Here is a 57,671-nt window from a genome sequence, read left to right on the forward strand (position 1 = left end):
GCGGTTACGGGCAAAATGACGAAACCAGGGAATTGCCCGTAAAAAGCCCCAACACGCTGCACGTTCATCTTGCTTTAGCTGAATTTTCCAAAAAATGAGACGAAAAAATCCGCGCAAAAAAAAGCGCGGATTTTTCAAGCAAGTCGTTGCCTCGTGCTCTGCATTTTTAAAAATTCTAAGATAATTTTTTTGTGCTGTTGCGCTTAACCAGTTTGACCGGAAGCATGATCTCGGTTTGCGGCAGATCAGGGTTCTTGATGCGTTCGATGAGTTTTTTAAAAACAGTTGCGCCAAGCTCATGAATCGGCTGAGAAATCGAAGTCAAAGGCGGTGCAAGATATTCGTCAAGGTCAATGTTGTCGTAGCCGACGACCGAGTAGTCGTCCGGAACGCTTTTGCCTAAAAGATTCAACCCGTGATAAAGTCCGATGGCTACCTCGTCGTTGACCGTCAAAACGGCGGTGGCATCAGTTTTGATCAGCTTGTTTGCAGCGTTCATCCCGCCGATTTTGCTCATCTCGGTCGAAATGACGAGCTTTTCGTCAAACTCAAGCCCGTTTGAATTAAGTGCCTGCTTGTACCCTAAAAACCTTCGCTTGAGGTTGTCCGAAGGCTTCTTTGCCATAATCATGGCAATTTTGCGATGACCCAATTGAGCGAGATGATTGACGGCAAGCTCGGCACCGTTAAAATCGTCCGTCATGACGCGATCGCCGTCTGCAATCGGATTTTGATCGATCAGAAGATATGGAATGCGGTTTTTCTTCAGCTGATTGTCAATTTCGGTCTGTCCAATCGAAGGACTGGCAATGATGATGCCGTCGATTGAGCGATTGATCAGTTGTTCAAGGTGCTTGCGCTCGAGTTCCTGATTGTCGTTTGAGCTCAGAATCAGCGAGATGCAGTTTTGTTCCATTGCCAAAAACTCGATGCTTTTGATGAACGTGCTGAAGAACGGATTGCCAATGTCAGGAACGATCACGCCGATGGTTTTGACCGAATTAGTAATCAAATTTCGCGCATTGAAGTCAGGAACGTAGCCCAAAGCATCACGCGCATAAAGTACTTTTTGGCGCGTATCGTTCGAAAAACGGTTGGCTTTTCCGTTTAAAATCTGCGAAACGGTTGACATTGAAACGTCAGCGTAACGTGCGACGTCCCTGATCGTAACTCTGTTGGTCATGGCAAAAAATCCTTCTCATAACTTTGATTAAATCCGAATGAAATACAGTAAAGCTGATAAATTGTACCCCATATAGTTAACATTATATCATATTTTTATGATGTTTTAAGATGTTTTGGAAAATTATACTATTTATCTGTTTAAAACTAGGTAAAACATCCGATTGTTAAGAATATATGCATCTTGCGGAGGAATGAGAATTGAAAAAAAACATACATACATTGTTTAAAAAAAAGGGCAAAGTCGAAAGCAGCAAGAAAAAGGAGCATCGCAAATCATTAGGACGATTTGTGGGGTTATTTATGATTATCGCAGCATTGTTGTCGATCGTTGTGATGTTTTCGTCATCATATATTCAGACTAAGCATCTGTTGAATGAGCGCAACCGGCTTTCCAAAGAAACGGCTGCTCAAGTGATGGAAAAAACGTTGTCAGACATCGCATCCGATGCTGAAGCAAAGGTCAATGCCGGAACTTCGCTCTCTGGATTTACGCAGGGAAAATTCACGGGAAATAAGATACTTGATACGATGAAGACTTCATTTTCCGGAGACGACGTTTATTCTAACGTCTATTTCGGAACGCAAAGCGGAAAGCTTTACGCATTGAACAGCTTGTCGGAAAAAATCGATCCTAGAACTCAGGATTGGTATCGAGGTGCCATGAGCGACACGTCCAACGTCTACTGGACGAAACCGGAATATGACGAATCAACCGGACAGTATTATTCGATCGTGTCAGGCGCAGTTGAAAACAGCGGCAATCAGCGCGGTGTTTTGGCATTGCGTGTCGAATATGACGAGGTCGAAGCTGCCATCGGGCCTTTGAACGTTGGTAAAAAAGGGACGATTGCCATGATTTCAAAGCAAGGGGCCGTAATGGGAACCAAGTCTTGCGATACGAAAGAAATGTACAAGAAGGGCCAGGATATTTCATCAAGCGATGTGTACAAGAAAATCAAGGCAGCAAAGGGAACGAAAGGGACTTTGAAGGTTTCAGGAATCAAGGGAGTTTCCGAAATCTACTACAACAAGGGCGGTGCAAACAGTCAGGCATGGGCCTTTGCGTTTGTTCCTCAAAACGACCTCAGCGCAGAATTGGGCAAGCTTGCCACGACATCTTTGATTGTTTCGATCGTGATGGTCGTGTTGGTTGTGCTTGCATCGATGTTTGTGATCGAGGCAGTCAAAATCATGCTCGGCGGTTTTACGGAAGCATTCAATAGCGGCAAGGACGGTTATTTGGAACGTATTAACACGGATGATTTTGGAAACGGTCTTCAGGCCAGGGTTGCCAAAATGGCAGTTGAGCCAAGAAAAGATCGCAGCGAATTAAATGAGATGTCGCTTGCTTACAACGAAATGATCGATGCAATCTCTGCATTGACCGAAAGCGTGAAATCAAGTGCCGTCAAGACGGCTAAAAATGCCGAGAAACTGCGCGAAACTTCTGAACAGACGGCAAGCGCAGTTGACGAAGTGTCGCAAACAATCACTGACGTGGCAAGCGTCACCGAGAACCAGGCGCGGGAAACCGTTCATGGCGATGAGCAGATGAAAGAACTTTCAAGAATTGCCAATGAGCTTGCAAAGGACGTCGACGTGTTGGACAACGTTTCGACACAGACGGCTTCTTTGAATCAGCAAAACATGGCAACGATGACCGAAGTAAGCACCAACTGGGACAGCTCGCAAGAACAAACGGAACGCCTCGTTAACGAGATGCAGAATTTGAGTGACAGCATTCAAAACATCACGCAGGTTATCGGCGTAATCAATGAAGTTTCGCGCCAGATCAACCTGTTGGCTTTGAACGCATCCATTGAAGCGGAAAGTGCCGGTGATTCCGGCAAGGGATTTGCGGTCGTTGCACAGGAAATCAGAAAGCTTGCGGTCAGAAGCAAGGAGTCGACCAATCAGATTGTCGGTATCATTGAAGAAATCAAACAGAAGTCGGATCGCTTGTCGGATGAAGTCGAAATTTCAAAAGAAGTCGGCAAGCGCCAGACGCAACTGATTGATTCTGCAATCAAGTCGACGGAGGCCGTTTACAAGAATACCGAGCAGCTTATTTCAACATCTGAGCGAATCAAGCACAGCAATGATTCGTTAAACGAAATCGAAACCAAGGTAAGCGAAAGCCTCGACAAAATTTCAGCTTCGTCTGAAGAAAATGCTGCAGGAACGGAACAAGTTTCCGCAAATGCGGAAGAAGTTTCGGCTTCGATGTCAGAACTTGCAGTCGCAATTAGCGAACTGAGCGATACGGCTGATGAGCTGGCCAAGCATTCGAAACTTTTCAAGTAATATTTAGCATGAGGATTTTTCCCGGAAGAGATGAGGGGGAAGATCCTCTTTTTTGTCAAATGCAGATCGTGCGTGCTGCCGCGTCAATTGATGGCTACGACTTAGCAGCGTTCGCCGGGATGTTGGAGCTTTTTTCCAGCGTGGTTTGAGTTTTGCCTTTGCGGTAGAACATTTTTCCAAATTTTGGAGATTTTGTTTTGCTTCTGGATCCGTGCGATCCGGATTTTGAGGGGCAGGTAGACAAAAAAGAGGCATTCACCCAGTTTTTTGTCTACTTTCGGATCCGTGCGGTCCGAATTCGGAGGCGGCGGTAGACTATTGGATGTTTTGTCCTGCTTTCACCAACGAGCGCTCTGCACTTTCCGAACTAACCGGCCACATCTTCAAATCATTGTCAAATGTAGTGCTGTCCCTCGCATTTTCATAAATATTCAAGAATTACTCTCAAAAAGGTCAACTATACATCTTAATCGGACGGCTTAATTTTAAACATATTTTACCGATATAACAGATGTGTACATATATAGCAGTTAGTTACGGAGGGAACGAAATGGATATATTTTTGATAATAGGGCTTGTTCTTGGAGCAATCTGTATCGTGATGGCCCTGATTTTGAAGGGTGCCAGCATAGCGATGCTTTTGAACGGTGAAGTTGCCGTAATCATCTTTGGCGGTATGATTGCTGCTGTTTTGTCTTCTTATACGATGGCGGACATCAAGCGACTTCCGAAGGTCATGAAAGTGTTGATGTCAAATGAAGAGCCTGATTTGAACGGGACAATCGAGAAAATGGTCGAACTTTCAAACATTGCTCGTCGCGAAGGACTGCTTGCTCTTGAAGCACCTGTTAACGAACTTGACGATCCTTTTATGAAACAAGGTCTGGAGCTCGTCGTTGACGGGGCCGAGGCAGAACAGATCAGAGATTTGATGGAATCAGAAGTTGATGCGATGGAAACGAGACATCACCGCATGTCGGGCTTGTTCAAAACAGCCGGTGCAACGTCGCCGACATTGGGCGTTATGGGTGCCGCAATCGGTCTGATCGGTGCCCTGGGCAATCTTTCCGACATCAACAAATTAGGACCGATGATTGCTTCGGCCTTTGTTGCGACGATCTTTGGTATCTTCATGGGTTATTTGGTCATGATTCCGTTCGCAACGCGTTTGGAAGCCAAAAACGAAGAAGAAGTTTTGCTTAAGACGCTGATTATCGAAGGCGTCATGGACATTCAGGCGGGACATTCCGCAAAAGTTATCGAACAAAAGCTTTACGCTCAAATTCCGCCAGAAAAGCGCAAAGTTTCTGAAGAATAGGAGGGGAGCACGTGGCTAGAAGAAAGAAAGAACGAAAAGAAGAAGAGGCCAGTGAAGCTTGGCTTCTGCCGTATTCGGACATGCTGACCTTGCTGCTGGGTCTGTTCATCGTTGTTTCTGCCATGTCCAACGTTGATTCGAACAAATTCAATGCTTTGAAAAACGAATTCAGTCAAGTCATGTCGCTTAACCCGATCAAGAACGATTCAGCCGTTGACAACGTGATTGACATGGGTGAAACAGCCGCGAAGGGCAAGGGCGCATCATCCGCCTCGACCAAAAATCAGGCCGCGGCAAGCGAGCAGCGCGTTCAAAACAGTCTCAGCAAACAGCAGGCGCGTGTTCAAGAACGGCAGCAGTTAAAAGAAGTTGCTGAAAAACTTAAGCAAGACATCCAAAATACCGGACGTGCCGGCAATACGACCGTCAGCTATGAGAGCGACGGCGTGCACTTGAATCTTGATTCAAGCATTTTGTTCAATTCGGGTTCGGCAGATCTTTCCGATGCGGTCAAGCAAATGTTGGACAAGCTTGTTCCGGATCTTAAGCAGGTCAGCAGCAATCCCGTCATCGTTGCCGGCTATACCGACAACGTTCCGGTTTCAAAACGAAGCAAGTACGCATCAAACTGGGAATTAAGTTCCGCTCGTGCCGTAACCGTGATGCGCTACTTCGTCTCAAAAGGCGCCATCAGCGAAAGCAACGTTTCCGTTCAGGCTTATGCCGAAAATAAGCCCAAAGCCTCAAACGATACTGACGAGGGCAAGGCGCAAAACCGTCGCGTTGAGATTATAATTCGAAAAATAAACAGTTAATCAAACGAAATGCCGAACGAAGGCGGTCGATTTGCGATTGCTTTTGTCCGGCTTTTTTAAGTGCAGTGCTGCTCAACCAATCTATCAAAGATCTCATTCAAATTTACGGACAAACGGCCATTTTTGACCATTTTGTCCGTAATCGCCTTTTTTGGAGCAGGACATTTACGGACAGAAAACTCATTTTCATCGATGTGTCCGTAATTTTGCCAAATGCGGGGCCTGATAAATCAGCGTACCAAGCTATTTCGGGTTATTTCCACCATAGCAAGCGTCATGTATGCAAAACTGATCCGTTTTTTCAATTTGCGACAGAGTTTTTTCCAGCCGCTTTTTGAAGCAATCGTTTTTTTGAGATGAGTGAATATCAATTCATTTGAATATTGTTGGACAAGCATAACAAAAACTATTCGTATCATTAAAAATATGAAAGAAACGAGAAATGCAGCTTATGGCAAAATACAGTGAAGAAAGCCTATATTGAAACGTTTGCAACACAACTAAATTGAACCGAAAAGAGATGAAAATGCTGCGATCGGTCTCGATATAATAAATGTGTGGATTTTTTTTGAAATTATTGTTTTTAAAAATCGAACAAAATTCACTAAATTAACAAAAAAATAATTTTAAATATAATTATTTTAGGTAATATTTCAAGCAATAGACGAATGAATTTATAATCGCTATGTCATAATTTAACTATAAAGTAAGAAAATAGTCAGTTTAAGCAGTTAGTTGCAATTGAATAAGCTGGATGCAGTCAACGTTAGGCAATTGCTTGGCTTTTTTCGTATTCTGATTGAGGAGGGGATAGAAAATGGATACATACAACTTGTTAAAAACGGCAATGGACGTATCGCAAACGCGTTCAGAGCTTATTTCAAACAATATCGCAAATGTCAATACGCCAAATTACAAGGCAAAACGCGTCGTTTTCGAAAGTCAGCTGAGTCAAGCGATGGGCAATCTGAATCTGACGGAAACTCATAAGAATCACATGCAAATCGGTGGAACGAGCGGTCCTTACATCACATCTCGCAATACTGGATTTCAAAAGAACGGAAATAACGTTGACGTTGATACCGAAATGGTAAATCAAGCACAAAACGGTTTGTATTACAGTGCGATTACTTCTCAACTGAACGGACGATATAAAATGATGAATTATGTAATTAATCACTGAGGGGAGTAGATTATGAGTATTTTTAACGGACTTCAGATCAACGCAAGCGGACTTTCGCTTGAAAGAATGAAACTTGACGTGGCATCAACAAACATTGCAAACGTTAATACGACAAGAACGGCCGAGGGCGGTCCCTATAAGAAAAAAAAGGTTGAGTTTTCCGAAAATCTTCGCCAGGCTCAAGGAACGAACAAGATTACAAGTGCAGGCGTCAAGGTAACGAACATTGCTGAAGACAATACGACCAAATTGACGTATGATCCGACGAATCCAGATGCTGACGCAAACGGATACGTTGAAATGCCAAACGTCAACATGGCTGATGAAATGGTCGACATGATTCAAGCGATGCGTACTTATGAAGCAAACGTTTCGTCAACTGAAGCAAACAAGAACATTTTGAAGAAAGCACTTGAGATTTCAAAGGACTAATTTAGGAGATAAGCTATGAATTCAATTTCAGGATTAGGGAACTATCAGAATCAGTTGTCCAAGATTACCGGATTGTCTGATGGACAAAATCAAATATCAAAAACTGATGCAAAGTCTTTTGGATCGGTTCTTGAAAAAGCCATTGCAGGCTTGAACAGCAACATGAACACCCTGGATCAGGGAACGAACGGAATGATTTCCGGAACCGAAAGCGATTTGGGAAAAGTCATGATCAACATGACGGAAGCTCAATTATCATTGGAAACCGCAGTCCAGGTGCGCAACAAGGTGATTGAAGCATACAACGATATCAAGAACATGCAGTTTTAGTTAGTAGCAGGGGGTTAAAATCAAGTGGATAAAGTAAAGGACGCTTTAGAAGCCTTGAAGGCAAAATGGAGTGAATTAAGCCGCCTTGTCAAGATTGCCATCGTTCTTGGAATCATCAGCCTTTTTGCGATAATCGGCACGGTTTACTACATGAACACGCGCGTTGAATACAGCGTGCTGTTTTCAAATTTGAGCGAAGCAGACGCTGGGACGATTTCTCAGGATCTTGATTCGCAAAACATCAAATATAAGCTGGCAGACGACGGCAAAACGATCATGGTCGACAAGACGAAGGTCGATCAGTATCGAATCAATCTGGCCGTCGACAACAAGCTTCCAAGCAGTTCAAAAGGGTTTGAGCTGTTTGACTCGGCGAACATGATGACGACTGATGAAGATCGCAAAATCATGTATCAAAGGGCTTTGACAGGAGAATTGGAAAAATCGATTGCTGCTTTGGATGACGTTGACAAGGCAAAAGTCAATTTGACGATTCCAAAATCAGACAACGTGTTTGACAATTCGACTTCAAAAAAAGCCAAGGCATCAATCGTATTAACGCTTAAGGGGACTTCGATTTCGAAGGATGCGGTTCAGGGAATCGTTGCTTTGACGACCGGTGCGGTTCAGGGACTTGACAAAAAGAACGTCAAAGTCGTCGATCAGACCGGAAAAATTTTGAATAAAAATGAAGAAGACGATGATTCCGACAGTTCCAGCGCGACAAGCAAGTACATGAAACTCAAGAGTCAGTATGAAAAACAGATGGAAAAGAAGATTACGGGCTTGATCGAACCGGTTGTCGGCAAGGGCAAAGTCAAGGCCTCCGTAAACGTTGATCTGAATTTTGACGCAGTGGAAAAGAAGATTACGAATTACAGCAATCCTCAGATCAGAAGCGAAAACGTTCAGGCAAGCGGCAAGCAGGCCGAAATCAAGCAGGCACAAACCGGTCAGGTAAACGACAACGTTGATAACGTTACTGGCGATGCCAACAATGACAATGCTTCGTACAACAGAACGGTCAACAACGAGCTGAATACTGAGACGACGAAGATCATCAATGCACCGGGATCGATCAACCGTATGACGAGCTCAGTCGTCATCAACGGGGACCTTTCGGCAGGAGATTCCAAAAACATCCGCAAGCTGATTCAAGGAGCTCTCGGGTACGACAAGCAGCGCGGTGATACCGTTTCCGTTCAGGCAGTCAACTTTGCAAGAGCGAAGTCGACGAAGAAGACGGTTGCCAAGAAACCGGCCAAGAAGACGAACTGGGTATTGATTGGAGCATTGATTGCAGCAGGCGTTCTTACGCTTGGAACGATCATTTTCCTCGTAATCCGTCGCCGCCGTCGTTTGGCTGAAGAGGAAGAAGAATACTATGATGATGATTATGACGTTGACGTAACCGATGAAGGAGAAGAAGAGGAGGAGGCAAAAGAAGGCGCTGAGGAACTCGATCCGGAAATTTTGGCAGAACAGGAACGTCAAAGAAAAGAAACAGAAACCAAGCGTAAAATCGCCGTTTCAACCGAACAAAGGGCAAAAGAATACGCTACGAAGCATCCTGATGTCGTTGCTGACTTGATTTCAGCATGGGTCAAGGAAGGCGGAAAAGGGAAAAAGCAGTAGATTGGGGTGTTTTGAGTAAATGGCAGAATTAAGCGGAATAAAAAGGGCAGCAATCTTAATGATTGCACTTGGCTCGGAAACTTCTTCAAAAATCATGAAGCAACTTCCTGAATCAATGATTCAGCAGGTCAGTTACGAAATCGCCAACACCGATTACGTTTCTCCCGAAGAACGCGATGAGGTAATGAACGAATTCGTCAACACTGCTCAGGCACGTCAATACGTGCTTGACGGCGGGATTGAATACGCCAGAAACTTGCTCAATCAGGCGTTGGGACCGCAAAAAGCAAAAGAAGTCATCGATGTTTTGAATCAGATTCAGCTGCGCGAGCGTCCGTTCGACATCGCGCGCAAGGCTGATGAAAAGCAGCTGCTGAATCTTTTGCTTGAAGAACAGCCGCAAACGATCGCGCTGATCATGTGCTATCTTCAGCCGGATAAGGCGGCAAGCGTTTTGGCGGAGCTTCCGACAGAGCTTCAAGCAGAAGTTGCAGAGCGAATCGGATCGATTTCATCAACGTCGCCTTGGGTCATCAAGGCAATCGAACGTGTAATGAAAAGCAAGTTCACGAGCTTCGACGAATCCGAAACGGAAAAGGTCGGCGGCGTCAACGCGTTGGTCAATATTCTCAACTCTGCAAGTCGCAGCACGGAAAAGAATATTATCGACGATTTGGAAAAACGTCAGCCAGAACTTGGCGCAGAAGTCAAGGCCAACCTCTTCACGTTCGACGACATTATCACGTTGGAAGGTCGCGACGTGCAAAAGGTCTTGCGCGATGTGCCTAACGACGTTTTGGAACTTGCGCTCAAAGGTTCTGCAGAAGATATCAAAGAGTTCATTTTCAAGAACCTGTCGACACGTGCAGCCGACAACATCAGAGAAGATCTCGAGTACATGGGACCGGTTCGTTTGTCGTCCGTCGAAGAGGCACAGCAAAAAGTCGTTGCAGTTATCCGTCGCTTAGACGATGCAGGAGAGATTTACATCGGAAGAGGCGAGCAAGATGCAGTGGTCAAGTAAAAGAGGCAGCATAGTCAAATTATCGTCCGTAACCAAAGGAGAAGAAAAGGAAATCGTCACGAAGATTGTTGAGAAAAAAGAACCTGAGGACAATTTGCCAAATGAAGAACAGCTCCTGATCAGTCGGACGGAAAGAAAACTTGCCAAAGAACGTGAAGAGCATCGCAAAAAGCTTGAGCAGATGGAACAAGAGATCATCGCGAAGGCAAATGCAGAGGCTGAACAAATTAGAGAAGATGCTCAAAAAAAAGGCTATGACGACGGTCAGCAATCAGGCTACCAGGATGGTTATCAAGCGGGATTGAAGATTGCGCAAAAAGTCATCGAGCAGGAAAAAAGCAATTTGAATCAGGCAAATGAAGATTGTCAAAAGTTCGCCAAAGAAAAAGAAGAAGATTTGCGAAAGTTTGCGATCAAGCTAGCGGAGATTCTGATCAAAAAGCAGCTTGATGTCGATGCTTCGACGATTACCAACATTTTGGCTCCCGTCTTCATTGAACTGGAAAAACCTGATGAAATGATTATCGTCAGAGCAAACGCTTGCTACAAGCAGCCGTTGATTGATCGGTTGGACAAAATGCACAAAGAAGTTCCGAATCTGCGTTATTCGGTGTTGGAAGATGAAGGCCTTGAGCCGTACACGGTGAAAATCGAGTCAAACGAGTCGTTTATCACGGTTGATATCAAAGAAGATTTGGAAAAGTTCTTAAAGAGTTTGGGTGAGCAGAATGAGCATGATTGATTTGAGTTTTTCGGCCGAAGATTACTTATATCAAGCCGAACATCACAAATTTTATACGACTTATGGCAAAGTCAGCGAAGTCGTCGGATTGGTCATTAAGGCTGAAGGACTCAGCGTGTTCGTCGGTGAAATCTGCGAAGTGGCCATCAAAGGTTCTGACAAGGTCGCTTTGGCAGAGGTTGTCGGCTTCGTTAAAGAAACGGTGCTTTTGATGCCTTTGGACGAACTTGAAGGAATCGGACCAGGGTGCGTCGTCAAACCGACAGGCAAGACTCTGCAGGTCAGAGTCGGACCTCAGCTTTTGGGTCACACGCTTGACGGCTTGGGCAGACCACTTGACGATTCGGACATCGATACCGACAAGCTGGTCGATTATCCCGTTATTCAAGATTCACCGGATCCTTTCAGAAGAAAGCGGATTTCAAACGTCATGCCGACCGGGGGCAGAACGATTGACGGACTCTTGACCGTTGGCGAAGGTCAGCGCATGGGCATCTTTGCCGGCTCGGGTGTTGGCAAAAGTACTTTGCTTGGGATGATTGCGAGATATTGTCAGGCAGACGTGATCGTGATCGGACTGATCGGTGAACGTGGTCGCGAAGTGATGGAATTTATTGAAAAAGATTTGGGAAAAGAAGGCTACGCCAAATCGGTTGTGGTTTGCGCAACGTCCGATACGCCGCCGCTTGTCAGATTAAAAGGCGCGCATACGGCAACTGCAATTGCTGAATATTTCAGGGATCAGGGCAAAAAAGTCGTGTTGATGATGGATTCCGTGACTCGCTTTGCGATGGCACAGCGCGAAATCGGGCTTTCGACCGGTGAGCCGCCGACAACCAAAGGCTATACGCCGTCAGTGTTTGCTGAATTGCCAAAGCTTTTGGAACGAAGCGGGATGTCTGAGAAAGGTTCGATCACTGCATTTTATACGGTGCTGGTCGAAGGTGACGACATGAACGAGCCGATTGCCGATGCCGTTCGCGGTATCTTGGACGGACACATCGTTCTTTCAAGAAAAATCGCTTCGCAAAATCACTATCCGGCAATCGACGTCCAAGTCAGTCTGAGTCGTCTGATGAAGGAGCTCGTTTCGGAAGAACATACGAAAGATGCCGGCGAGTTACGCGAAAACATGGGCGTTTACAACGATTCAAAGGATCTGATCGATATTGGGGCCTACAAGAAAGGGTCGAATGCAGTGATTGATTACGCGGTCTCGCTGCACGTGCCGATTGAAGATTTTTTGAAGCAGCGCGTTGAAGAATATTCGAGTTTTGAAGAAACGGAAAGCAGATTGCACGGGTTGTTTGAAGAAGTTCCGAGCGGGCAATGGTCCGGCTGACAAGCCAAAGGAGAGGGGCATTTTTAAATGAAGAAATTTCAATTTTCTTTGCAAAGAGTTTTGGAGTATCGAATGACGCTGGAAGATCAGGCAAAGGCCAAATTTGCAAACGTTCAAAGGATAATCAATCAGACCGAACAGGAAATCGTTGAGCTTGGTCATGAAAAACGCGATATGATGGACGTTCGCGAATTCAATCTTGGCAGACTTCAAGTGCAAAGAAGGTATCTGGCCGAGCTTGATAATGAAATAATGGCGGCACAGAGCCGTTTGAGAGATCTTCATGCCGAACATCAAAAAGCTTTGAACGAATACGTCGAAGCGCAAAAAGAGCGCAAAGTCTTGGAAAAGCTGCGCGATAAGCAAAAAGAAGACTATCAGCTTGAAGCAAATCATGAAGAACAAAAACAACTTGATGAGATGGCCAATCGCCCCAAGTATAAAATGGCGTAAGAATCATGAAATTGAAGGGAGGTGAAAAAATGGAAAAGGTAATGCCGAACGTCGGTTCAGTCACGGTCGAATCCGTTTCAATCACATCGCAAAAAACAGTCAAAGCAAGCGACAAAAACGAATTCAGCAAGCTTGTCAACAAGAGCAAGTCGAAAACGCAGGCAAAAGTCAATCAAGAAAATGCCGATCAAAACAATGACGGAAAAGATGACGGGAAAAAAGTTTCCGACAATTCCAAGCAAGATGCCGATGACAAAAAAGTTGCGGTCAAAGATCAGCAGTCTGATGAAAAGCAAACGGAAAAAGATCAAACTGCGACTGTTCAGGCTGAGATTCAGCCGGTCCAGGTACAAGAAGTCAAAGCAATTTCTGAAACTGACGTGAAGCCTTCAGTGACTGAAAACCAACCGTCTGATGCAGTGACGGTTTCAGAAGTTTCGAAATCGGATTCCAATCAAAAGTTGGCAACGATTCAGCAAACGGTCACGATTGATGTTCAAACTGACGAAGCTCAAGCGCAGCCGTCGGAAAATGCAGACGAAAAAAAGCAAGCGTCCGCTGCAACGACACAGAATGGGCAAACCGTTGACGTTCAAACAAAAGACAATGTTCAAACGTCTCGGGAGCAAACGCAAGCGGTTCAGACCACAAGCGTCGCACAGACTCAGCAGACGAGTCAAAATCAGGTTCAGCAAGCGACGAATCAGCCGCAACAGACTCAATCGACCGTCAAAGTCGAAGAGGTCGGCACGGTTCAAAACGTTGAGACTCAAGCAAGCGATGCGAAGGTCGATTTGAACGAGCTTGCAACGCTCAACAATCAGGCACAGGCGATTCAAACAGCCCCAGCAGATACGAAGGCTGCATTTTCAGCTAAGATGAACGTTGCGACAACGAGAGCAGCTGAAAAACTCGCTCAGCCGATCGTTGAAAAAGTTTCGACGTCGGTCGCCCCAAACGGCGGACTCAAAACGATCACGTTGCAGCTGACACCGGCCAAGCTCGGAAACGTGCGCATCGTGATGCACGTCAGCGAGCAGGGCATTTCGCTCAAGTTCAACGTTCAAACCGATCAGGCAAAACAGCTGCTGCAGTCGGTTACAGGCAAGCTTGAGCAGATTTTGAAAAATGCAGAGGTCAACGCGACGCAGCGCACAACGCAAAGTTTCAATCTTCAAAAAGCCGATCAGCCTGAAACCGTGACGAAGGCGCCGCAATTTGAACAGGATACGAGCAGTCTGCTGAATTCGAATCAAAACGGATCTCAACAGTTCAATCAAAACGGCATGCGTCAGATGAGAACGGTCAACGGCTATCGCAAAGCCCCGGTTCTTGAGACAAAGCAGGAAGACGAGGACAAAAAAGAACAAGTGCCGACGAGCACGATCAGCATTTTGGCATAGGAAAGGAGAAAGAGATGACAGAAGTAGTTAACAATACGGCCATCAGTCAAGCGTTGAGAACGGCCGACGTTTCCAAGGCGGTTGCCGGTGCGGCTAATTCCCAGACGTTAAAAAACATCGGGAACAACAACTCGACGATCAAGATTGACGACTTCTTGAAAATTATTTCGACTGCTATGAGCAATCCTTCGATTTCCGGCGATTCGTCATCGTCAGGTTCAAGCGGGACTGACTACATTTCGCAGATGGCTCAATTTTCAACGATGGAAACTTTAAATGAGCTGAACAAGACCGTTACGACGGCAATGATGATTTCACAACAGCAACAGGCATTTTCATTGATCGGCAAAACGGTTGACATGGTTGATGAGAAGAATCAGCCTTTTACCGGCAAGGTCGAACGCGTTTCGTTCAAAAACGGGTTTGCTCAGATCAGCGTCAACGGCAAGTATTATGACATGAGTTCTCTTAGCGGGGTTGGTGAATAAATGATGCGCATTTCCCAAGTTGGCTTGGAAAATCAAAATCACGCAACGATCCAGGCGCAAAAAAAGAGGAATCAGCAAGATTTTGGAAATGAACTTGAAAAAGCGCAATTGAAAATTTCTAATCACGCTCAAAAGAGAATGAGTGCCAGAAAATTAAATCTTGCGGATGACGATTATGTTCAAATTTCAAAAGCAGTCTCTGAGCTTCAAGAAAAAGGAAGTCGGGAGTCTTTGCTCTTGTACAAAGATATGGGACTCATCGCAAACGTTCAGAACAGAACGATTATTACGGCGATGGACATGAACGAAATCGGGACTGTCACGAACATCGACAGTACCAAGTTTATCAAATAGCAGCCGGACCGAAAGGAAGCTGCTGCATCTTTTGAACGACTGAAAAAGATGCAATCATTTAACAGGAGGAATTTTTAAATGTTAAGATCTCTTTACTCAGGCGTTAGCGGCATGAAAGGTTTTCAGACTCAAATGGACGTTATCGCCAACAACGTTTCAAATGTTAATACGCACGGTTTCAAAGCAGGTCGTGTTTTATTCCAAGACATGGTCAGCCAAAATACGACGTCAGCCTCAGAGCCCGGCTTGGGCCTTGGCGGTGTCAACGGCAAGCAGGTCGGACTTGGGATGCAGACAGGTGCCATTGATACGATGACGGGCCGTGGCAACATGGAATCTACCGGTCAGGACATGGACCTTTACATTCGAGGCGAAGGCTACTTCGTCGTGCGCAAGGAAGCAACGGCCGATTCCGATGCCGTGACATACTACACGCGTGACGGTGCCTTCAAGCGCGACAGCCAAGGGTTGTTAGTCAACTCCAATGGTTATCACGTCAAGGGGCAACCGACAAAGGGAAACATCCCTGCCCCTATGGACAACAATTTCAAGAGTGAAAACTATTTCGGTAATCCGAACGCTACGGGTTCAAATCTCGCTGACATCAATATTCCTGAAACGGTCAACGGTCAGCGTTTCGAATCAGTCACGATCGATAATTCAGGTCTTGTCGTTGCAAAATACGGTGATACGCGCTATGCAATGGGCAAGATTGAACTTGCCAAGTTTAACAACCCGTCCGGTTTGCAAAAATCAGGCAGCAACAACTTCTCCGTCACGAACAACTCGGGCGATCCGAACTTTGCAACTCCAGGTCTTGGCGGTACCGGTACTTTGGAATCAGGATTTTTGGAAATGTCAAACGTCGATTTGGCCGATCAGTTCTCGCAAATGATCATCGCAAGTCGTGCATACCAGGCAAACTCGCGCAGTATTACGACTTCGGACGAAATGTTGCAGGAGTTGCTGAACCTGAAGCACTAATTGCGAAATGAATAAAAAGTGAGTGGTAGCGTGATTGAATTAACAGCATGGAGCGGCGAAAAATTTTATCTCAATCCGGACATGATCGTCAGAATCGACGAACGACCGGACACGGTGATTACTTTGACGGACGGGACGCCGATCGTCGTCAAAAATACCGCAAAAGAAGCGGTTGAAAAAATCACTGCATATCGCCGCCTTGTTTTTAGCGGATTGTTAGACGCAAATGCAACGGAGGATGACTACAAATCCTCAGAAAACGATAGAGAGTTGGGTGAAAATGGATAATAAAAAAGAAGCACCAAAGGCAAAGACAAAAAAGCCTGCGGCAATTGAAGAAACAGAAGTTAAAAAAGGTCCAAAGTGGGGAATCCTGATTCCTTTGATCGTGATCTTGACGATTTGCGGCAGTGTCGGTGGTACGGTTCTCGCAACGCATTTCCTTGCGCCTAAGACCGAACAGGCAGGTTCTTCCGTCAAGCGCAACGCCGGAACAGGCAAGATTTCCGATGACGAAAAACTGGTCAGCGTGCCGAAGTTCGTTGTCAACCTTGCAACGGACGATTCGGCCAATACGCAGTATGCGCGCCTGAAGATTTCAATCTTGGTCGAAAATGGCGACAAGGCCGCTGAAGCCAAGAAAAACATGGCTGTGATTCGTGACGCCGTTATCAATGTCATGAAGAAGAAAAAGGCCACGGATATTTTGAGCAATTCCGGTAGCGTAACGGCTTTGAAGAACGAATTAAAAGACGGAATCAACGAAGAGCTCGGCGAAACGCTGGCAATTCAGGTTTACGTAACGGATTTGGTTGTTCAATAAAACTTCTTAAAAAGTTAGATGTAATTCTGTTGATTGAGTTTTAAGCATTATGTAAAATACACTCAATTAATGAATTCTGCGGTTTAGTCCGCGTCAGTTAGTTGGAGGTTTTGTTGTATGGACGGGATTTTGGCCTTGGTCAAAATGATTGCCGGATTGGCGGCGGTTTTATTGCTGATCGTTTTGACGCTGAAGTATCTGAATCGCTTCACAAGTCAGGCGAATGAAAATTTTCGCGTCATGAAAAAGATTGCGGTCACGAAATCGTCATCTTTGGCAATCGTGTTGATTATCGATAAATATTACGTGATGAGTTTTTCGGAACAGGAAAACAAGATCATAAGGGAATTGTCAAAGGAAGAAGCAGAAAAGCTGATTCAGGAAAACAGGCAAAATGAAGAAAGGCAGCTCGAAATGGCTGAAAACTTCAAAAAAATTTTCGAGAAAGCAAAGAGGAAGTAATGATGAAGTTCAATAAAAAGAATATCAAAATTGCGGCACTGGTACTTTTCGGAATGATGGCCTGTTTTTTGATCGTGGTCAGGATGCCTGACCACGTTGCCGCAGTGAGCACGAGCGACGTGACGAATACGGTCAATAAGCTGATTAACGGAAATAATCAGGGCTCATCGAGCAAGATTGTCGATACGTTCGTCATCATGACGCTGTTGTCGATCATTCCGCTGATCTTGATCATGACGACTTCGTTTACGCGAATCATCGTCGTCTTGTCGTTTGTCAGGTCATCGCTTGGAACTCAGCAAAATCCTCCCAATCAGGTTCTGATCGGGCTGGCGCTGTTCTTGACGCTGTTTACGATGCGCCCCGTCTATAACGATATTTATCATAATGCGATTCAGCCATACAATGAAAACAAGATTACTCAGCAAGAAGTGTTCGACAGGTCTGAAAACCGCATGAAGGAATTCATGTATAAGCAGGCCAACCCAAAAGACGTCAAGCTGTTCAAAGATCTGGATCAAAAAAACGAACGAAAGAAGATCAAATATCGTACATATAAGGACATTCCGTTTACGGTAATGGCACCGGCATTTATCTTAAGCGAGTTGAAAACCGCATTCAGCATCGGCTTTTTGCTGTTCATACCGTTTATGATCATCGACCTGGTCGTGGCTAGCGTCCTGATGTCGATGGGGATGATCATGTTGTCCCCGGTCATGATTTCGCTTCCGTTCAAGATTTTGCTGTTTGTTTTGGTCGACGGTTGGTACCTTTTGGTCGAATCGCTCGTTCAAAGTTTCAATTAAGGGGGCAGGCAAATGAGTATTGAAGTCGTAACAGATGTGATGCGTGACGCGTTGATTCGCGTTTTGATCGTCTCGGCACCTGTCATTTTAGTTGCAATGATCGTCGGCTTGATCATCAGTATTTTTCAGGCAACAACGCAGATTCAGGAACAGACGTTGAGTTTTGTTCCCAAGCTTGCAGCAATCTTCGTCACGCTGATTATAGCGGGAAATTTCATGATTAACATTTTGCTTGAATTTACTCGGCATATTTTCAGAATGATCAGCAACTTGTGAGGTGAAAAGCATGAGCATGGTGCAGATCCAAATATTAGGTTTGATTGCATGCCGCGTGTTTTCGTTCATGTCAGTTGCCCCGATTCTTTCTGAAAGGAATTTTCCGAATCCTTGCAAGCTGATTCTTGGAGGCGGGTTGATTCTGTCGGCATTTTCGCTTGCAGCAGCCTTTGAAAAAGAAGTTGCCTTGGCCGTCTTCATTTTGATGGCAGTCAAGGAAACGATTTTTGGCTTGGCGATGGGATATTTATGCCGACTGGTTTTTTTCGGGGTCATGATTACGGGCCAGTTCATTGATTTTCAGGACGGTTTCATCATGGCTCAGGCATACGATCCAACGATGCAGGCATCAACCTCGCAATTTGGCAAAATGTACTATTGGCTTGCAATCATGGTCTTTTTTGCCAGCGGGTTGTACAGACAGATGATCAGAGGTCTGATGACATCATTTGACATCGTCAGTCTCGGATATCCGACTTTGACGGATGAATCGATTGGAGGAATCGTCAAGCTGTTTGCCAAGACGTTTGAGATGGCCTTCAACATGGGAGCACCGATCATTATTTCGATTCTCGTAATCGATATCGTGCTTGGAATTTTATCGCGTTCGATTCCGCAGCTGAACGTTTTGATGCTGTCGTTGAACGTGAAGACGACAGTCAGTTTTATTGTCTGTGTGCTGGTTTTGCCGAACATGGTCGATTTTTTGGCAAGCAACTTTTCAGAGATGATTCAAAATATGGCCGACTTTATCAAATCAATCGCTTAGGAGAGGCAGGTGAGAAGTGATATGGGAGACAAGGATGGAAAAACAGAAAAACCCACCCCGAAGCGGATTCGTGATTCACGGAAACGCGGTGAGGTAGCAAAGAGCCCGGATGTCGTTGCGGCAGTCGCGTTGTTTGTCTTTGCGATGCTATTTGTTCCACTTTGCGAATTTTCCATAAACCACTTCTCACCTTATTTTGTCAATTATCTTGAGATGCTGGCAAATCCCGATCAGATGATTGGAAGCTTGGGAAAAATTGCGTTTCAGGCAATTTTGATGATTTTTATCATGACGGGGCCGTTCATGCTGATTGCGATCGTGATCGGCATCGTCGGAAACATCGTTCAAGTCGGACTGCTCTTTACGGCGACTCCGATCAAGCCGGATTTCAAAAAACTCAATCCGCTGAACGGCCTTAAGCAGATGTTCAGTCTGAGAGCATTGCAGAATCTGGCCAAGTCGTTGGTCAAGCTGATTATCGTCGGATACCTTTGCTACAAGAAATACGTTGAAACGATTCCGACTCTGACGAGCCTGTCTGAAGTCGGAACGGGCAAGGTCTTGTTGTTCATGCTGAACATCTGCAAGGACCTTGCGACGCAGATCGGCATCCTGCTTGTCGTTGTTTCTGTTTTTGACTATGCGTTTCAACGCTACACGCATATGAAGAGCTTGAAGATGTCAAAACAAGAAATCAAAGATGAAATGAAGCAAATGGAAGGCGATCCTCAGGTCAAGGCCCAACGCAAAGCCAAACACCGCGAAATGATTCGAAATGCGGTCGCGCAGGTCAAAGATGCCACGGTTGTTTTAGCCAACCCGACGCACTTGGCAATCGCGATCAAATATGATGCGGAAGGTGCTGGCGTTCCTCAGGTTTTGGCCAAAGGGGCCGATGACGTGGCAATGAGAATCAAGGAAGAAGCCAAAAAGCAAAACGTGCCGATCATCGAAAACAAACCGTTGGCACGAGCGCTTTATCCTAAAGTCGATGCCGGCGATTTTATTCCGGTCGAATTTTATGAAGCCATCGCAGAAGTCATTGCTCTTGTTTACAAGCTTGAGCAAGAAGCAAAAGGAAAGATTTAATCAGGAGGAGAAAGTAAGTTGGACAATAAAGCGAAAGCAAAAAAGGGCGGGTTGACGCCCGCTGAAATTGTAATCTCTTTTCTTGTCATAGGCATCGTCGGATTGATCATCATTCCGCTCCCGACGTCATTGCTTGATATTTTTATCGTTACGAACTTGACGATTGCAATTAATATTTTGCTCATTACGTTGTTTACCAAATCAGTTTTGGAGTTTTCGACGTTTCCGACTGTTTTGCTGATTACGACGATGTTTAAACTCGGTTTGAACATGTCGTCGACGCGCTCCATCCTGACGACGGGAAACGGCGGACACGTGATTGAGGCCTTTGCCGATGTTGTGGCCGGCGAAAATTACATCGTTGGCATTATCTTGTTCGTGATCATCATGATAGTTCAGCTGGTCGTCGTGACAAACGGTTCAGGTCGTGTCTCCGAAGTTTCTGCTCGTTTTACTTTGGATGCGATGCCCGGCAAGCAGATGGCGATCGACTCTGACTTGAATTCAGGGGCGATTACTGAAGAACAAGCAAGACAGCGTCGCAAGGATCTGCAGCGCGAAGCTGATTTCTACGGATCGATGGATGGTGCTTCAAAGTTCGTTAAAGGTGATGCAATCGCCGGAATCATCATCGTTCTGGTCAATCTGATAGGCGGAACCATCATTTTCACTGCCAAAGGAGATTTGTCGATTACAGATGCGCTCAGCCAGTTCGGGAAATTGGCGATCGGTGACGGTTTGGTAAGTTCCGTCCCGTCGCTTCTGATTTCCCTGGCAACCGGCGTGATCGTAACGCGTTCTGAAGACAACAGCACTTTTGGGACTGATATCGCAAGCGATGCATTGAGAAATCCGCAGCTTTTCAAAGTCGTCGGGATCATCCTGCTGGTTTTGGCGCTCGTCCCTGGATTTCCCAAGATGCCTTTCATCGTCCTGTCACTGGCAATGTTTACCGCCAACGTTTTGGTCAAGCAAAAAGAAGAACAAAGAATCAAGGAAAGAATCAAAGAAGAACAGACTCTTGCATTGCAGCGCAAAAAAGAAGAGCAGGAAGAAGACGACGACGTGGCATCGTTTCAGGTCGAGCCGTTGTCGATTGAAATCGGCTATGGCTTGATTCCGTTGGTCGACAGCACGATCGACAACAGTCTGATGAACAGAATTTCTGCCATCAGACGGCAAACGGCTCATGAGCTCGGGATTTTGGTCAGCCCAGTCCGCATTCGCGACAACCTGTATCTGAACGCCAATGATTATTCGATCAAAATTCGCGGCAATGAAGTCGGGCACGGAGACATCTATCCTGACAAATACATGATCATCAGCCAGTCTGATGACGGAAGCTTCCCGTTCCAAGGAATTCCGACCAAGGAACCGGCCTTTCAGCTCGATGCGCTTTGGATCGATGAAAAGGATAAGGAAAATGCGGATCTGCAAGGCTTCACGGTGATCGAACCGCTGACGGTCATTGCAACGCACCTTAAAGAAATCATTCATGCGCATGCGCCGGAGCTTCTTGGCAGACAGGAAGTGCAAAAGCTTCTTGAAGGCATCAAGGCCAACAACAACGTCGTCATCGATGAATTGATTCCTGACATCATGCGTTTGGGCGAAGTCGAAAAGGTTCTTCAAAATCTGCTTGAAGAAAACGTTCCGATTAACGACTTGGCCACGATTCTTGAAACTTTGGCCGATTACGGAACGGTTACGAAAGATACCGAAGTTTTGACCGAGTATGTCCGTCAAGGACTCAGGCGAACGATTGCCAATAAATATGCGGATGAAAACGATCGTATCAACGTGGTCACGATTCATCCGAAAGTCGAAGAGATGGTTTCGCAAAGCATTCAAAAGACTGCAACCGGATCATATCCGGTAATGAAGCCTGATTCCGTCAACAAGATTTTGGCCGCAATCGGCGACATTTCACAACAAATGGCGGCACAAAACATGAACTACGTCATTTTGACGTCGCCAAAGATTCGTTTGGCCTTCAGAAAACTGATTGCATTCAACTTTCCTGACGTTGCAGTGCTTTCATTGAATGAAATTCCAAATGAAATTACAATTGAATCAATCGGGAACATTGAAATCTGATGCAGCGGATTAATCAAAGAAAGGGGCAGTGCCGTTTCATGTACGAGGTTGATCGAGAACAAGAAATATTGAAATACTTGCCCTTGGTAGAACGTGTTGCCAACCGCATCTCCATCAAAAATACTGAATATGAATATGATGATCTGTATAACATCGGCGTTATTGGTTTGATTGATGCAATGCAGAAGTTTGATTCGTCAAAGAAAGTTCCGTTTGAAAACTATGCGACCATCAGAATTCGCGGGGCCATCATCGATGAAGTCAGACGCCATTCAAAAATATCTCGTTACAAAATGGGGAACGTCAACAGCTTCTATCAGGCTAAGCAAGAACTTGAACAGGAAATGAAACGCGAAGTGACCGACAAGGAAATCATGAAGAAGATGGGAATCACCTCATCCCAGTTGGGCGACATTTATGACAGCATTCAATACCTTTCATCGGTTTCGCTTGAAAGCACGCTTTATTCAAATAACGACGAAACGGTCATGGTTCAAGACACGCTAAGGGATTCCAAGGCTCCGAGCGGAGAGAAGGAATTAATGAAGCAAGAGAGAAAAAAAGAACTGGTTGAAGCAATCAAGCGTCTCTCGGAACGTGAACAGCTCGTTTTGAGTCTGTATTACGAAGAAGATGCGACATTAAAAGAAATAGCCGCGATTTTGGATGTTTCGATTGCCCGCATTTCACAGATTCACGGCCGGGCGATTGCCAAGATCAGAGGCTATATTGAGGAGGCAAATCAGGAATGATCAGATCAATTGATACCTTGAAAAGCAATTTTGAAGTACTGCAAAAGAGGCAGGAAGCAATTTCTGCAAATATTGCCAACGTAAATACGAACGGTTATCAAGAAAAGAAACTGTTCCAGTCGACGCTGAAAAACGTTCAGCTGCACAACTTCATGGGCGGATTAAAAAATGAACAACGAGTCAACGTCGGAAATTTCACGTTCGGAAATCAGATAGACGGTTCATATTTGAATACCCAATCCGGTTCGATGCATGAAACGGACTTGAAAACTGATTTTGCAATCAACGGAGCAGGCTACTTCACGGTTCGCATGAACAACGGTCAGATCGGCTATACGAGAAACGGCAACTTTACCGAAAATCGTCAAGGACAGCTGGTAACTCAGGAAGGATATGCTGTTCTTGGGGCAAACGGCCAGGCGATCCAAGCAAATGAAGCCAATCCGAATTTTATGATCGTTTCGTTCAACAATGCGTCCGCTTTGCAAAACCAAGGCAATACAATCTATACGAGCAATACCGCAGGAACGCAGATCAGAAGCGAAGTCGTGCAGGGTATGCTTGAAGGATCGAATACGGATACGGCACAAAACATGGTGGATCTGATTCAGACTTCACGTGAATTTGAGGCCAACCAAAAAGTTTTAAGCACTGCCAACCAAACGCTCGGCAAAGCCGTAAATGAGCTTGGCAAGATTTAGCGGAGGATTTAACAATGAACATGAGTCAGATTTTGTCCATCAGTCGTTCGGGGCTTAATGCCTATCAACGCGAAATGGACGTCGTTGCAAACAACCTTGCGAACGTCGATACGCTTGGATACAAGGACAAACGAACAACGTTTCAGGAACTTTTGAACAACGGAACCAACGCAAACGAGGTCGGTCTGTCGCAAAATGCCGGCAACGTTGCCGTCAATGCCGGACTCAACGTGCAACAGGTCAACGAAAATTTAAGCCAGGGAGTGTTCAAATCGACTGCCGGAACTTATGATTTGGCAATTGACGGCGAAGGATACTTCGGGGTCAGGGACGGTGCAAACAATCTGTACCTGACAAGAGACGGCAGCTTCAGACGCGATGCCGACGGAAACCTTGTGACGAGCAAAGGAATGAAGGTTGAGGTTCAATCAAACGTTCCTTCAAGTCAGTGGCCGAAAGACGGCGAGGTCAGCATTTCGATATCCGGTTACGTTTCGATCGGAAACGTCAGGGTCGGGCGCATCCTGCTGTTTCGTCCGCAAAATTCGATCGATATGAACGACATCGGGAACAATCTTTACCGTTGCGACGGGAACTTGATTTCGTCGGCAAATAACAACGCCGGGTTCGGTCAGATCAATCAAGGCTTGGTCGAACTGTCAAACGTTGACGTTGCCGATACGATGTCTAAAATGATCATCACCCAGCGCGCTTATCAGATGAACAGCAAGGCCCTGCAGTCGACGGACGAAATGCTGCAGACGATCAACAAGTTTACGGAATAATAATGGGGAATGATGTCTCGTGATTAAATTTACGCATATCAGCAAAAAATATGACAACGGAAATTATGGTCTAAAAGATGTTTCCTTTAAGATTGAACAAGGGGAATTTGTCTACGTCGTCGGAAAAAGCGGCGCAGGCAAGTCTACTCTGCTCAAAATGTTCAATCGTGAAGAAATGCCGACGTCCGGCGAAATCTTAATGGGAAACGTCAAGATTTCGAGATTGAAGAACAATCAGGTCTATAAGTTGAGACGCCAGGTCGGCGTAATTCGGCAAAAGGATTTGTTTTTGCCTAATCGAAGCGCATATGAAAACGTCGAATATGTTCTGAGTGCGTGCGATGTTCCAAAAGAAGAATGGGACAAGCGGATTTTGGATGCATTTACGACCGTTGGCATGTGGAATTTTCGCGAGCATCGTACATATGAGTTGTCAATCGGACAACAGAAGAAAATTGCGATTGCAAGGGCAATCGTGACTTCGCCTCCGGTTTTGATCGCAGATGAGGCAACGGCCAATCTGGACAACCGGTCGGCGATGGACATAATGAAGCTTTTTAACAAGATCAACCGTCAAGGAATGACGGTCGTGTTTGCGACGCATGATTCGACGATGGTGAATACGTTGCGTCGGCGAACGTTGGAGCTTTCTTACGGCAACTTGGTCAGGGATGACAAAAAAGGCGGGTATTCGGCAACGAATGATCCTAAAAACGTGTATGTATGGTAGACGCGAACGGAAGGTTAAGAGACTGACCGATATTTGAAATAATCATAGCATTATACCGAAGTTACAAAGTGATTTTAAATTCAGTTCAAAATATAAACTCTGCATTTTAAAGGAAAAGTCACAAAAATTACAAATTTCAGATAAATCGTTCTATATTTTAGGCTAAAAATCACAGAAACTCCGCATAGTAACACGCGTAGTTTGCTTAAAATCGCTTCATTATCAACCGATATGAATAGCATGGGATCGCTGTCAGGTTAATATGTTTTTGTGAGGTGAAAGTGGTTTTTTTGCTTAATCTACACAGAGGTCAATTAGGATTAATTTCAGTTTGAAAGGAAAATTATCATGAATAACAAGACAAAGAATATTGTACAAAAACTAGTGCCGGTATTTGTTACGATCATAGCGGCAATTGTCGGATATTTCCTGTGCGCGCCGGCAAACGTTGTCGCATACTGGGTATTAGCAGTTATTTTGATTGTTGCGCAAGTTGTTTATCTCGTTTTCGGCGGCAAGATTGCCGGCCAAACGGGCGTCGGCAAGAACCTGAAGTTCATTGAAGAACACATGGAACAAATTGCCAACGGTGATTTGAGAAGCGTTGACGAATTGGCCGATACAGAAGACGACATTACGGACATGGGTCGAATCGCAACGGCTCTTCATGCGGTCGGTAATACGTTCAAAGGCTTTGCCGTTCAATGGGGCGAAGATACGAAGGAGAACGAAAAGAGGATTGCAACGCTGTCATCTGCTTGCGACAAGGCCAAAACCTCAACAGAAGACGTCGGCGACACGCTTGAAAAGCTTTCCGATACTTCACAGGTTTTGGCACAGCATGCGCAAACGGCAACGGAAGACATCGACTCGCTTTCTTCAGACATTGAAAATATCAATGACGTGATCGGACGTCTCGGAGAATCTGCCGACAAGTCCCAGGAAACGAATCAGCGCAACACTGAAATCATGGGTGCCGTATCCAAGTCATGGAGCGCAGAACGCGAAAACCAGGCACGTCTCGTCAAGGAAATGGGCGAAATGAACAAGGACATCCAAAACATCGGCAACATCGTTTCTTTGATCAACGACATTTCGGAACAAACAAACCTGCTTGCCTTGAACGCTTCCATTGAAGCTGCACGAGCGGGTGAAGCCGGCAAGGGCTTTGCAATCGTTGCCGAAGAAGTTCGTTCTTTGGCTGAACAGTCAGGCAATTCCACGAAGAGCATTCGTGAAATCATCGAACAAATCAGAAACAAGTCTGAAAGAATCACGAGCGATCTGAACGCTGCTTATGACAACGGCGAAGAACAAAACGAAGAACTCGGTCAAGCAATGGTTGCTTCACGCGACATTTCTGACATCGTTTACGAATTCGCGCAAGGTATCAAAGAGATGCAGACAAGCATTCAAGGCGTTGTTGACGTCAAGAATCGAGTAACGGATGCTTATATGAACATCGCAGAAGAAATCAGCCAAACTTCAGCCGGAACGCAACAGGTTGCCGCAAGCTTCGAAGACGTGCGCAATCTGATCTCTGAATTTGAAAAGAGCGTTGATGAGTTGCAAGAAGATGCTGACATCAAGAAACTTCAACAGGAAGCTTTTAAACTGTAAAACTAAACGATGAAAGGGATTGGCGGCAAAATGGAACAATATGTAGTATTTAAAAGTCATGATCAGCTTTTCGGATTGCCTGTAACTATTGTTCGTCGTGTTGTTGAGACAAACAAATTCATTCCGCTTCCGGAAGTTGCAGATTATGTTTTGGGCGTTTACGAATATGAAGAACAAATGCTTCCGATTATTGATCTGGGACGCAAGCTTTTCAACGATTTTACGGAACAGACGCAAGAGGCCAAGGTCATCTTGTGCAACTGGAAAGAACAAGCGCTTGGAATCTACGTTGAAAAGATTGTCGGAATCGTTTATCTCGAAACGAATGATAATGAAAAAGAACTTGAAAAGGCAAAATTAAAGCGGGGCTATGTCGGCAAGTTCCTCAAGATGAAAGACGACGTCGTCATTTCACTTGAACTTGATTATTTATTCGATAACAAGGAAGCTGATGGACTTGTGGAGTCACTTGATGATTTGGAAGCTGATCAGGCTTTGAAATCCAGTGATTCTGAGGACGGGGAAAATGAGTAGCGACGATATCAGGGTCGGAATTGCCGATTACAAAATCGGACAGGCTCCGCATCGCATCATGACGGTCGGGCTTGGTTCCTGCATCGGAACAATCATCTATGATGAAAAAAGCAAAGTCGGCGGATTGAGCCACATCATGCTGCCGGATAGCAAGCCGTTTTCTGCCAAGTCTGACGTCAATCCGGCCAAATTTGCCGATACGGCAATTCCCTTGATGTATCAGCAGCTAAAAAGAAGGGTGCCAAACGGACGTTTTAAGGCAAAAGTCGTTGGCGGAGCAAATATGTTTTCTTTCAAATCCGCAACGTCAGGAACCGGCAATATCGGACAGCGAAATGCCGAAGCCGTCATGGAGGTTTTAAAGGAACTGCGTATTCCGGTCGTGGCATCGCATACAGGAGGAAATTCGGGGAGGACGATGATTGTTGACCTCGATGACTTCACCTGCATGGTGAGGATCGTGCATCAAGATGTGATTTATATTTAGAAGGGAAGATACCTCGTTGATAAGAGTATTAATAGTTGATGATTCAGCTTTCATGCGCAAAGTAATCACTGACCTTTTGAAAAAGATGAATGGCGTTGAACCGGCTGATATCGCCAGAAACGGCAAGGCTGCGGTTGATTACTTGGCAGCCCACGATGACATCGATCTTGTGCTGATGGACATTGAAATGCCAATCATGAATGGTATCGAAGCCTTAAAACAAATCAAGCAGAAATACTCAACTCCGGTTATTATGCTTAGCGCATTGAGCAACAAGGAAATTACGATCGAAGCTTTGGAACTTGGTGCAACGGATTTCGTAACGAAGCCCGTTAACCTGACTGCAATCGAAAGAGATTGGACGCGAGATCTGGAAAGAAAGATCAAAGGCTCGCAGATGAAAAAAAACGAGCGTCTTCATCCGACGATTGAACGAGACAAAAAACTTCGTCGGGAAGTTGCGCTCAAAGAAAAGAAGACGGATGTGGAACTCAACCGCGGAGTCCATGCTTTGGTGATTGGTTCTTCAACCGGCGGGCCAAGATCGCTTTTGACTGTGGCAAAGGCTTTGCCGAGAAAATCCAAGGTTCCGATTTTTATTGTTCAGCACATGCCGAAAGGATTTACGAAATCATTTGCTGAAAGGCTCGATGCCGAATGCGGACCGCACGTCGTTGAAGCACAGGATGGAATGATGGTCGAGCCGAATACGGTTTATCTGGCTCCTGGCGACTATCATATGACGACGGACGGCATCAAGATTTACTTGAATCAGGAACCAAAGCTTCACGGAACCAGACCTGCAGTCGACTATCTGTTCAAAAGCGCAGCTAAGGCTTATCACAAGTATTTGGTCGCGGTCATCTTGACCGGCATGGGCCATGACGGTGCTGACGGAATGGTCGAGATTGCTAAAAACGGTGGTTATAATTTTGCGCAAAACAAAGAAACGTGCGTCGTCTTCGGAATGCCGAGGGCCGCAATTGAAAAAGACGTCGTAAACGAAGTCCTCGGACTAGATGAGATTGCAACTAAAGTAAATCGGATTGTTAGGTGATCAAGATGGCAATGAACTTTGATTTTTTCAACAAATGGGTGCAGGATAATTTGGGCATTCGTTTGGAAGCATATAAGGAACGTCAAATGCAGCGTCGAATCGGAAATATTATGCAGACGACGGGAGCCAAGACTTTGGAAGAATATGCGAAGATTCTTTCAAAAGACAGCAAGGCTCGCGAAGAGTTTATCGAGCATTTGACAATCAATGTGACTGAATTCTACAGAAACAAAGACATTTTCGACGAGTTCGAAGACGTTTTGAACAAAATTGTGGTAAAGAATACGTCAAGACCAAAGATTTGGAGCGCAGCCTGCTCTACCGGGGCTGAACCGTACACGCTCGCAATGATTCTTGACAAAAACAAAATCAACGGTTCGATCGTCGCAACGGATATCGACAAGGTTATCCTGGACAAGGCGAAAAGCGGAAGATATTCTTTGCACGAGCTTAAGAACGTTTCAAAAACAGATATCAGCAATTATTTTTCAAAAAAAGAAGATGGCGATTACGAAGTAAAGCCTGGTTTGAAACAAAAAATTACTTTCAAACGACACGATTTGCTGAAGGATCGCTACGAAAGTCGCTGCGACGTGATTGTGTGTCGGAACGTGACAATCTACTTCAAGCCTGATGCCCGTGACGAAGTTTATCAAAATTTTGCTGATGCGCTCAACAAGGGCGGAATTTTCTTCACCGGTGCAACGGAAACGATTAATAATCCCGAACAGTTTGGATTGAAGAAAGTTGCTTCATTCATCTATCAAAAGGCATAAGCTGAAGAGAAGGAGGAAAAAAATTCATGGCTGATGACAACAGTGTTTATCGCGATCTCTTCTTTGAAGAAAGTGATGATAATTTACAAACATTAAATGACAGTATTCTTGAACTTGAACAGGAACCGGACAACATTGACCTGATCAACAGCATCTTCCGCGTTGCACATACCTTAAAAGGCATGTCCGCAACGATGGGATATGACGTTATGACCAAACTTACGCATAAAATGGAAGACATGCTCGACCTTTTCAAAACTGGCAAAATGAAGGTCAACACGGATCATATCTCGCTTGTTTTCAAGTGCTTGGACAAGTTGCAGGAACTTGTTGACGATTTGCGCGACGATAAAGAGCTTGAAGAAAGCCAAATTACGGATCTTTGGAACGAGCTTGACCGCGTCGAGTCATCTGCGGGCGCAGGCGAACCCGAAGCCGAATCACCTGCTCCGGTTGAGAAACATGACGAAGGAGCCTTGTCAACGAAATTCGAATATTATGACGATGCCGATACGGACGTTGTCAATGGTGCCAAAGCCGATGGGATGAACGTTTATGCGATCGCGATCCGTCTCGACAAGGATACGATGCTCAAAGGTCCGCGCGTGTTCCTGATTACGGAACATCTCGAAAAAGACGGCGAGATCATCAGGACGGAACCTTCAGCTGACTTGCTTGAAGACGGAGATTTCGATACTGATTTCAGAATGATTTATCTGACCAAGGACAGCGTTGACGACGTCAAGCATATCATCGAATCAAATACGGAAATCGACAGCTATATCGTTGAGGAATTCAAGGAACCCGCTGCTGAAGAAGAAAAAGCCGAAGAAAAGTCTGAAACAGAAGAAAAGAAGGCAGAAGCAAAACCTGCCGAAGAAAAGAAGCCGGCTGCAGGGAAGCCTGCAGCCAAAACTCAGGCAACGGCGCACAAGGCCAAGAATCAGATGATTCGTGTCGATCTGACAAGGCTTGACCGTTTCCTGAACCTCGTTTCAGAAATCGTGGTCTACCGCAATCAACTGGAAGATGCAACGAACCGCGAAAGCATCGACGAGATTCGCGATTCCCTGGAACAGGTTTCACGACTGACTTCAGAACTGCAGGATCTTGTGCTGAAGATCCGCATGCAACAAGTCAGCGTCGTCTTCTCTCGTTTCCCGCGCATGGTGCGCGACTTGTCCAACCAGTTGAACAAGGAAATGAAGCTTGAAATCATCGGTGAAGAAACGGAATTGGACAAGACGGTCGTTTCTGAACTTTCAGAACCGTTGATTCACTTGCTAAGGAATTCAGCGGATCACGGCATTGAAGATCCTGAAACAAGAAAGAAGCTCGGCAAGCCTGAAGTCGGGACGATTACCCTTGCAGCTTATCAAGAAGGCAACAAGGTTTTGATCACGCTGTCTGACGATGGCAAGGGATTGAAACCTGAAATCATCAAGGCAAGTGCTGAAAAGAAGGGCATCGATACGACGGGAATGACCGATCGCGAGATTCAGATGCTTGTCTTCCACCCGGGATTCTCGACTGCCAAGAAGATTACGAACATTTCAGGACGCGGTGTTGGTCTTGATGCCGTTCAGGCAAAGATTGCTGAACTTGGCGGATCCATCGAAATGGACAGCAAAGTTGATGTCGGAACGACATTTATCATAAAATTACCATTAACTTTATCAATTATTCAAGCTTTAATGGTACAAATTGGTAAGGAGAGTTTTGCGATTCCGCTAGATGTTGTTGAACGAGTTGTAATGGTTCGCGAAAAAGACATCATGCAAACCTCCAATCAAGAAGTATGCAAGTTCCAGGAAGGCTTGATTCCGATCATCAGAACGGACAAGCTGCTTCAGGTGCCGTCTTCTTCATCCGACAAGAAGTATGCGATCATCGTCAAGATCGGCAAGCAATACTACGGCGTGCTGGTTGACAAAATGATCGGACAGCAAGAAATCGTGATCAAAAAGATCGATCCGATGCTTCAAAAGATCAAGAAGTATCAGGGCGCAACGATTCTTGGAAACGGCTCAATTGCTTTGATTCTTGACGTAAATGCAATTTGCAACAGTCGACAGTAAGGGGCATTGCCATGGATAAGAGATACACTGATTTAGAACTTGACGGACTGAAAGAAATCATGAATATCGGCGGCGGAAATGCTGCAACGAGCATTTCGCAAATGGTGAACAGCAAAATCGACATGAAGGTTCCGAGCGTGGAAATTTTGTCATACGGAGATTTATACAAGCGCGTGATAGCCGATGATGTCGAAGTGCATGCGATTTTAAGCCGATTCGTGGGCGATTTTGAAGGAGCATTGTTGTTCGTGCTTTCTGACGTTGCAGCAGACAAGCTTGCCGGACTGATGATGGGAAGCGATGTCGAAGGAGTTTCTAGAGAAGTCAAGGCTTCAGCCGTAAGCGAACTGACGAACATCGTGGCAAACTCGTTTCTTCGGGCAATCGGGACGATGCTTAACATCCAGCTGATTACTTCGTTGCCTGCAACCTCATATGATTATTTCGGTGCCGTAATTTCAAGCGCATATATGGCGTTGGATCAGTATGACGAGCAGGTGATGGTAATCAGAAACGAGTTCTTGTATATGGATGACAAGTTGGATGCATCGTTGTTTTTGATACCTGAAGTCGGCATGCTTGACAGAATGTTTAAGTCATTAGGAATTTGAGAGGAGATAACTACAGTGGCAAAAAGAATTTTAATCGTAGACGACGCGGTCTTCATGCGTATGAAATTGAAGGACATTTTGGAAAAGAACGGCTATGAAGTAGCCGGCGAAGCACAAAACGGTCAAGAAGCTTTTGACAAGTATCAAGCTGAAAAGCCGGATCTTGTCACGATGGACATCACGATGCCTGAAGTTGACGGACTTCAAGCTTTGAAGATGATCAAGCAGGCAGATGCCAACGCCAAAGTCGTTATGTGCAGTGCCATGGGTCAGCAAGGTATGGTTATGGATGCAATCAAGTCCGGTGCCGTTGACTTCATCGTTAAGCCGTTCGATACGGAACGCGTTATCCAGGCCTTGGACAAAGCACTTTCTTAATAATTTGGAGATGATATTATGCAGATGATCATGTTCAAAATGAGCGATGAGTATTATCTGATTTCAGCTAAGTCGGTTGAAGAAATCATCGATACGGTTCCGATTACATACGTTCCGCTTGCTCCGAACTGGGTCAAGGGGTTGATCAACCTTCGTGGCAACGTGATGACCGTAATCGGATTATCCGAGCTGATCGGGATTCCTTCTCCTGAAAAATGCATGAACATCCTCATTATGAAAAATGAAGAAAATGAAGAAGAGCGAAAAGGACTTCTGATCGAAGAAGTCAGCGAAGTCGTCGACATCAACGAAGAAGACATCGAGCTTCCGCCTGAGAAGTCGGATCAGACGTCTTACGTCGGAGTCGTTTCGTTCGAAGACAAGGTTGCCAATGTCGTCAACGTTTCAAAAATGATTTTTGAAGAAAACACGGCAAAGGCATAAAAACAGTCAGCAGTTAGTTGTTTGATCAGGAATTTAAATCGGAAAAGGAAGGATACATGTGGATCAGGTACTGTCGCAAGAAGAAATCGACGCTCTTCTCAACGCAATGAACACCGGTGAGATCAGCGAAGATACAATCGAAGAGGAAAAAAACGATGCGCCTAAAGTCAGAGAATACGACTTCAGACGCCCAACGCGCCTTTCAAAAGAATATATCAATACCTTGCACATGATCTTCGAGGACTTTTCCAAGATGACCGGTAATGTATTGTCAACTCAGCTCAGGACGAATGTGTCCGTTGATCTGGCCGCAATCGAACAAATCAGCTACGACGAATTCATGCATTCGATTCCAAGAGTGACCTTGCTTGGGATGTTCCACTCCGAGCCTTTAAAAGGTACGCAGCTGTTGGAAATTAATCCCCAGTTATGCAGCTTGATGGTTGAACTTTTATGCGGGGGACTCGACGTCAGGACGCAGCATCCGGACGAAAAGATTCCTTCGCTTGAATCGTTTTCGGATATTGATTTGGCATTGATGCGTGAACTGTTCAAGGAAATTGTGAATGTTTACAAGACGTCATGGAAAGATATCGTTGAGCTCAATTCGAAGTTTGACACGATCGATACGAATCCGCAGCTTTCACAGGCAATGTCGCCAAATGAACCAGTCGTGTTAGTAACCTTTACAGTCAAGGTGTTTGAAATCAGCACTTTCATCAACTTATGCATTCCATATGTCTTCTTTGAAGGTATTTTGGACAAATTAAGTATCCGTAATTGGTTTGATTCCAGCAAAGACGACAATGAAGATGATTCACTTGAAATCAAACGCGGATTGAACAACGTCGAGATGGTGATCGAGACGAAACTTGGCGATGCGCAAATGAGTTTTGCGGACTTCTTGAACTTGGAAGCAGGGGATGTCATTCGACTGGATAAGAAGACGACTTCACCGCTGGAAACTTATATTGAAGGTGAACCATTCTTTTATGTCAAGCCAGGTCAAAAGGATGGACAGTTGGCAATCGAATTACTGGATAAGATGGAAGGAGAAGAAGATCAATGAGCGACGGTTTATCACAAGCAGAAATTGATGCATTGATGAATGGCGGTTCAGCCGCAGCAGAAGATGACAGCAAAGAAGAAAAAGTAGAAGAAAAGACGGAAGAACAATCTGAAGCAGAGATTGAAAAAGAAGCCGTGGAAGATGCAGCGCTTGACGTTGACGATGAGATCATCGCCGGCATGGACGAACAGGCTCGAATGGACCTGATTGGAGAAGTCGGCAACATCTCGATGTCGCAGGCGGCAACGACACTTTCTTCGATTCTTAATCACCGCGTTTCGATTACGACGCCAAGAGTAACGAAAATCAGATTCGCTTCTTTGATGGAAGGAATCAAAACGCCTAAGGTCGCAACGACGGTTGAATATAAGGAAGGCGTGATCGGGACGAACCTGATGCTTTTACAGGTCAGGGATGCTTCGATCATTGCCGACTTGATGATGGGCGGTCCCGGAAATGCCAAAGATGATGCCGAATTCGGGGATCTGGAATTAAGCGCCGTTGCCGAAGCCATGAACCAGATGATTGGTTCTGCTTCAACTTCCATGGCAACGATGATCAATCGCAAGGTCGATATTTTGCCGCCAACGGTCAAACTTTGGGGAGAACCGGACAACATCAGCTATGACGGCATCAATCCCGACAGCATCGTCTATCGAATTTCGTTCAATCTGGACGTTGAAGGACTGATTGAAAGTGAAATCATGCAGATTTTCACGAAGAAAATGGTCAACGATATTGCGGCCGCAATGATGGCCGACAAGGCAACGGTCGTTAACGATCGCGAGGTTCCTGCAGAAGAGCAGAAGGCACCGGTCGCACCGCAGCTTGAAACGGCACCGGCTGCTGCTCCGACCCCGCAAGCTCAGCCTCAGCCGGCACCACAGCCGGCACCGCAACCGAAGCAGCCGCCTGTTGAAGTCAGTCAGCCTTCGTTCCAAACGCTCGATGGTCATGCACAGGGCGAAGGCGACAATCTTGACCTGTTGATGGATATTCCGCTTAACTTGAGCGTCGTGCTCGGAACAAGCAAGAAGTCCGTGCGTGAGATTCTCAGTTTCAACACCGGTTCGGTTATCGAACTTGAGAAACTGACCGATGAGCCGCTTGATATTTTGCTCAACGGCAAATTGATCGCTCAAGGCGAAGTCGTCGTCATCAATGACAACTTTGGCGTTCGCATCACGAATATTTTGTCACAGAGCCAAAGAATCAATAACATGCGCTAAATAAAAAAGGAGCCTGTCAGCGGCTTCTTTTTTATTTAAGGATTTTATTTCGCTTTGCCTCCCCCAAAAATTCATTATTTTGAAAAAATCGAATTTTGAGGTTTAACTTTTTTTCTACCTGTCGATATAATATATTGAGCAGAAAAATCGTTTAAGGAGGCGAACTTCCATGAAGATCCAAAGAAGTTATACAGAATATACGAACTTACCAACCGTTAAGGGTTCTAAGAATGTTGCCAAGCAAAGTCAAGCAATCAATGCTTCAAATGACAAGATCAATCTTTCATACACGGCAAAGAAGCTTCTTTGCCGTGCTGAAGTCCAGTCTTCTCATTCAGGCATCGATACCGACAAGGTTGCGCGTTTGAAGGCCGCTATTAACGACGGCTCATACCAAGTATCAGCTGAAAAGATTGCTGATAAAATGCTTGATGCCGTCGATGAAGAGAGGGCATAAACATGAACGAGGCCGAATTTCAACGCAATTTAACGAGATTCAAAGCTGTTTTGAAGCGCGAAAAGCGCTATCTGATTAAAAATGACGGTGAAAAGGTGACCGAAACGGTTTCTCAAAAAGAGAAGTTCATTCCGATTTTTGAAAACTATGACGGTCCCGTTTCTGATAAAACAAAAGCAATGATTGATGAGATTCAGGAATTGCAATCAGTCAACCTGATGCTGACGAATCAAGCAATTGCTTTTCAAAAGACATTGATGGATGCGATTCAAGCCAATCTGAAACAGCCAAGCGGAACGTATTCGAAGTACAATCAGATGCCAAGGGAAAGTTCGGTGTCTCTGGTTGATCAGCAGGCTTAAGAGGAGGAGAAAACATGTCAGGTTTATTTGGCACATTGGGCACGGCCACGAGCGGCATCACTGCCAATCAGGTTGCCCTTCAGACAACTGCACATAATATTGCGAACACGAATACGGATGGCTATTCAAGACAACGTGTCCACATGACGACGAAGCCTCCATACGTGATTGCGGGAACCGGAACAATCGGAACGGGCGTTAACGTTACCGGCGTGGAACGCGTGGTTGACGATTTCGTTCGTTCTCAGATTCGTGAAGCAAATTCTAAATATACTTACAATACGCAAAAATCAGACACGCTCGGTCAGTTGGAAGATATTTTGCATGAACCGTCAGACGACGGCGTGATCAAGGCACTCAACACTTTGACCGACAGTTGGCAAAAATTGGCAGAAAACCCTGAACTTGGGACTTCCAAGACTTTGGTCGTTGAAAATGCCAACTCGTTTGCTGATTCGATTCACCAAATGGCAACGCAGATTAATCAGCTGCACAAGGATTCGATTTCGAATCTGCAAAAATCAGTGCTTGATTTCAATGAAAAGATTGATCAATTGGCAGACATCAACAAGAAAGTGTTCACGTTGACGTCTCGTGGCGAAACGCCAAACGATTTGCTTGATCAGCGCGATACTCTGTTGAAGGATATTTCCGGTCTCGTCAACATCAATACCGAATTTGACGAATACGGACGCACGACGCTTTCCGTTGACGGTCAAACGATTCTTGACTTCAAGAATGAAACGCACAACACTCTCAGCGTCATTGTCGGAACTGATGCCAACGGCAATGCGCTCGTTTCCGATCGTGGCGATTCATCAAAGGCAAACGTTGCTTTGGGTCGTCAGGCCGAAGTCGGCACGGTCATGCTGACGAAGAAAGATGATGTTGGCAACACGGCTTATTCCGAAATCAAGACGTCAGAAGGCGACATGGGCGGCTATCAGGAATCTGCCAAGGAAATCCTTGAACACATGGATGAATTGAACGACTTCATCGCAAAAATCGGCAAGGTCACCAACATGGTCATGACCGGCGGACAAAACAAGCTTGACGGATTCTTCACGTTGGGAAATGATCCTTCAAGATATGCGCTTGACTTCAAGGTCAACGATGCTATTGCGAAGGATCCTTCAAAGATTCCGGCCGGAAAGGCGCTTGACGGCACGGGCAGTGCCGGCGACGGCTCCAGAGCGTTGGCCGTTTCCTGGGCAATGAAGACGAAGTTCAAGACACCGGTCAGGGATGCCGATCTTGATGCTTACAACGAATCAACGATGAAATTTAAAGAAAGCCAGGACGGTCAGACGTTTGCCGAAACGTTCAACAATATCGTGACGAAAAACGGGATCTCAAAGCAAAAGGCAGACAACATGGCTGCTGCACAGAAGGTTGTCCTGAACAACCTGGAAAACAAGAATGAATCAATGTCAGGCGTCAACATCAACGAAGAAATGTCCGACGTGATCAAGTTCCAACAAGGCTTCCAGGCAAATACCAGAGTGCTGAGCGTAATTGCAGAAATGCTCGATACACTTGTCAACAAGACGGGGGTGTGATTTAGATGCGAATTTCGACTAACATGGTTAATGCCGATTTCTTGAATAATCTGGCAACAACAACAAACAAGGTTCAAAGTACGATGAATCAGCTGGCAAGTCTGAAGGAAGTCAACAAGGCTTCCGACAATCCGTTGCTTGTTTCGAAGATTCTTGACTTGAACGTGTCTATTTCACAAAACAGTTCATACGCAACGACGATCAGCGATGCCAAGGACTGGACGACGACTCAGGACGGTGCTTTGCAGCTGGTTGAGAGGTCGATGAACAACATCCGCAACATTATCGTTGCCGTCAACAACTCGGGGACTTTGACCGATGCCGAATTTAAGGCATACAGATCTGAGCTTCAGCAGGAGATCGGCACGGTCGTCGACGCAATGAACACTAATTACGACGGTCGCTACATCTTTGGCGGATCGAAGACGACGGAACCGCCGTTTGAAATTACTAAGGATGCAAACGGCGAAGTCAACGGCTTGAAGTATAACGGTGATGAAACCAATCTTGCGCGTGAAATTTCCAACGGCGTTTCGATTAACCTGCTGACTAACGGCAATTCGGTCATGAACGCCCAAGGTGCCGGAAAAGATTTGGGAACGTTCTTTAACGAACTCGTTGCCGACTTTGACAAGCATGACGAAGCAGCAATTGCAGACTTGTCGAAGAAGCTCGGCGAAGTCGACGTGTTCAAGAACAACATCGTCAACTACAATACTCGCATCGGGGCTATCGAAAAACGGATCGATGCGGCCAAAGATCGCAATGACAGCGAGAAGATAACGCTGAAGAACACGTTGTCGACGCGCCAGGACATTGATATTGCGCAAAAGTACATGGAATATCAAAACCAGATGCTTGCTTACAAGTCAACGCTTGCGATGGGCACGAAGATCATGCAGACGACGGTACTTGATTATATGTAAGAAAAAACTTGGGACTCAAACGAGTTCCAAGTTTTTTTCATTTCTACGAATTAAGCTTATCGTACCTGCTGCTGATTCCGTTCATGACGTCAGCAAACAGTATCTCAGTGATTTCTTCTTCATTAAAAAGCATTTTTAAAATCGAATCCGTCAAAAGCTTGCGTGCGCTTTGCTTGAGCGCGGCAATCGGAGTATCATCTTCGTTAAATTCCGTTTGGCAAAATTTCTCATAGATTTCAATCGTTTTGTTCAAATTAAACGCGTTCAAAACTTCACCGATGACCTGGTGTTCTTTTTCATAGATATATCTGCAGTTTTTCTTGTTTTCAAAGTACATTTTCGGTGACGTTGGCAAGAGATAGCATGTTTGACTGTCGCAAAACGTGACGGCCATCGTTTTTTCACCGGAACGCAGGTCTAGTTTGACCTTGTTCAGCATGATCCAGTTCGTTGAATGACGATACGTTCCGCCAAGCGGCATAAGCTCAATTTCCCCCCACACGTAGCTCAAAGGAGCGATGCGCTTTTTTTGCTTAAGCCCAAGGCAGGCACGGTCGACGAAAAGCCCGATTCCTTGCGCTTCGATCAATTCGTTGATCAGGCGCTTGGTCTGTTTTTGAGTAACGATCACGCGGTCAGCTTCAACGAGCATGGCATTGATCCTGGCAAATTCAGGGTATTCATCCTCGTTTGGCCTGAAGTTCAGAATCAGATTGGTTTTGCAAATATCGATCTTTGCTTCTCTTTCAAACACGGCATGTCGCATCAAATGCTTGAAGCCGTCTTTTGAAAAATCAACTACCTGACAACAAGCGCAGTTTGATTCCTGTTTTTTGTTCATATAATTCCCCCAGTAACAGTTAAATTTTGGCGTTCTTTTGGAAAAGAACAAGTTCAGTTTAAAATGTAATTTAAATTAAATCAAGTTTTTTCTTTATTTTAACATAAATGTAATATTAGTTTTTGGCGCGTTTCAAACAAAGTGAACTAAAGGCCTCTTTTTAACACGAATGACAACCGTTTTCGGTTAAAAACAGCTTGTTTAAAAAAATGCGCCAAAATGAGATTACAGGTTTATTCAGATCAAAGAGTCCCTTAAAATAACAACTATCTTGAAAAACGGGGGATGTTTATGGGAGAACATGAAGAAGAAGCAGTCGAATATATGAAAGAAAAAAATCATGAAGGGATGATTTACGGAATCATCAAGCGCTTCGGCATAAGCAGGTATTCAAGCAGTTATGATGATTACGTCGTGTTGGGGATGATTTTGTTCGTCAAAGGCTACGTCGAATTAATGAACAGGGATCCTGACGCAGAAGAAAACAGGATTAACGCATATTTGTATCAAAAGATAAAATGGGGGATTTTAGACGAATTGAGAAGAAAGAAGCGTGAAGAAGAACACAGAACGGATGTCGTCGATGAAACGTCCAATGATTATTTTGCCAAGCTTCCTGACAATGACGTTGATGCTGAAACACTGGTCACCATCAGGGATCAGTTAAGCGAACTGTTCAGAAGATGCAACGATTTTGAACGCGAATATCTTGAATATAAATTGAAAGGATACACCGAAATGGAGATTTCGCGGCATCTGAAACAGACGCACACCAAAGTTTATCGTGCGCGCAACAACATCAGACGGATGGCTTGTGAAATATTTGATAAAAAATAGAATGAAATGTGAAAAAATACTGGAATTTTTTAATTAAGTTATGTAAAATATTAGATGAGCAGCGATGGGGGTCTCTGCTCGATAATCATCAAAAGGAAATGAGGTCAAAGGTATGAAAACGGGTACAAAAGTTAAGGAGAGCGTTCTGGCGCAAGCATGCGATTTATGCTTCGGGCGTTATTACTTCATCTCGCAGCCAGCCGTTTCAATCTTCGGAGCGGAACGGGAAGATGCTGCTTTCTTCTCCGTAATTGCAGATAATAAGGAAAACTTCAATTATCGCTTGGTCGAAGAATACGATGAAGAAAAGCGTCTCAGTCGTCTGGACATTGTTTTGACTGCTGGCGACAGCCAACCTGTTGTCTTGGATCTGCTCCGCGAATCCGGGATTGAAAATCCGAACGCCTCATCTTTCGAATATAAGATGCTTATGAAAGAATCCTCTTTAATCATGCGCTGGTTCAGACGTCGGTTCAAGCGTGAAGCTTCGTTTTGATCAGGCATGAATGTTATTAACTGATTACGCTAAAGCTGCCGTCCGTTTTGGACGGCGTTTTTTTTTTTTTTTGCGAAAAATTTTAAGAAACAGCTTAAAAGATCTGAGATGCTGACGATATATAATCATGTAATCAGTTAATGATACAAAAGAAATGGAGGAATTTAACATGCGTATTAACACAAACGTCGCAGCTATGAACACATACAGCCGTTTGACAGCTGCAAATACCGCAAAATCAAACTCATTGGCAAAACTTTCATCAGGTTTGCGTATCAACAAGGCCGGCGATGACGCTGCAGGTTTGGCAATTTCAGAAAAGATGAAGTCACAAATCGGTGGTTTGACACAGGCAAAGCGCAATGCCCAAGACGGCATCTCTTTGGTACAAACAGCCGAAGGTGCTTTGAACGAAACTCACAGCATTCTTGGACGTATGCGTGATTTGGTAGTTCAAGGCGCAAACGATACGTTGACAGCAACAGATCGTGGTTCCATCAACAAGGAATTAAAGGCTCTTCATCAAGAACTTACTCGTATTGCTAATACAACTGAATTCAACACGAAGAACTTGTTGGGTAAAGCAAACAATGCATTCACATTCCAAATTGGTGCAAATGAAAATCAAACGTTGACGGTTACAATTGGTGCGATGGATGGTACGACGTTGCTTGGATCGACAGATGCAACGTTCCAAATCAATGCCGATGCTACAAATGTTCGTATGGCAGGTGGCATGATCAGCAAGATTGATAAAGCTATCGCAACTGTTTCAGATCAACGTGCCGATCTTGGTGCCGTTCAAAACCGTTTGGAACATACGATCAACAACCTGACGGCAACGAACGAAAACTTGGCAGATGCCAACTCACGTATCCGTGACGTTGACATGGCTGAAGAAATGATGACGTTCACGAAGAGCAACATTCTTTCTCAAGCTGCAACATCAATGCTTGCGCAAGCAAACGCAATGCCAAACTCAGTTTTGAGCTTGCTTCAAGGCTAAAATTGAAGATAACTTGAAATAACTTAGAAAAAGCTGGTATCCTCCTTTAAGGATGCCGGCTTTTTTTCGATACAGTAAAAGAAGAGGTGATTAGTTTGGAGACATGGGTTGAAGAATTACCTAAGAAAAAGTTCTTTTCCAGAGTAAATACGACAGAATGTCTGGTAACGATTTCGATGCTGGTTTCGAACCGAATCGATACGGTTGAAAAGTGCTTTGAATCGTTCAGACCATTGTTGGAACAAATTCCAAGTGAGTTTATTGCTGTTGATACCGTAGGTGATGAAAAATCAGACGGATCAATTGACGTTGCAAGAAAATATGCCGATAAGATAGTTCATTTTGAATGGTGTGACGACTTTGCGGTGGCAAGAAATGCCGGCCTTAAGGAAGCACGTGGAAAGTGGCTGATATATCTGGATGATGATGAATGGTTTGATGATGCAGGTCCGCTGATCGATTTTTTCTCCAAACCAGAGCTTTACGAAAATTATGATCGCATTTCAATGATGGAACATAGTTATACTTCTGCATCCCAAATTGATTATGTCAGCAATAAATTCTCAAGAATCAGTGCAATAGTTCCAGGGTCTAAATTCGTTGATCCAGTTCATGAGCTGTTAAAGGGGATTGTCTACAGAAACGAATATTATCTCAAAGAAACGTTTGTGCATCACGTCGGCTATATCGGAAAGCTAAGCAATAAGAAAGCCAAACGCAATCAGCAAATTATGAATAAAGAGCTTGAAAAAAATCCTGGGAACTTCCATCTGTGGCTTCAACAAATAGCTGGTGCAGGTGATGATGAAAAAGAAATGCTTAAATTTTCAGAAAGGGCTATTTCTACTCTAAAAAGCCGTGAGCTTGATGATTGGAATATTACTGATTGGATCGAAATTTTTCTTTACAGAATGCGTGGATATGCTCGTCTAAAAATGTGGTCTGATCTAGATGTTAATGTGGATGTGTTTTTGGAACATGTTAAGAATCCCTTTTTCAGAGGGGTAGCAGCTAAATTTGAACTCAGTCGAGATTTAAATGAAATCGGCATTGAAAAAGCAAGCAAATGGATTCACATTTACTTTGATGCGGTTGAGTATTGCGAGAAAAATAACCGAAATTCGGAAGAAATATCCTATTTCTTTGGCCATGATATCAGCAAGGATACAATGTATGATGCTGTCGAGATGTATTTTAATCTTTGTTCAAAAGAAAGTCAGGATGCGTATGAAGAAATCAAGAAGATGATTCTGGATGTTCCTTGGAATATTTTTGATGAAAAAAGGAGCAATGTTTTAGCTTCAAGTTTGAAATATGCGATTAATGAGGAAGATAATGCAATTGTAGAATTTTTGAGTGAAAATTTCGTGACTGACGGAATCTTAAGTGATGAATTTGTAAAACAACTTGATCGAATCGATATCGGAATTGAATCCGATACTGCTCAAGAGAAATTTGATCAGATGATTGAGATGATAGATGCCAAAAGCGACTCTCTTTGGATTAAGCAGCATGCCAGAAAAGAAGTTTCAGATGATGAATTGAAGAACTCATTGTGCGATGGAATAACATTCAAGTATCCGAATGAAGATCTTATCAGAATTTGCGTTGAAAACGGACATTCCCCACAAAGGTATGTTGAAAATGTTTCATTTGAAGATGTTTCAAAATCGGTCAGTGCAATTGTCACGAAAGAATCGATGCATCTTGATGGAATTCCTGGATTTGCATCAAGGATCGAATCCGTTTGGGAAAGTACAGTGCAAAGAAACTATCTGTTGGCTAATCTTAGAAAACGTTATATTTTTCAAGAATCAATGGCTTTGTCCAAAGTTATGGACGAAAGCGAGAAATATTGCCAAAATATGCTTGAATACGCTAACAATATTTATTTGCCCGAACTTTGTGACTCCGCATCAGAATTGCTGCCATCGGAAGTAAGATTTGCCATTTTATTTGGAAAGGCATTGAAACTTAAGAAAGATAATCATTTGAAAGAATGCTTGACGTATCTTCAGGAAGCTCTTGAAGTTTTCAAATATTCCGAATCTTTGATTAAGCGGATAATTCAATCAATTGAACTCGAGCAAAGAAAGCGTGTAGCGGTAAATAATGAAATGGCAAGACTTGGCAATCAGGTCAAATCACAGATCGTAGCATTGATTTCCCAAGGTCAAAATGAAGTTGCAGCTGGCTTATTGAATGAATTGAAACAAATAACTCCGGAAGATCCTGACTTGGCAACGCTTGAAAAATTATGTCAGTCATAAATCACAATTATGTAAACTTTCCTCGCTTGTTTTTTGGCGTTTTTGTGAAAATTTAAAAAATCAAGCATTAAAAATCCCTCATGTTTTGTCGATATAAAAGAGTGGTAAAAGGATTCGGAGTCGTGTCCAGCACTGCTCAGGTTATGTTGAAAGAGGGTAAGAATATGAACTTAGATGGAACGCAAGGAATTCAGCCGCTTCAACCAATGTCCGGGGTTGATCGTGTTCAAAAAATAAATACCAACGTCTATAATCCTGCTGAGAATTCAATCAAAACGAATGTCAGTCGCGATCAAGAACATTTGAACGGCTATGAAACATCCAAGCAGAAACAACAAGCCAAAAACGTTCAGTCAGATAGTTCTGATGATATGAATCTGGATGAGGAAATGGACTTGTTCAAGGAACAAATCAGCGAAGAACTTGAGAAAATGAATGACAGATTGACGAATAAAAATATCAATCTGGAATTCAAGATGCATCAAAGAACGCATCGAATTTACGTTGAAATGGTAGATAAGACAACTAAAAAAGTCATCAAGGAAATTCCTTCCAAAAAGATGCTTGACATGATCGGCAGAATTTGGGATGAAATGGGAATTGCAATAGATAAGAAAGGATAGTGAATATCATGAGCAGCATTACGACTTCTACAACGGCAGGATCCATCAGTTCTTCAAGCTATATGGGTCAATATACCGGGATTACTTCTGATACAATTGATCAATTGCTTCAATCAGACGAACTCAGAAAGACCGTTATTCAAAACAAGATTGACAAGATTAATACCAAGTCTCAAGCATGGACCGACATCAGTACGCGTTTAAGCAATTTAACAAGCAAGCTTGATGTTTTGCAGGATGAAGCTACTTATCAAACGAAAAAGGTCACTTCAAGCGATGATACGATAGCAACTATTTCAGGAACTTCAGATTCAATGGAAGGTTCATACGACCTTGTTGTTAAGCAGCTTGCAACTGCAAGTAAAATTACGGGCGACGTTGTTTCAAAGGCAGACGGGACGACTAAAATTTCGACTAAAGATGCGTTAGGTTATAGCGGCAAGCTGACGATTACGAATGCGTCAGCCGACGGAAGCGAATCTAAGACGATTGAATTAGATATTAAAGCTACGGATTCTTTAAAAGACATCGCAAATGCCATCAATAATGCCAAGGATCCTTCAGACAAGGAAGGAACAAAGAGTGCCGGGCTCAAGGCTACGATTGTCAACAACCAGCTTGTCGTCACATCGGAGGAGATGGGTGACAGGAAATTGACAATCGGCGGTGACCTCAAGGACAAGCTAGGATTCGCTGATAATGTCGTGAAGAGGACGAAGGGACAGAGTGCAGAGTTCACGCTGGATGGCATTGACATGACAAGAAACAGCAACAGTCCGACTGACGTTGTCGATGGTGTTACGCTTAATTTCAAAAAAGCTGATGCCTCTAAAACGATTACGCTTGGTTTGACGAATGATACGGATAAGGAATTATCTGCCGTCAAAGATTTCGTCAGCCAGTATAACAGCGTTATGAGTTTTCTTAGCGAGAAGATGGACGTTGGCGATCCTTCCAAATCTGACAATACGACTGGTGCTTTGGCCGGGGATTCAACTTTGATTTCGCTTCAATCGAAGCTGCAAAGCATGGTTCTAGGCGGTAAGTCAGTCAATGGCGTCAGTGCATCAACGCTTGGACTGAGCGTTGATCGAAACGGAACGTTATCGCTTGACGAAACGAAGTTTAAAGCACAGCTTGCAAAAGATCCTAATTCGGTTAAAGACTTCTTCTTCAAGGATACTTCTGATAAATATTCCACAGAAAAGACAGGGACAGGTTATACGGCTGATTTCAAAGCAGTAATTGATCAGTATACTTCAACCAAGTCAGGCAGCGAAGGCGTCATTTCTTTGCGCAAGTCATCGTATCAAAGTGAAATCAAGGACTACAACAAGCAGATTGAACGAATAACGGAACAGATTGCAACAAAGCGTGCACGCTACGTCACGATGTTTACCAATCTGGATGCAGCAATCGGAAACTTGCAGTCGCAATTTTCTTACTTCCAGTCTCAAAACTCATCAAGAAATAGTTAGTCAGTCAGAGGGTGTTGATTTATGGCGGATAAAAAAGAAACGATGGCTTTTCTTCAAGCAGTCCTTGACAATCTTGAAGAATGCGACAAAAAGCTTTCTTCAATTGAAGATGTTATTCAAAAGAATGCAAAACTTCTTGAGAGAAGAGAAGCGCTTGATTTTTCTGCATTAAGTTCCGACGAAGCTCAATTAGTTGACAAAATTAATGCCAAATATCAGGAATTAATGATTTGGACTGAAGATCAAAAAGTTGACGTATCGCGTGAAATCGGAAGATTGACTCAAGCAGAACAGTTGGCAAAAGGTTACGTTGACGATAAAGAACTTTCTTCAAGAATTGAACTTTACTATTAAACAAGGAGGAAGAGATGACAAATCCTTACGCTAGTCATAAAAATGATTATCTGAGAAATCAGGTGATGAGTGCTTCTCCTAATAAGCTGATCGAAATGCTGATTGAGGGTGCGATTAAAAGCATCAAGAAAGCTGAGATGGCAATCGAGGATAAAAAAATCGAAGCAGCAAACAATGAAATCGTTCATGCGCAAGACATTGTGGATGAATTAAAGTTCAGCGTTAATAAAGAAATTGAAGGTGACATTCCGCAACAGCTGATTTCAACATATGATGTTGTTGAGCAGGAATTGATTCAGGCTAACATTCATAAAGACAAAAATCATCTTGAAATTGCGTTGACGATGTTGAACGAGCTGCTCGATGCTTGGAAGCAGATTACTAAATAAGAGAAGGGCGGAAGATTTTTTTCTTCCGTCTTTTGTTTAGATTATGTTTGAATTCTTAATGATTTAATTTACATAAAATGGTTAAGAGTTTTACATAAACAGGGATTAGAAAATTAACAATTTTATCAGACAATATATTTAACGCAAACTGATGGTACGGAGGAAATCAAATGATCAAAGACAAAGAGATGGGGAAAAAACTGTTAGAAAGCATCGAGACATTGAACGAAGCAGCTTACGAGCTTTATTCGATGGTTTTAAATGATAACGAAAGGTTAGATGATTTCGTTAAAACGATGCAGGCACTGTTGATCGGAATCAAGGGAAACGTCACCGGTTTGGTTGTCGAAGAACCAGCACTAAAATGTAATCTGTTAGTTGACAACGCTTTGGACACGTTGGAAAAACTTGGTGAAATCAGCGAAAAAAAGAGAAAACTCGGAATAATCAAAAATGAACTGATTCCTGAAATCGGTGAAACATACGTTGATTTGTTGTTTTGGGGCGGATGCTTCCCTGATCCTGACGCAATGTTTGAATATTACAACAATCAGATGAAAGAGTTTTATCCTGCACCAGAAACGAATAAAGGTCGCTATCGTTATGATTTGTCTGTTGCAGTGATGGCAAATACCGAGGTCGAACAAGTTGAAAAATGCCTAAAATCCTTAAATGCAGCAGTTCCTGAAGAATTGAGATGCGAATACGTTTTGTTCAATGACGGTGCAGGGGAAAAAGTTGCAAAGTATTTCGATGGACTTGCGGATAAGAATGTCAAGGTCATTAACTATAAGTATCAAACAAATGCCCCAAGCGTAATATATCAGCTGGTTGAAGGCAAAGACGTCTTGTTTTTGACGACAGAAAACGTTTTGTCGAAAACGGCAGTTTCCAACATGATGAAATGCTTGACATCGGATAAAAAAATCGGTGCCGTCTGTCCTGCATTCGTTGAAGAAGACAAACTTGATGATACCGAAAGCAATGAGTATCTGTGGCATCAAAAATCAGAATTGAACACGGACGTTGTTTTAGCCCCATCAAGCGAAATCTTGATGCCGACGATGCTTGGAGCATATTTCCCGTTTATGGCAAAACGATATACGGAATTTTCAAGCAAGGCAATGTCTTTGATTGGTCGAAGAAACGGTAAAATTCTGTATGAGGCTGGGGATGCTTTGGCATACAGAGTTCATAAAGAAAAGGACGAAGACATCGTTTTGGAAGGAATCAAGCAATTTGAGCGAATCATGGGAATCAACCCGATGCTTGAACAAGATGTTGATCAAGATTTGCTGTCTGGACTTGATTTTAAAAATAAGGAAAAAAGAGTCGATATTTTAGGAATCAACAGCAGCTTCGGAATCAATCTGTTAGCGATTCAAGATCGTGTCAGAGAAGAATCAAAAAATCTTCGGACAAATATCTATAGTCTCAATGAAGAAGAAGCCTATGAGCGCGATCTTGGGACAATTTCCAAAAAGAGTCGATTCATTTCTGATTGGGATAAAGACTTTGACAAATGTTTCCCGAATGCTCGCTTTGATTATATCGTGATGGAAAAGACCAACGATAAATTGCTTGATTTAATGTTGTTGCTCAAGCTGCTTGAACGTTTAAAAGATGGCGGTTCCCTGGCAATTCATACGGCAGAGGAAATGCCGCTCAGCGATTATGAGCCGAGAAAAGTTGTGGGAGACTGGCAGATTTTGTATAAACAGAGTGATGAATAGTTATGAGAGCAAAAGTTAAGCAGAAAATACTCAAAACAGTTGATAAACTGGTTGAATACAACGAAACTTTGGAAAAATTCAGAGGCTCAAGCAAGTATTTGTTTGATAAAATTTTGCGTGAATGTAATAAATTGGTTGATGAGATTGACATATCCGATTGTTCGTTTGAAGAAGATGAAGCATTGGGAGAATACAAGAAATTGATTAATTCACCGGAGTATGATGCGGACTTAATCAAAAAAGCGCTTGACGTATTTTTTCAGCAAATTCAAGAGGAAAACGAAATTTATCGCGTTTTGTTTTTGCCATATAAGTATTCCATGTGGGATTCTTTTGCAAGTATCTTTGAAGCAGCCAAAGAAGACGAAAATTGTGAAGCCTATGTGATGCCTATTCCATACTATGATAAAGATCAAGAAGGCAATTTTACTGAAATTCATGATGAATCGGGATCGTATCCGGATGATATAGGAATCATTTCATGGCAAGACAATCAGGTTGATGAAATAGATCCAGATGTTATTTTTATCCATAATCCGTATGATGGAAATAATCGGGTAACAAGCATTCATCCAAAATATTATACAAACAAATTGGTGTGCAAAGATCGAGTCGTGATTTACGTGCCGTATTACGTATCTTATACGGAAGATAAGAAAGTTATGGTCACCATGGGTGGAGCTGAGTTTTATTCAGATTATGTGATAATGCAGTCGGAATGGTATAAAAAACAATTTGAGCAAATTTTGAGCGATTACAAAAAATCTGACGATGATCTCAATGATTTGATTGCTTTTTATGACAACGGCAATAAGTTTGTAGTGTTGGGCAATCCTAAATATGACAAAATAAGGAGTCTGGAAAAATCTGAATATCCGTTGAGGGATGATTGGAAAGAAAAAATATTTGATGAATCGGACAATAAAAAGTTCACAATTTTGTTGGATACAACCCTTGAAATATTGCTTAAACAAAGAGAGAAGACGTTGGATAAAATTGGAGACGTTATTGATTTCTTTGAAAAACGTGATGATATTGCATTGATTTGGCGTCCTCATCCGTTTATTAAGCCTACGCTCAGAAAGATGTGTCCGGAGTTGATTCCGACATATGTTAAGTTGGTCGATTGTTGCAAAAATCTTGACAATTGTATCTTTGACGACACGAACGACATGCATACAGCAATTGCATGGTCTGATGCTTTCATGGGAAAATATGGCAGCATGATTGAACTTTATCGAGTCACAAAAAAGCCGACCATCATGCTTGAAATCGGTGAGAAGACTAATTTTGAGTCTGACGGAATATATGACGAAGAAGTTCTGAAAGCAAATGTTTCTAATTGTCAGGTAATCAGAGAAAAAGACTACGGATTGGGTAATCTGATTGATTTTTCCATGAAATATCACAAAAATGAAGAGAAAAACGTGATAAAGCTGACTGATGGCAAGAAGATATATGATTTTGCGATTAAGGCTGCCAAAATTAAAATGAAGTAACGGTATTCAGGAGGTGTTTTCTTTTGATTAATTTTACAGTTGGTCCGGTAATGAGTAGCAAAGAAATTTTGGAAATAGGCGGACAGCAAATTCCATATTTTAGAACATCAGAATTTTCAGAAGTTATGTTTGAGAACGAAAAACTAATGAGTAAATTTGCTAAAGCGCCAACCGATTCACGGACGGTTTTCATTACTGGTTCAGGAACCGCTGCAATGGAAGCGGCAGTGATGAATGTTTTTGATGGGCATGATAAAGTGTTGATCGTTGATGGGGGAAGCTTTGGTCATCGTTTCGTTCAATTGTGCGAGGTTCATCATATTCCTTATGAAACTGTCATTCCGAAAGAAGGGTACAGCGTAACGGAAGAACAGCTTTCAAATTTTGATAACAAAGGTTTTACCGGATTTTTGGTCAATTTGGATGAAACATCAAAGGGAGTATTGTACGACATTGGTGTTATCAGTGATTTTTGCAAACGAAACAACTTGTTTTTAGTCGTTGATTCAATCAGCTCGTTTCTATGCGACGAATTTGACATGGATAAACTAAATGTTCAAGTCATGATAACTGGATCACAAAAAGCCCTCGCATGCCCTCCTGGAGTGTCAATGATTGTTTTAAGTCCAAAAGCTGTAGAACGTGTTTACTCAAAAGAAGTTGAAAGCATGTATTTTGATTTAAAATCAGCTCTTAAAAATGGTGAACGGGGACAAACACCCTTTACTCCTGCGGTTGGAATTTTATTGCAAATTAATGATAGATTAAAGCAAATCGAAAAAAACGGCGGCGTGGATCAGGAAATTATTCATACGGCGGCAATTGCAAAAGATTTTAGAGAAAAAATCGAATCTTTGCCTTTTGAAATTACTTCAAAATCACTTTCAAATGCGGTTACTCCGCTCCATCCTTTAAATGTTTCAGCGTACGAGATTTTCAAACGACTTAAGAATGAATACGGAATCTGGGTTTGCCCAAATGGCGGTGAACTTTCAGAAAAAGTCTTTCGTGTTGGACATATTGGGTGCTTAACGTTTAAAGATAACGACAAACTTATTGATGCATTTAAAGACATGCAAGGACGCGGTTTGATTTAAACGCAGATCAGGGAGGGCTTTTGTATATGAGAAAGAAAACATCGGAAAAATTGCTAAAATGCGTGGACGATATATTATCCAGCTTGAAGATGTTTCAAAATTTCAAAGGAAGCAGTTACATTTCAGCAAAAATCAACAAGTTGTGCAGCGATAATCTGGCTGTTTTGGAAGAATGCGCAGACGGCGTTGAGAACAAAGAATATCTTGAATTATTGGACAAGTTTAAAGAGTCGGTAAGCAAGATCAATCTTGGAGATGCTGCGGAAATTTCGAAGAGATTAAAAGAATTGATTTCTAAGAGTGTTATTTATAAGGTTGTTTTTATGCCTTATAAAGCTTCAATGTGGGATTCCCTGGAAAGTGTCTGGATGGCTGCGGACAAGGATAAACGTTGTGAGGCAGTTGTCGTTCCGATTACATATTATGAATTGGACAGCAACAGGAATCCCGCAAAAAGGGTTAATGAGCGTGAAGAATTCCCTGAATATGTCCCGGTTGTCAATGATGAAGAATATGACTTGGAGAATGACCGGCCGGATATTATTTACATTCACAATCCTTATGATGATACTAATCTTGTTACACGTGTTGAAAGCAGATATTATTCCTGGAATCTGAAGAAATATTGTGAAAAGCTTGTATATATTCCATATTACAAGTGGGTTGACGGCGTATCTTCGACATCGTTTAAATCAGCAATGTATTACGCAGACTATACCGTACAGAGTTCAGATGATGCGGTAAGAAGGTGCATAGAGTCATTTCCGGAATATGCCAAGGAGCTTGGATTGGAAACGATAGAAATCCGAAATATTATGGAGAATAAGCTTATTAATCTTGGGAGTCCTGAAGTAGATAAAGTCGTTTCATTGAATAATGTCAAACTGCCATATGAATGGAATGGCAAAGTAGCAAGATTACGAGTTAACGTTTTATATAATACAACGTTAGATGAAATTTTTAAATCCAAGACATTTGATAAAGTTAAAGAGACATTGGCCTTTTTTAAAGAGAACAGCGAGAAAGCTTTTGTTATTTGGAGACCGCATCCTTTGATGAGGCAGTCTTTAGTATCTATGTTGCCCTATTTGGTGGATGAATACGATGAGATAATGAGTGAATTTATAAATAGCAGTTACGGGGTGCTTGATACTAATGCGAGCATGCATTATTCAGTGTTTTGGTCTGATATGTGCTATGGTTACAAGACGTCAAGTTTGACTGAGCTTTATAAATATACTGGAAAGATTGTTTTGGAAGATGCTCCCAGATTAACAAATTTTGTTTCTAAGTGTAGTGCAGAAAATATTTTAAATGAGCTAAAAGAAAACAACGTTGTCAGTGAACCTGATTATTCCCTTGAGAATATTGTTGACATTATCGCTAGCAATGATGAATTGAAATATGGAAAACATCTTGATTTAGAGAATAGCGGATCCAAAATAAACAACTATATACTAGAAAAAATGTGTCAAGAGGATGAAAACTGATGACGGAAAATTTTGAAATTACCAAAGACGTATTGGAAAAATTACAGAAAGTTGAATTGGAGATGCTGATTGAAGTTGACCGAATTTGTCGAAAAAATAATATCAATTATTCAATCATGTGCGGAACGCTTTTAGGAGCTGTAAGAAACGGTGGTTTTATCCCATGGGATGATGATTGCGACGTTGTTTTTAAGCGAGATGAGTATGAGAAATTTTTTGAAGCATGCAAAAAGGACTTGGATACTTCAAGATTCTTTTTACAAGAGCATCGAACCGATCCTTATTATTTGTTCGGGTATAGCAAATTAAGGAGAGAGAATACCGTATTTGAGAGAACTGGTCAGAGGAACATAAAACAACATGGTGGTATTTTTATGGACTTGTTCATATTTGACAATATTCCCGATGGAACAATGGAAAGGATATTGAATAAGTTTGAACTTTATGTTATCAGAAATGCACTCAATTCGAAAATATTTAAATATACTTCATATAGTTGGTTTAAAAGGTTGTTTTACAGAATGATGGATCTGATTCCTAAAGACAGGTTGTTTGACAGGCTGGACAGAATTCAAAAGAAATACAATGCAAAGGATACGGAACTGTCAAGAGTCTATACATGGGGGATTGATGGTAATGCGTTTTTCGGGTATCCCAACAAATTATATGATGATTTATGTGAGCTAGAATTTGAGGGACATAGATTTTTAGCTACAAAATATTTTAAAGAACAGTTGATCATTTCATACGGCAAAGACTATATGCAAATGCCACCTGAAGAAGAACGATATCCTCATAACCATGCTAGTGAAATATCTTTTGGAGACATATTTGATCAGTGATCGATTTACAAGAGGGTGTTTTTTTGAAAAAAGTAATAACGTATGGAACGTTTGACATGCTTCATCAAGGTCATTTAAACATCTTGAAAAGAGCCAAAGAACTTGGGGATTATTTGATTGTCGGCGTCACAAGCGATGACTTTGATTCTCGCAGAGGCAAAATCAACGTTCAGCAATCAATGATGGAACGGGTAGAAGGTGTAAAAGAAACAGGTTTGGCGGATCAGATCATTATTGAAGAATATGAGGGGCAAAAGATTGATGACATCAATCGTTTCGGCATTGATATTTTTGCAATCGGTTCTGACTGGCAAGGAAAATTCGATTATTTGTCTGAATTTTGCAAGGTTATCTACTTGGAAAGGACCAAGGGAATATCCAGTACCAAAATACGATCAAAAAATAATCACCTTAAGTTAGGCTTGGTCGGCAAGGCGAAGCGTTTGTGGAAGGTTGCAAATGAAGCGGGTTCTATAAACGGAATCGATATTGTCGGTACCAGCGACTCAGGGTGCGACAGGCGCTTGAATAAATTGGATAATTATTCTTTCGAAGAGTTGATTGAAAAAGTTGATGCCGTTTTTATCGAATCTGATGTGAAGGACAGGTATGAACAAATCAAATATGCGTTAGAACGGGGAAAACACGTATTGTGCGATTTGCCGATGACAATCGGAAGAAGGCAACAGCACGAATTGTTGGAAATAGCTAAGAAAAATGATTGCGTGCTGATGTCTGGGATTAAGACGGCCTATTCAACGGCATATTATCGTTTGATTTTAATGGTAAAAAGTGGTGAAATCGGCAAAGTTTTGTCTGTTGAGACTACCTGTACGAGTCTTAGCGAATCTTCAAAATTGTCAAATTACTCCGAAAATAATATTTGGAGTGCGATGGATGCATGGGGAGCAACGGCGCTAATGCCTATTTTTCAAGTTTTGGGAACGAATTATGTTAATAAAACAATCATTTCCAAAAAGATTGATAGCTATTTTGATCTTTTTACAAAAATGGACTTTATTTATAAAGATGCTGTTGCGACTGCCAAGATAGGAAAAGGTGTCAAGTCGGAAGGTGAAATGATTATTTCTGGAACCAAGGGTTATATTTATGTTCCTGCACCTTGGTGGAAGACAGATTATTTTGAAATTCGATATGAAGATCAAAATAAGAATAAGCGCTTTTTTTATGAACTTGAAGGAGAAGGATTCAAGTATGAACTCGTTAATTTTTTACGTGCGATAAATCACAGAAGGACACTTAGTTATACTGGAAATGATGTTTTGGAAGAAATAAGTCAGATATACGAAGAATTTTATAATCGCAAAGGAATTATAAGAATATAGGAAATGATGTAAAACTTATTTCAATATTCATTATTTGTGATATATAAAAATTGTGCGTATCTACTTGTTTAAGCTTAATGATTACATATTATGCTTCAAGATATGTTGGAGGAGAAATATTGAAAAAAATAGGCATAGTATCGTATAACATATACGGAAATTTCACTAATTACGGATCAGCCCTTCAGTCATGGGCATTGCAGCAGACGATAAAATTTCTTGGCTATCAACCAGTATTGGTTGATTATTGTCCGGATATTTTAAGAGATATGGATCCTTTGAATCCCTATAAAAATATGTGGGATAAGGATGAAGAATCAAAAAAAATGTGCGAATTGACAATGCCGGCTATTCGTAATAATTATTATAAATTCAATGATTTTTATACTAATAGATTTTATAGAACACAAGAGAAGTATGTATCTGCTAATTTTAATGATATAGCTAAAAATGAAAATTTAACTGGTTTTGTATGTGGCAGTGATACGATTTTTTGTATGGATGAATTTGGCTTTGATGACGGATATTACGCAAACTATGAGTGTATGCAAAAACATTCTGTAGCATATGCAGCAAGTTTTGGAGATTCTATTTTGTCAGAAGACAATTGTGAAATCCTCAACAACAGATTGAAAAATTTTCTTTCAATCGGATTGAGAGAGAATATGATGATTCCTTACGTAAAGAGTCAAGTAAATGTTCCGGTAGAAAGAGTAGTTGATCCAACGCTTTTGCATACAAGTGAAGAATATGATGATATTGCAGTTGATAAAAGATTGGAGAAAGATAAATACTTGCTTTATTATTCTAGAAGATATTCTCCGTTAATGGAAGAATACGTTGAGGATATGGCGAGGAAAAACGGTTGGAAAATAGTGGAGATAAGTTTAAGAGTGACTAATGCCGAAAAGGGACACAGAATGTTTTATGAAGCAGGAGTAGAGGAATTTTTATCTTTAGTAAAATATGCAGAATATGTTGTTACTAACTCTTTTCACGGAATAATTTTCGCTGTCCAATACAAGAAACCTTTTGTTGTTTTTTCGCGTGAACAATGCAACATAAAGATAAATGAAATTTTGGAACTGTTTGGATTAAAGAATCGTATGTTAGTTACAGGTAAAGAAAAATTTAACCATAATATTGATTATGATACAGTTCATAAGAGAATAGAAAAGGCTAAAGAAAAGTCTCTTTTGTTTTTAAAAAATGAATTAGAATTATTGGAGGAATAGCAAGTGACATATGTTAGCAACGATATTTTGATTAAATTTTTGAAAAAGCATGACATTCATAAATTGGTTCTTTCTTCAGGAACAAGGAATATACCGTTTGTCAGTTCCGTAGAAAATGATGAATGGTTTGAGTGCTTTTCTGTTGTAGATGAAAGAAATGCGGCTTTTTTTGGTATGGGACTTGCACAGCAATCAGACGAACCAGTGGTAATCGCATGCACAAGTGGAACTGCCGTTTCAAATTATGTCACGGGCATAACGGAAGCATTCTATTCTCGAGTTCAGCTCATTGCTGTTACGTTTGATAGATCTCCTTATGTTTTAAATCAATTGGAGACTCAAAAGATAGACCAAATGAGCATTTTTGACTCGATTACAAAAGCTAATATCGAATTGCCGATGATAAAGGATGAAGAAGATATCTGGTATTGCGAGAGAATTTTAAATGAGGCATTTATTGCATTAAGACAACACGGAACTGGACCCATTCATATTAATGTTCCGTTGGTAGGATCTACAAACGATTTATGGGAAAAACAAGGTCAAGATGAAGATACGATAAAATATATTGATTATTATTCATATGAAACGAATAATTGGTCTGAAGCAATCAAGGAATTAAGCGGGAAAAAGGTATTATTTATTTTAGGACAAAATACTGATCTCAATGATCGCGAAAAAGAGAGATTAAATCGTTTTATCTATAAATTAAATGCGGTTGTTTTGAGCGACAACTTGACTAATTTTTATTCAAAAAATTCGGTTAATCCAGAAAAGACAATCAAAGCATTAGGTTCGGATTCAATAAAAGAATATCTTCCGGATGTAGTAATAACTTACGGGGCAAATTTTCAAGAAAGAATAAAAGATTTATTTAAAGCAAATGAAAGAAAATTTGAACATTGGTCAATAACTGAAGATGGCAAAGTGAAAGATTGTTTTCGAAGTCAAACCAAGTTGTTTGAATGTACGCTGAACTATTTTATTCAGCAATTGTCAGATAAGGTCATCAGTTCAGATGATGAATATTTGAAATCGTGGAAAAAATTGGACGAACATTTAACGATAAGAAATTTGCCTTTTTCAAATTTTTCAGTAGTGAGAGATTTTTCACACGTAATACCGCAGGGGTCCATCCTTCATTTGAGTATTTTAAACGCAACTCGATTGATGCAATTTTATGACCTTGATAAATCAATTAGGGTTTACTCCAATGTCAACTCTTTTGGAATTGATGGTTGTCTTCCTACTTTTTTAGGACAAGCA

At 42.7% G+C, this 57,671-nt stretch carries 60 protein-coding genes (1 of these 60 running past the window's edge); 58 read left to right on the forward strand and 2 right to left on the reverse strand.

Annotation, left to right across the window (positions count from 1 at the left end; all coding sequences use genetic code 11):
- Positions 1 to 175: 175 nt before the first annotated feature.
- Positions 176 to 1,183 (reverse strand): ribose utilization transcriptional repressor RbsR, encoded by a 1,008-nt coding sequence (gene rbsR, locus BMZ95_RS03870; RefSeq protein WP_014074009.1) that lies wholly within the window; start codon positions 1,181 to 1,183, stop codon positions 176 to 178.
- Between the two features lie 200 nt (positions 1,184 to 1,383).
- Here rbsR and BMZ95_RS03875 point away from each other — a divergent pair, with 200 nt between their 5' ends.
- The 42 genes from BMZ95_RS03875 (at position 1,384) to flgL (ending at position 38,869) form a co-directional block, all read left to right on the forward strand.
- The gene (locus BMZ95_RS03875; RefSeq protein ID WP_041820103.1) at positions 1,384 to 3,489 is read left to right on the forward strand and encodes a methyl-accepting chemotaxis protein; all 2,106 of its coding nucleotides are present in this window, start codon (positions 1,384 to 1,386) and stop codon (positions 3,487 to 3,489) included.
- Between the two features lie 550 nt (positions 3,490 to 4,039).
- Positions 4,040 to 4,807, forward strand: a complete 768-nt coding sequence (locus BMZ95_RS03880; protein ID WP_014074007.1) for a MotA/TolQ/ExbB proton channel family protein — start codon at positions 4,040 to 4,042, stop codon at positions 4,805 to 4,807.
- Positions 4,808 to 4,818: 11 nt separating this feature from the next.
- A complete protein-coding gene (locus tag BMZ95_RS03885; RefSeq protein ID WP_046922506.1) occupies positions 4,819 to 5,622 on the forward strand; it encodes an OmpA/MotB family protein in 804 nt (267 codons plus the stop codon).
- A gap of 817 nt (positions 5,623 to 6,439) precedes the next feature.
- Complete coding sequence (flgB, locus tag BMZ95_RS03890; protein WP_014074004.1) at positions 6,440 to 6,805, forward strand: flagellar basal body rod protein FlgB; 366 nt, start codon at positions 6,440 to 6,442, stop codon at positions 6,803 to 6,805.
- Between the two features lie 12 nt (positions 6,806 to 6,817).
- Positions 6,818 to 7,237, forward strand: coding sequence for a flagellar basal body rod protein FlgC (gene flgC, locus BMZ95_RS03895; protein WP_014074003.1), 420 nt, complete (start codon positions 6,818 to 6,820; stop codon positions 7,235 to 7,237).
- Positions 7,238 to 7,252: 15 nt separating this feature from the next.
- A complete protein-coding gene (gene fliE / locus BMZ95_RS03900) occupies positions 7,253 to 7,567 on the forward strand; it encodes a flagellar hook-basal body complex protein FliE (RefSeq protein WP_014074002.1) in 315 nt (104 codons plus the stop codon).
- 24 nt (positions 7,568 to 7,591) lie between these two features.
- Positions 7,592 to 9,202 carry a flagellar basal-body MS-ring/collar protein FliF gene (fliF, locus tag BMZ95_RS03905; protein WP_014074001.1) on the forward strand — a complete coding sequence of 537 codons (1,611 nt, stop codon included), beginning with the start codon at positions 7,592 to 7,594 and terminating at the stop codon, positions 9,200 to 9,202.
- Between the two features lie 19 nt (positions 9,203 to 9,221).
- Positions 9,222 to 10,226: a flagellar motor switch protein FliG gene (gene fliG / locus BMZ95_RS03910; protein ID WP_014074000.1), complete on the forward strand. Its 1,005-nt coding sequence runs from the start codon at positions 9,222 to 9,224 to the stop codon at positions 10,224 to 10,226.
- Positions 10,210 to 10,968: a FliH/SctL family protein gene (locus BMZ95_RS03915; RefSeq protein ID WP_014073999.1), complete on the forward strand. Its 759-nt coding sequence runs from the start codon at positions 10,210 to 10,212 to the stop codon at positions 10,966 to 10,968. The genes fliG and BMZ95_RS03915 overlap by 17 nt, the downstream gene beginning before the upstream one ends.
- Complete coding sequence (gene fliI, locus BMZ95_RS03920) at positions 10,955 to 12,310, forward strand: flagellar protein export ATPase FliI (protein WP_056990402.1); 1,356 nt, start codon at positions 10,955 to 10,957, stop codon at positions 12,308 to 12,310. Before BMZ95_RS03915 ends, fliI begins: the two co-directional genes overlap by 14 nt.
- 27 nt (positions 12,311 to 12,337) lie before the next feature.
- Complete coding sequence (fliJ, locus tag BMZ95_RS03925; RefSeq protein WP_014073997.1) at positions 12,338 to 12,763, forward strand: flagellar export protein FliJ; 426 nt, start codon at positions 12,338 to 12,340, stop codon at positions 12,761 to 12,763.
- Between the two features lie 29 nt (positions 12,764 to 12,792).
- Positions 12,793 to 14,166: a flagellar hook-length control protein FliK gene (locus BMZ95_RS03930; protein WP_225354884.1), complete on the forward strand. Its 1,374-nt coding sequence runs from the start codon at positions 12,793 to 12,795 to the stop codon at positions 14,164 to 14,166.
- A 14-nt stretch (positions 14,167 to 14,180) separates the two neighbouring features.
- The gene (locus tag BMZ95_RS03935) at positions 14,181 to 14,654 is read left to right on the forward strand and encodes a flagellar hook capping FlgD N-terminal domain-containing protein (RefSeq protein WP_014073995.1); all 474 of its coding nucleotides are present in this window, start codon (positions 14,181 to 14,183) and stop codon (positions 14,652 to 14,654) included.
- Positions 14,655 to 15,008, forward strand: coding sequence for a flagellar protein (locus BMZ95_RS03940; protein ID WP_041820101.1), 354 nt, complete (start codon positions 14,655 to 14,657; stop codon positions 15,006 to 15,008).
- Positions 15,009 to 15,086: 78 nt separating this feature from the next.
- Positions 15,087 to 15,992 carry a flagellar hook-basal body complex protein gene (locus BMZ95_RS03945; protein WP_046922505.1) on the forward strand — a complete coding sequence of 302 codons (906 nt, stop codon included), beginning with the start codon at positions 15,087 to 15,089 and terminating at the stop codon, positions 15,990 to 15,992.
- Between the two features lie 30 nt (positions 15,993 to 16,022).
- On the forward strand, positions 16,023 to 16,280 hold the full coding sequence (locus tag BMZ95_RS03950; protein ID WP_014073992.1) for a flagellar FlbD family protein: 258 nt from the start codon (positions 16,023 to 16,025) through the stop codon (positions 16,278 to 16,280).
- A complete protein-coding gene (locus BMZ95_RS03955; protein WP_041820099.1) occupies positions 16,273 to 16,815 on the forward strand; it encodes a flagellar basal body-associated FliL family protein in 543 nt (180 codons plus the stop codon). Before BMZ95_RS03950 ends, BMZ95_RS03955 begins: the two co-directional genes overlap by 8 nt.
- A 117-nt stretch (positions 16,816 to 16,932) precedes the next feature.
- Positions 16,933 to 17,277, forward strand: coding sequence for a flagellar biosynthetic protein FliO (locus BMZ95_RS03960; RefSeq protein WP_014073990.1), 345 nt, complete (start codon positions 16,933 to 16,935; stop codon positions 17,275 to 17,277).
- Entirely contained in the window at positions 17,277 to 18,083 is an 807-nt protein-coding gene (gene fliP, locus BMZ95_RS03965) for a flagellar type III secretion system pore protein FliP (protein ID WP_080927192.1), read from the forward strand. Before BMZ95_RS03960 ends, fliP begins: the two co-directional genes overlap by 1 nt.
- 12 nt (positions 18,084 to 18,095) lie before the next feature.
- Complete coding sequence (fliQ, locus tag BMZ95_RS03970; RefSeq protein ID WP_014073988.1) at positions 18,096 to 18,359, forward strand: flagellar biosynthesis protein FliQ; 264 nt, start codon at positions 18,096 to 18,098, stop codon at positions 18,357 to 18,359.
- 10 nt (positions 18,360 to 18,369) lie between these two features.
- Complete coding sequence (locus tag BMZ95_RS03975) at positions 18,370 to 19,128, forward strand: flagellar biosynthetic protein FliR (protein ID WP_056990405.1); 759 nt, start codon at positions 18,370 to 18,372, stop codon at positions 19,126 to 19,128.
- 21 nt (positions 19,129 to 19,149) lie between these two features.
- Positions 19,150 to 20,217, forward strand: a complete 1,068-nt coding sequence (gene flhB / locus BMZ95_RS03980; RefSeq protein ID WP_046922502.1) for a flagellar biosynthesis protein FlhB — start codon at positions 19,150 to 19,152, stop codon at positions 20,215 to 20,217.
- Positions 20,218 to 20,235: 18 nt separating this feature from the next.
- Positions 20,236 to 22,314, forward strand: a complete 2,079-nt coding sequence (gene flhA / locus BMZ95_RS03985) for a flagellar biosynthesis protein FlhA (RefSeq protein ID WP_046922501.1) — start codon at positions 20,236 to 20,238, stop codon at positions 22,312 to 22,314.
- 38 nt (positions 22,315 to 22,352) lie between these two features.
- Positions 22,353 to 23,066: a sigma-70 family RNA polymerase sigma factor gene (locus BMZ95_RS03990; protein WP_046922500.1), complete on the forward strand. Its 714-nt coding sequence runs from the start codon at positions 22,353 to 22,355 to the stop codon at positions 23,064 to 23,066.
- Complete coding sequence (locus BMZ95_RS03995; RefSeq protein WP_014073983.1) at positions 23,063 to 23,767, forward strand: flagellar hook-basal body protein; 705 nt, start codon at positions 23,063 to 23,065, stop codon at positions 23,765 to 23,767. Before BMZ95_RS03990 ends, BMZ95_RS03995 begins: the two co-directional genes overlap by 4 nt.
- Before the next feature lie 14 nt (positions 23,768 to 23,781).
- Positions 23,782 to 24,552, forward strand: coding sequence for a flagellar hook-basal body protein (locus tag BMZ95_RS04000; RefSeq protein ID WP_046922499.1), 771 nt, complete (start codon positions 23,782 to 23,784; stop codon positions 24,550 to 24,552).
- Between the two features lie 19 nt (positions 24,553 to 24,571).
- Positions 24,572 to 25,282 carry a cell division ATP-binding protein FtsE gene (locus BMZ95_RS04005; RefSeq protein ID WP_046922498.1) on the forward strand — a complete coding sequence of 237 codons (711 nt, stop codon included), beginning with the start codon at positions 24,572 to 24,574 and terminating at the stop codon, positions 25,280 to 25,282.
- 348 nt (positions 25,283 to 25,630) lie between these two features.
- Positions 25,631 to 26,902 (forward strand): methyl-accepting chemotaxis protein, encoded by a 1,272-nt coding sequence (locus BMZ95_RS04010; protein WP_014073980.1) that lies wholly within the window; start codon positions 25,631 to 25,633, stop codon positions 26,900 to 26,902.
- Between the two features lie 9 nt (positions 26,903 to 26,911).
- Positions 26,912 to 27,436, forward strand: a complete 525-nt coding sequence (locus BMZ95_RS04015) for a chemotaxis protein CheW (protein WP_052750366.1) — start codon at positions 26,912 to 26,914, stop codon at positions 27,434 to 27,436.
- Complete coding sequence (locus tag BMZ95_RS04020) at positions 27,429 to 27,923, forward strand: chemotaxis protein CheD (RefSeq protein ID WP_014073978.1); 495 nt, start codon at positions 27,429 to 27,431, stop codon at positions 27,921 to 27,923. The genes BMZ95_RS04015 and BMZ95_RS04020 overlap by 8 nt, the downstream gene beginning before the upstream one ends.
- Before the next feature lie 16 nt (positions 27,924 to 27,939).
- The gene (locus BMZ95_RS04025; RefSeq protein WP_014073977.1) at positions 27,940 to 28,980 is read left to right on the forward strand and encodes a protein-glutamate methylesterase/protein-glutamine glutaminase; all 1,041 of its coding nucleotides are present in this window, start codon (positions 27,940 to 27,942) and stop codon (positions 28,978 to 28,980) included.
- Positions 28,981 to 28,985: 5 nt separating this feature from the next.
- Entirely contained in the window at positions 28,986 to 29,756 is a 771-nt protein-coding gene (locus tag BMZ95_RS04030; protein ID WP_046922497.1) for a CheR family methyltransferase, read from the forward strand.
- Positions 29,757 to 29,782: 26 nt separating this feature from the next.
- Positions 29,783 to 31,834 carry a chemotaxis protein CheA gene (locus tag BMZ95_RS04035; RefSeq protein ID WP_046922496.1) on the forward strand — a complete coding sequence of 684 codons (2,052 nt, stop codon included), beginning with the start codon at positions 29,783 to 29,785 and terminating at the stop codon, positions 31,832 to 31,834.
- An 11-nt stretch (positions 31,835 to 31,845) separates the two neighbouring features.
- Positions 31,846 to 32,445, forward strand: a complete 600-nt coding sequence (locus tag BMZ95_RS04040) for a chemotaxis protein CheC (protein WP_046922495.1) — start codon at positions 31,846 to 31,848, stop codon at positions 32,443 to 32,445.
- Positions 32,446 to 32,460: 15 nt separating this feature from the next.
- Positions 32,461 to 32,823 carry a response regulator gene (locus BMZ95_RS04045; protein WP_014073973.1) on the forward strand — a complete coding sequence of 121 codons (363 nt, stop codon included), beginning with the start codon at positions 32,461 to 32,463 and terminating at the stop codon, positions 32,821 to 32,823.
- Positions 32,824 to 32,841: 18 nt separating this feature from the next.
- Positions 32,842 to 33,267 (forward strand): chemotaxis protein CheW, encoded by a 426-nt coding sequence (locus BMZ95_RS04050; protein ID WP_003691832.1) that lies wholly within the window; start codon positions 32,842 to 32,844, stop codon positions 33,265 to 33,267.
- A gap of 58 nt (positions 33,268 to 33,325) precedes the next feature.
- Positions 33,326 to 34,336, forward strand: coding sequence for a flagellar motor switch protein FliM (gene fliM, locus BMZ95_RS04055; RefSeq protein ID WP_014073972.1), 1,011 nt, complete (start codon positions 33,326 to 33,328; stop codon positions 34,334 to 34,336).
- A complete protein-coding gene (gene fliY, locus BMZ95_RS04060) occupies positions 34,333 to 35,565 on the forward strand; it encodes a flagellar motor switch phosphatase FliY (RefSeq protein WP_046922494.1) in 1,233 nt (410 codons plus the stop codon). Before fliM ends, fliY begins: the two co-directional genes overlap by 4 nt.
- 169 nt (positions 35,566 to 35,734) lie before the next feature.
- Positions 35,735 to 36,022, forward strand: a complete 288-nt coding sequence (flgM, locus tag BMZ95_RS04065; protein WP_014073970.1) for a flagellar biosynthesis anti-sigma factor FlgM — start codon at positions 35,735 to 35,737, stop codon at positions 36,020 to 36,022.
- A 2-nt stretch (positions 36,023 to 36,024) separates the two neighbouring features.
- A complete protein-coding gene (locus tag BMZ95_RS04070) occupies positions 36,025 to 36,384 on the forward strand; it encodes a flagellar motor switch protein (protein WP_046922493.1) in 360 nt (119 codons plus the stop codon).
- Positions 36,385 to 36,398: 14 nt separating this feature from the next.
- The gene (flgK, locus tag BMZ95_RS04075; protein ID WP_046922492.1) at positions 36,399 to 37,943 is read left to right on the forward strand and encodes a flagellar hook-associated protein FlgK; all 1,545 of its coding nucleotides are present in this window, start codon (positions 36,399 to 36,401) and stop codon (positions 37,941 to 37,943) included.
- Between the two features lie 5 nt (positions 37,944 to 37,948).
- Positions 37,949 to 38,869, forward strand: a complete 921-nt coding sequence (flgL, locus tag BMZ95_RS04080; RefSeq protein WP_046922491.1) for a flagellar hook-associated protein FlgL — start codon at positions 37,949 to 37,951, stop codon at positions 38,867 to 38,869.
- A gap of 43 nt (positions 38,870 to 38,912) precedes the next feature.
- On the opposite strand, the gene BMZ95_RS04085 is transcribed toward flgL, so the two are convergent.
- A complete protein-coding gene (locus tag BMZ95_RS04085) occupies positions 38,913 to 39,710 on the reverse strand; it encodes a hypothetical protein (protein ID WP_046922490.1) in 798 nt (265 codons plus the stop codon).
- A gap of 291 nt (positions 39,711 to 40,001) precedes the next feature.
- On the opposite strand from BMZ95_RS04085, the gene BMZ95_RS04090 reads away from it, so the two are divergent.
- From BMZ95_RS04090 to menD, 16 genes are all read left to right on the forward strand, one after another.
- Positions 40,002 to 40,547, forward strand: a complete 546-nt coding sequence (locus BMZ95_RS04090) for a sigma-70 RNA polymerase sigma factor region 4 domain-containing protein (protein WP_046922489.1) — start codon at positions 40,002 to 40,004, stop codon at positions 40,545 to 40,547.
- 112 nt (positions 40,548 to 40,659) lie between these two features.
- A complete protein-coding gene (locus BMZ95_RS04095; RefSeq protein ID WP_046922488.1) occupies positions 40,660 to 41,043 on the forward strand; it encodes a hypothetical protein in 384 nt (127 codons plus the stop codon).
- Positions 41,044 to 41,212: 169 nt separating this feature from the next.
- Positions 41,213 to 42,049 carry a flagellin N-terminal helical domain-containing protein gene (locus tag BMZ95_RS04100; protein WP_056990407.1) on the forward strand — a complete coding sequence of 279 codons (837 nt, stop codon included), beginning with the start codon at positions 41,213 to 41,215 and terminating at the stop codon, positions 42,047 to 42,049.
- 86 nt (positions 42,050 to 42,135) lie between these two features.
- The gene (locus tag BMZ95_RS04105; RefSeq protein WP_225354919.1) at positions 42,136 to 44,319 is read left to right on the forward strand and encodes a glycosyltransferase; all 2,184 of its coding nucleotides are present in this window, start codon (positions 42,136 to 42,138) and stop codon (positions 44,317 to 44,319) included.
- A gap of 164 nt (positions 44,320 to 44,483) precedes the next feature.
- A complete protein-coding gene (locus BMZ95_RS04110; protein ID WP_143454950.1) occupies positions 44,484 to 44,942 on the forward strand; it encodes a flagellar protein FlaG in 459 nt (152 codons plus the stop codon).
- Positions 44,943 to 44,950: 8 nt separating this feature from the next.
- Positions 44,951 to 46,420 (forward strand): flagellar filament capping protein FliD, encoded by a 1,470-nt coding sequence (gene fliD, locus BMZ95_RS04115; protein ID WP_225354918.1) that lies wholly within the window; start codon positions 44,951 to 44,953, stop codon positions 46,418 to 46,420.
- 21 nt (positions 46,421 to 46,441) lie between these two features.
- The gene (locus tag BMZ95_RS04120; protein ID WP_046922369.1) at positions 46,442 to 46,774 is read left to right on the forward strand and encodes a hypothetical protein; all 333 of its coding nucleotides are present in this window, start codon (positions 46,442 to 46,444) and stop codon (positions 46,772 to 46,774) included.
- A 14-nt stretch (positions 46,775 to 46,788) separates the two neighbouring features.
- Complete coding sequence (fliS, locus tag BMZ95_RS04125) at positions 46,789 to 47,163, forward strand: flagellar export chaperone FliS (RefSeq protein ID WP_014073957.1); 375 nt, start codon at positions 46,789 to 46,791, stop codon at positions 47,161 to 47,163.
- A gap of 170 nt (positions 47,164 to 47,333) precedes the next feature.
- On the forward strand, positions 47,334 to 48,896 hold the full coding sequence (locus BMZ95_RS04130) for a glycosyltransferase family 2 protein (RefSeq protein ID WP_046922368.1): 1,563 nt from the start codon (positions 47,334 to 47,336) through the stop codon (positions 48,894 to 48,896).
- A gap of 2 nt (positions 48,897 to 48,898) precedes the next feature.
- Positions 48,899 to 50,395: a hypothetical protein gene (locus tag BMZ95_RS04135; RefSeq protein ID WP_046922367.1), complete on the forward strand. Its 1,497-nt coding sequence runs from the start codon at positions 48,899 to 48,901 to the stop codon at positions 50,393 to 50,395.
- 23 nt (positions 50,396 to 50,418) lie between these two features.
- Complete coding sequence (locus tag BMZ95_RS04140) at positions 50,419 to 51,492, forward strand: pyridoxal-phosphate-dependent aminotransferase family protein (protein ID WP_046922366.1); 1,074 nt, start codon at positions 50,419 to 50,421, stop codon at positions 51,490 to 51,492.
- Between the two features lie 26 nt (positions 51,493 to 51,518).
- Positions 51,519 to 52,982 (forward strand): hypothetical protein, encoded by a 1,464-nt coding sequence (locus tag BMZ95_RS04145; RefSeq protein WP_046922365.1) that lies wholly within the window; start codon positions 51,519 to 51,521, stop codon positions 52,980 to 52,982.
- Positions 52,982 to 53,824 carry a LicD family protein gene (locus tag BMZ95_RS04150; RefSeq protein ID WP_046922364.1) on the forward strand — a complete coding sequence of 281 codons (843 nt, stop codon included), beginning with the start codon at positions 52,982 to 52,984 and terminating at the stop codon, positions 53,822 to 53,824. Before BMZ95_RS04145 ends, BMZ95_RS04150 begins: the two co-directional genes overlap by 1 nt.
- A gap of 23 nt (positions 53,825 to 53,847) precedes the next feature.
- Positions 53,848 to 55,170: an adenylyltransferase/cytidyltransferase family protein gene (locus BMZ95_RS04155; RefSeq protein WP_056990410.1), complete on the forward strand. Its 1,323-nt coding sequence runs from the start codon at positions 53,848 to 53,850 to the stop codon at positions 55,168 to 55,170.
- A gap of 119 nt (positions 55,171 to 55,289) precedes the next feature.
- Positions 55,290 to 56,405, forward strand: coding sequence for a polysaccharide pyruvyl transferase family protein (locus BMZ95_RS04160; protein WP_202813195.1), 1,116 nt, complete (start codon positions 55,290 to 55,292; stop codon positions 56,403 to 56,405).
- Positions 56,406 to 56,408: 3 nt separating this feature from the next.
- Positions 56,409 to 57,671, forward strand: partial view of a 2-succinyl-5-enolpyruvyl-6-hydroxy-3-cyclohexene-1-carboxylate synthase gene (gene menD, locus BMZ95_RS04165; RefSeq protein ID WP_052750360.1) — the 5' portion only. Its footprint extends 405 nt past the window's final position; only the first 1,263 of its 1,668 coding nucleotides appear in the window; its start codon is at positions 56,409 to 56,411; the stop codon falls past the right edge of the window.

This window comes from Ligilactobacillus ruminis DSM 20403 = NBRC 102161, from assembly GCF_900113455.1.
Classification (GTDB): Bacteria; Bacillota; Bacilli; order Lactobacillales; family Lactobacillaceae; genus Ligilactobacillus; species Ligilactobacillus ruminis.

Bases quoted from the DNA above. Each gene is read 5' to 3' on its own strand.
- fliG (WP_014074000.1), top strand. From the start codon at position 9,222: ATGGCAGAATTAAGCGGAATAAAAAGGGCAGCAATCTTAATGATTGCA.
- BMZ95_RS04090 (WP_046922489.1), top strand. From the start codon at position 40,002: ATGGGAGAACATGAAGAAGAAGCAGTCGAATATATGAAAGAAAAAAAT.
- BMZ95_RS03975 (WP_056990405.1), top strand. From the start codon at position 18,370: ATGAGCATGGTGCAGATCCAAATATTAGGTTTGATTGCATGCCGCGTG.
- fliD (WP_225354918.1), top strand. From the start codon at position 44,951: ATGAGCAGCATTACGACTTCTACAACGGCAGGATCCATCAGTTCTTCA.
- BMZ95_RS04035 (WP_046922496.1), top strand. From the start codon at position 29,783: ATGGCTGATGACAACAGTGTTTATCGCGATCTCTTCTTTGAAGAAAGT.
- flgL (WP_046922491.1), top strand. From the start codon at position 37,949: ATGCGAATTTCGACTAACATGGTTAATGCCGATTTCTTGAATAATCTG.
- BMZ95_RS04070 (WP_046922493.1), top strand. From the start codon at position 36,025: ATGAACGAGGCCGAATTTCAACGCAATTTAACGAGATTCAAAGCTGTT.
- fliS (WP_014073957.1), top strand. From the start codon at position 46,789: ATGACAAATCCTTACGCTAGTCATAAAAATGATTATCTGAGAAATCAG.
- rbsR (WP_014074009.1), bottom strand. From the start codon at position 1,183: ATGACCAACAGAGTTACGATCAGGGACGTCGCACGTTACGCTGACGTT.
- BMZ95_RS04010 (WP_014073980.1), top strand. From the start codon at position 25,631: ATGAATAACAAGACAAAGAATATTGTACAAAAACTAGTGCCGGTATTT.
- fliJ (WP_014073997.1), top strand. From the start codon at position 12,338: ATGAAGAAATTTCAATTTTCTTTGCAAAGAGTTTTGGAGTATCGAATG.
- BMZ95_RS03960 (WP_014073990.1), top strand. From the start codon at position 16,933: ATGGACGGGATTTTGGCCTTGGTCAAAATGATTGCCGGATTGGCGGCG.
- BMZ95_RS03995 (WP_014073983.1), top strand. From the start codon at position 23,063: ATGATCAGATCAATTGATACCTTGAAAAGCAATTTTGAAGTACTGCAA.
- BMZ95_RS04150 (WP_046922364.1), top strand. From the start codon at position 52,982: ATGACGGAAAATTTTGAAATTACCAAAGACGTATTGGAAAAATTACAG.
- BMZ95_RS03935 (WP_014073995.1), top strand. From the start codon at position 14,181: ATGACAGAAGTAGTTAACAATACGGCCATCAGTCAAGCGTTGAGAACG.
- BMZ95_RS03990 (WP_046922500.1), top strand. From the start codon at position 22,353: ATGTACGAGGTTGATCGAGAACAAGAAATATTGAAATACTTGCCCTTG.
- BMZ95_RS04000 (WP_046922499.1), top strand. From the start codon at position 23,782: ATGAACATGAGTCAGATTTTGTCCATCAGTCGTTCGGGGCTTAATGCC.
- BMZ95_RS03940 (WP_041820101.1), top strand. From the start codon at position 14,655: ATGATGCGCATTTCCCAAGTTGGCTTGGAAAATCAAAATCACGCAACG.
- BMZ95_RS03930 (WP_225354884.1), top strand. From the start codon at position 12,793: ATGGAAAAGGTAATGCCGAACGTCGGTTCAGTCACGGTCGAATCCGTT.
- BMZ95_RS04130 (WP_046922368.1), top strand. From the start codon at position 47,334: ATGATCAAAGACAAAGAGATGGGGAAAAAACTGTTAGAAAGCATCGAG.
- BMZ95_RS04040 (WP_046922495.1), top strand. From the start codon at position 31,846: ATGGATAAGAGATACACTGATTTAGAACTTGACGGACTGAAAGAAATC.
- BMZ95_RS04020 (WP_014073978.1), top strand. From the start codon at position 27,429: ATGAGTAGCGACGATATCAGGGTCGGAATTGCCGATTACAAAATCGGA.
- BMZ95_RS04145 (WP_046922365.1), top strand. From the start codon at position 51,519: ATGAGAAAGAAAACATCGGAAAAATTGCTAAAATGCGTGGACGATATA.
- BMZ95_RS04100 (WP_056990407.1), top strand. From the start codon at position 41,213: ATGCGTATTAACACAAACGTCGCAGCTATGAACACATACAGCCGTTTG.
- BMZ95_RS04050 (WP_003691832.1), top strand. From the start codon at position 32,842: ATGCAGATGATCATGTTCAAAATGAGCGATGAGTATTATCTGATTTCA.
- fliQ (WP_014073988.1), top strand. From the start codon at position 18,096: ATGAGTATTGAAGTCGTAACAGATGTGATGCGTGACGCGTTGATTCGC.
- BMZ95_RS04015 (WP_052750366.1), top strand. From the start codon at position 26,912: ATGAAAGGGATTGGCGGCAAAATGGAACAATATGTAGTATTTAAAAGT.
- fliI (WP_056990402.1), top strand. From the start codon at position 10,955: ATGAGCATGATTGATTTGAGTTTTTCGGCCGAAGATTACTTATATCAA.
- flgM (WP_014073970.1), top strand. From the start codon at position 35,735: ATGAAGATCCAAAGAAGTTATACAGAATATACGAACTTACCAACCGTT.
- BMZ95_RS04135 (WP_046922367.1), top strand. From the start codon at position 48,899: ATGAGAGCAAAAGTTAAGCAGAAAATACTCAAAACAGTTGATAAACTG.
- BMZ95_RS04110 (WP_143454950.1), top strand. From the start codon at position 44,484: ATGAACTTAGATGGAACGCAAGGAATTCAGCCGCTTCAACCAATGTCC.
- BMZ95_RS03945 (WP_046922505.1), top strand. From the start codon at position 15,087: ATGTTAAGATCTCTTTACTCAGGCGTTAGCGGCATGAAAGGTTTTCAG.
- BMZ95_RS03880 (WP_014074007.1), top strand. From the start codon at position 4,040: ATGGATATATTTTTGATAATAGGGCTTGTTCTTGGAGCAATCTGTATC.
- fliY (WP_046922494.1), top strand. From the start codon at position 34,333: ATGAGCGACGGTTTATCACAAGCAGAAATTGATGCATTGATGAATGGC.
- BMZ95_RS03915 (WP_014073999.1), top strand. From the start codon at position 10,210: ATGCAGTGGTCAAGTAAAAGAGGCAGCATAGTCAAATTATCGTCCGTA.
- BMZ95_RS04030 (WP_046922497.1), top strand. From the start codon at position 28,986: ATGGCAATGAACTTTGATTTTTTCAACAAATGGGTGCAGGATAATTTG.
- BMZ95_RS04095 (WP_046922488.1), top strand. From the start codon at position 40,660: ATGAAAACGGGTACAAAAGTTAAGGAGAGCGTTCTGGCGCAAGCATGC.
- flhB (WP_046922502.1), top strand. From the start codon at position 19,150: ATGGGAGACAAGGATGGAAAAACAGAAAAACCCACCCCGAAGCGGATT.
- BMZ95_RS04085 (WP_046922490.1), bottom strand. From the start codon at position 39,710: ATGAACAAAAAACAGGAATCAAACTGCGCTTGTTGTCAGGTAGTTGAT.
- BMZ95_RS03955 (WP_041820099.1), top strand. From the start codon at position 16,273: ATGGATAATAAAAAAGAAGCACCAAAGGCAAAGACAAAAAAGCCTGCG.
- fliP (WP_080927192.1), top strand. From the start codon at position 17,277: ATGATGAAGTTCAATAAAAAGAATATCAAAATTGCGGCACTGGTACTT.
- BMZ95_RS04120 (WP_046922369.1), top strand. From the start codon at position 46,442: ATGGCGGATAAAAAAGAAACGATGGCTTTTCTTCAAGCAGTCCTTGAC.
- fliE (WP_014074002.1), top strand. From the start codon at position 7,253: ATGAATTCAATTTCAGGATTAGGGAACTATCAGAATCAGTTGTCCAAG.
- flgC (WP_014074003.1), top strand. From the start codon at position 6,818: ATGAGTATTTTTAACGGACTTCAGATCAACGCAAGCGGACTTTCGCTT.
- flgB (WP_014074004.1), top strand. From the start codon at position 6,440: ATGGATACATACAACTTGTTAAAAACGGCAATGGACGTATCGCAAACG.
- flgK (WP_046922492.1), top strand. From the start codon at position 36,399: ATGTCAGGTTTATTTGGCACATTGGGCACGGCCACGAGCGGCATCACT.